The organism is Streptomyces sp. NBC_00285, assembly GCF_036174265.1.
Taxonomy (GTDB): domain Bacteria; phylum Actinomycetota; class Actinomycetes; order Streptomycetales; family Streptomycetaceae; genus Streptomyces.
This window is the reverse complement of record NZ_CP108055.1, coordinates 7,292,086-7,348,007: the sequence shown is the minus strand read 5'-3', so window position 1 is coordinate 7,348,007 and position 55,922 is coordinate 7,292,086. Positions and strand designations below refer to the sequence as shown.

Below are 55,922 nucleotides of genomic sequence, written 5' to 3'. Positions count from 1 at the left end.
ATGGGGGCCGTTTGAACTTCAGGCGCGTCAAGCACTGCTTGACCGCCTGATGGTGACGACCTTTGAGCGGAGGAGGTGACCCATGGGCGGAGGAGCCCCGTAAGCGAGGCCGGCTGACGGTTGGTCGGCTCGATCAAAGGAAGTCAGGACAAGAAGTCGCACCCCCCGTTCACGCGAACGGGGGGTGCTGCTTCGTGCCCGTGGAATGCGGTGGAGCTTGTGCTACCCGACGACTACCGTTGGTCCATGACGGACAGTCAGCTCGAACCTCCCGCCAGACCTGCGCCGCTTGATCCCTTCAGTTCAAGCACGCCGCACTTGGTTGGCATCGTGGACACCAACGCCCTGATGAGCAGCATCGAGAACGACTGCCGTCACGGACGCCGGTCACGACTGTTGAGGATGAGCGACAACGGGTCTGCCGTTCTGTTCGCCGCCGATCACGTCTACGACGAGATGTACGAGCGACTTCCTCGCTTCGCGAAGCGTTGCAAGGTACCCCTGGCACCGCTGGTCGAGTGCTTCGAGGAGGTCTACCTCCCCGCCCTTCGGTTCGTCACCGTGTCAGACCTAGATGCTCCCGACCAACAGGTGCTGGCTATCACCGACCCGGACGACGTACCAACTGGGGTACTCGCCAAGCTCATCGCACCGTGCGTCGTGTTCTCAGAAGACAGACACCTCAAGAAGCCGGGTCTAGCCCCGAAGGACTGGCGCACGGCCGCCGCGTCTGCCGTCGACATCGCCGAGGGGGTCTGGGGTCAAACCGTCACTGTGAACGTCGCCGCCTTGCCGTTCCGAGGTGCAGTTGAGCTGCTCACGTTCACCGGACGCAAGGTTGGCGTCTCACCATGGCTACTCGGCGGCATCCTCCTCGGAACAAGCGCCTTTCTCCTGAAAGGCTCGGAACGACGGAAGGCTACGGCCAAGTTCACAGGCCACGCCGCTGAGGCGATCTACAACCAACTCGCGGTCGACACAGCACGAGAACAGCGAGGCATCGCGGGGCTGCGTGACGTCATTCTCCCGGCGCCTTCACAGCCAACGCTCCGACAACAAGTAGCCATCGCGTTGGCTCGACAGCCCCAACCGGTGCTGGCCACCGAGGTACGCGGGCTGATCTACGACCACTTCCCAGACGAGCCGGCCGTGAGCGTCCAAGTAGTGCGGAGCGTCCTCGAAGAAGGTTCAGAGTTCGTACAGGTACAGCGCAACCGATGGCAGCTCGGGCGCGAGGTCGCACCGCGGCAGTCCTGAACGCTGCGATCTACCGGGTGGTGGCCATGGGCGCTGAGTGGCAGCACTCAGAGCACCATGCGCACCCGATCACCGAGGCGCAAGAATTCCCTGGCATTGTGCCTCTTGTAGCGCAGTAGAATTTTCCTAGCGCCCGCTCCCATGCGGGGCCAAGTTCCCATGCGCCAAACCTTGAGGTGCCCGTGATCTTTAAGTCGGCGGTGTCTGCCCTCGCGAAAATTCTCCGTAGGCCAGTTCCTGACGGAAAGGTCACCTCAGCACGTCTCCTGGAACTCACTACCGAGTTCTACGTGGAGTCGACCGACTTCAATGGTCTGCCGGTGGGCGCCCTCGATCTGGAGCCGGATGAACTCCGAGTGCTCCTTCGACCGCTTGTCGAACAGGACTCGCTGTATGTCAACTACGGCGACCGGCACCCCAATCCCCACATCCTGGCGTTTGAGCCGGAGCCGCAAGAAGTGCAGCTTGAAAAGCTGACGACTCTCGACCCCACGGTCGCGTGCCTCTATCCCACCGTAAAGCACCTTGAATCGGTTGTGGATCGCGACGCGTACCGAGGCAGGCCGTACAGCCTCGAACTTGCCCTTGGGTATCCTGCCCTCGGCCATCACTTCTTCGATCTCTCGATCCTGGAGTCTTACCGCAACGATCCCCGCTATTACTACCGATTTGATATCAGCGGGACGATCAGCATCCACGACGACCACTTTGGTCAGTCAACCATGCCCGAGCGAGATCAGGTGCTGCTCCAGTCATTCGGCTTGGCGCTCTCTAAAGAGCAATATTGGGGAGTCATCGTTTTTCGGCGGTACCTTTCTTCACTCTCCCCGGAGCATCAGCAGATCTGGAAGGCCAAGCAGGAGAACGACCGGGAAAAGTTCGCTCCGCATCCCGACTACTGGCGGTCGAGCATCCATGGGGAATGGCAGGAGAAGCTCTCATTGTTCCGGGCCTTCTTGGAGGAGATGGAACAGATCAACGCACTTGCGCAGCACATCGGGCGCCCTCGGCTCTTCCGGAACACCTACAGCGAGAAATGGCCGAATGACTTTGGCTATCTGATCCGTCCAACAGGCCGAGAGTTGGCGAACTTCGCTGGCGTCCTCGACAAGATGCTTTCGGACAACATCAACCGGGAATTCTTTCAGGATGAGGTTCCGTACGAAGAAGAACGGACCGACAAGCAAGATCGCATCATCGTTACTCAGATCGGAACCATCCGGATTCTAGAGGAATGGCTCAAGGAAAAATTCAAGATCCAAGACACTGATAGTGTTGAACTCATTAAGCAGGCCATCAAGACTCTGAAGGCCGTACGCAAGAAGCGCAACCCCAATGCGCACTCGATCAAACCAGACGAGTACGACGTGGCATTGTTCGAGGAACAGATCCAACTAATGCGTGACGCCTATCGCGCTTTGGTGACACTGCGACAGATTCTCCAGTGCCATCCGCTGGCGCAAGGCTACGAGGTGCCGAGCATTTTGGAGAACCAAGAGGTGTGGGATTTTTAGAAGACTGGCGTGGTCCTTGGGTACGACTCATTGAAGGAGCCGTTCAAGTCGGCCTGGCCGGCGCGAGGTAGAAGTGCCTCAGTCTTCGCTCGCCTCATCCTCCTGCGGATCGACGAGGTTCTCACGAGTCACGACACGAGGCTTGGCCTGTCCTCGCTTACTTGCCGACTCACGCGGCTTGGCATGAACAGTCACCAAGTAGACGGTGACACCTTCAACGTGGAGTCGCGGCGGCCAGGGCTTCGTGACTTCATCCGTCGGCATCTGGAGTCCTTGGTCACTCAGATTGAACGTCACGAGATAGGCAACGCTCTTGCCATAGTCATGCGCGTAGTCGAGCGCCTGCCGGAAGCCCTTGGCTACGTACGGAACTCCGTAACCCTTCCTTGAGGTGTCGTACAACTTGACCTCGCAGACCAAGGGGTCGTCACCGTCCAGCCCTGCGGCTACATCCACTTGCCCTGAAGCGGACTTCGGTTGCGAAAACGGATAGTCGATGCCCTGGTCAAAGAGGAACTGGCGCAAGTGGGTGTCATACGTGTCTTCGCCGTGCTTGGTGTCGGCCTGGTACTTCTCGTACAACTCGGCTTGGTCGAACCACTCAAGGCGCCGTGCGAACCGTTCCAACATGTAGAGCACCTCGCTCGCGGAGCCGAGTTGCTCCATGAGGTATTCAACAAACGGCCGAACCGTCTGCTCCGTCATCTCACGAAGGATGACATCGAGATATTTGCTAACCGAGAAGGATTGGGCAACACCAAAAGGGTCTGCCCCGTCTGCCCATCGCTGAATGAACCACCAGATAATTTTTGCCCGTCCCGACTCGGTGTCAGGCCAAGAAAAGCTGCGCGTACGAAAATTGTCGCGAACCCATTCAGCGGGATTAATTTCGGTGTTGGAATTTTCGAGCGTTTCGGTGATAGCTCGGAGAGCCGGAGACTTCTGGATGAAGTCGCGAAGGTACCGAATCTCGTGCTTGTACGCATCGTGATGCGCTCCGTAGACGAGGCCGTACTTCTGCTTGAGCTTTGCTTGCAGGTTGTGCTCGTAGCGCATGTCAACAGCCCTTCACGAGATGTATATTTGAAAACCCCGCGATACTAGATCGCGGGGCATAGATGCAGAGCATCGGGCTTAACTAGGACAGGTCGTCCCCACCGATTCCGCCGCCCATTTAAACCACTCCTTCCGAGCTGAGTTTAGGTGATGCGATGCAGGCTACATGAACCCAGCATTCACATCACACAATTGGCAATATTATTTTCTCAAATATTCCACGACCAAGCAAGGCCGCAATGCTCAACCTGCACCTGCCTGAAGTCGTGAAAGTAGAATCCGTCAGAGTTTTTCGCCAAAACCCGGTCAGGCTCAGGGTCTTCCTCGATCTGCATACTTCCAATACTTCGACTCCACCAGATTTTATCCGGGAGCGCAGGTTCCGTGAACTGCACACGAATTGAGTGCAACGGAGTACCCTCGCTCGCGAAATGGTATCGCAGAACTGGACGCGTTACCTGGTCACTATTTACAAACGCCTTGCAAGAGAAAGAATACAGTGCCGGGTCATCCACAAGTGCATTATCTAGCTCAAATACGGCATAGACGATACCTGGTCCACTCTCCACACTTTTCAAAAGAGTGCATCCCATCCCAGCCCTGACATCAAGCTCACCACGCTTTCCGGTGTAATAGTGGAGCCTCTCGGCGAAGTAGCGAGAGTCCCCTTTTTGGCGAACCGTACAAATAATGTTCAGTTCAGTGATTACTCCTCGCGCATCCACTCGATAATTGTGCTCAAGCGCCTGGATTTGGTAGGTCCTACGAATTTCCTCGACTAGGGAATCCGCAGTAACCTCGCTGCCTAGATTCTGTGCGACGCGGTCAGCATCTTCCCTAGCTCGCCTGCCTTGAACCTTCTCAAAGGCGCTTTGAAGTACCCGTCGATCACCGTTAAAATGGCGAATGTACGTCTCCACCAGCCCCCAACTCGGAGTCACCCTGCCAGTCTCGACGCTGGAAATATGGCCGCTACTAAAGTTACCGCCATCAAGGTTTTTCACCCCGCGGGTCGTTACGCCTGCTGCTAGGCGCGCTTCCCGGAGGAGTGCGCCTAGTTCAATACGATCATCAACATTACCCACAGCCACCATCCATGATGCTTGATTCTGCTTGCTCGCTAGTCGCTTGCTCGCTTGCCGGAAATCTCCCTTTGGCAAGCATAGAACCAAGCAGGCAGGCTCCAACTTGCCCCGCAGAACACCGGGTTCAGCGGTAAGCGAAGGGGATCTTCATGTCATACGAGATCGTCAGGCGGGGGCAGTCAAGCCCTGTGCTCCCGGCCGCCACACGCCGGGAGATCAGCCGCATCGCGGCTGAGACCAAGATCGAGCAGAGCCGAGTGCAATCCAAGGTCATGGTCGGCGAGTTCGCCATCCAGGAAGTCGGCTACATCAAGGCCATCCAGCACCAGGCCGAGCAGGCCAACCCGGATGCGGCCGAGGCCATCGCCCTCATCGTCAACATCACAGTGCAGGGCGTCGCTCGCCGCCTCGCCAACTTCAACAACGACTGGCAGTAGGGATGAACAGCGTCACCATCCTCCTGCTGATGGTCTTGGCTTTCTTCGGAGGCCGTGCTTGGCAGTGGCGACGCAATCGGGCAGCCGTGCGGTTCAGTGAAACGGCCTCGGAGTTGTACGCCACCATCACAGACATCACCGAGTTCCGGCGAAGGGCACAACGGGACATTGACCGGCTGAGTAAGCGGTAAGCCCGTGCGCAAGGCTCGCCGCTACCTCATGTTGGCCATCGGGTTCGCGTTAGGCATCCGGGTTCTCTGGTGGTCGATCGAACCAATTATCCCGTACGTCATCAGCACAGCAGCGACCCTGCTTGTTCTGGTGACCATCTTTGGAGTGCTGGTCTACCGACGTCGGTAAGCAGCAAAAACTCAGGGGCCCATACGAAAATTCTCAGTATGGGCCCCTTCTTAGTAGTCGCCCTCGCGACTCCCCTACTGGTCTTAGCTGGATTGTGGTACATGCGACAAAATAAGCAGGCGGCACGAGACGACAGCCGCCGCGCGTACACGCTCCTATTTCCGCCCGACCTGACGGCCGAGCATGTTACTTCGTGGCTGCAAGCGATTAGCGGCACGCTGCGCACCGGGGCGTTCGGCGTCTTTGGGGTCAACACGCTCGCCTTTGAACTCCTCGCCACAGAGCAAGGCATCTCCTACCGCTTGAGGGCTCCCGCCGCGCACGCCGACCTGATCGCCAGTGAACTGCGCACCTTGCTGCCTGGCACGGTGGTCACGCCCGAGGAGGCATCACCCGCACACGAGTGGAACCGGGTGGTCGAGCTGGGGCAGACGTCACCGGATCGCCTCCTGAACATCCCCAAGCCCGCGAACCTAGCCGCGACGTTGCTTGCGAGCGTCCAGCAGCTCGGGCCTGGTGAAGCTGTCTTGACGCAATTGGTCGTCACCGCGGCCGTCCCTGAAAGACCACCCACCAAGAGTCAGCCGGCCACGAGAGCCAAGTCGACGCGGCTTCTGGGGCAGGTCGCCGTCGGCCTGGCCGCCGAGGACATCGAGGAGCAGCGCAAGAAGACGCGCGAACCCAACTTCCTCGCTGCACTCCGCATCGCCTCGAAGGCCAACACCAAAGTTCGTGCTGAGTACCTGGTCAAGCGGATCACTACTGCGCTCGGCAGCACGAGGAGCGCAACCACTCGGCTTCACCAGCGTCATCGGATGAGTGGACGGCTCCGAGAGGACATCGCGCGGGCTCGTGCTCCCCTCGCCTTTCCTGCCCAGCTCGCGGCAACAGAACTAGCCGGTCTTCTTGCCTGGCCGCTCGGGGCGCCACATGTCGCCGGTCTTCCTGCTGGCCGGACTCGACAGCTACCGCCAAGCGGTTCCGTACCGCGTGCCGGTCGCGTGGTGGCGCTCTCCAGCTTCCCCGGCTCGGAACGACCGTTGGCCACAAGCGCGACGGATGGTCTGAAGCACTTGCATGTCATCGGGCCGACGGGTGTAGGCAAGACGACCTTGCTCGCCAACCTTGCCGCCCAAGACATCGCAGGGGGCAACGGCGTAGTGGTAATCGAAAGTAAGGGCGATTTATTCCGCGCTGTGCTCGACGCAGTGCCGGAGCACCGGCTTGCCGACCTGGTGGTGCTGGACGTCACCGATTCATCCCGGCCGGTGGGCTTCAACGTGCTCGACCAGACCAACCCGCGCGCCGTCGTCGAGGAGATCGGGGGGCTCTTCGAGTACCTGTACCGGGAGACAAGGGGCGTCTACACAAGGGAGGTTCTGTACTTCGGGCTGTCGACGCTGACCTCCCAGGCCGGCCACGCCTTCGTAGACCTGACGGCACTCCTCGCTCCACGGAACCCGGGTGAACAGCGCTGGCGTGACGCTTTGATCCGAGAGCTCAAGGAGCCGGAGCTGCGTCACTTCTGGGACAGGTTCAACGCCCTACCGCGGCCACAGCAGGAACGAGTCGTTCAACCGGTGCTCGACCGCATCTGGCAGTTGAACGCACGACCTGAAATTCGGAACATTATTGGTCAAACGCACTCAAGTTTCCAGATGCGCGACGTAATCGAGCAGAACAAGATTCTGCTGGTCAACCTCGCCGGCCTCGGGCAAGAAACCGCGAGTCTCACCGGGACGCTGCTCATCAACGCCCTGTGGCAAGCCGTGCGCCGAGGTCGTGGGCGTCAACCGACCTTCCTGTACGTCGATGAGTTCCAGGACTTCTTGCAGCTCCCCATCTCCCCTGAGTCGATGCTCGCCCAAGCTCGGGGGTTCGGTCTCGGGATGGTGCTCGCTCACCAGCACCTCGACCAGCTCCCCCGTGAGATGCGTTCTGCCGTCATGGCCAACGCCCGCAGCAAGGTGGTCTTCGAGACCACCAGGGACGACGCCTATGCGTTCTCTCGTGAGTTTGGCAAGGCCGTCACCGAGGAGGACTTCATGAACCTCGGTGCGTACGAGGTGATTACTCGTCTGGTCACCGGTGACGGAGTGAGTCCCCCGATGACCGGCCGGACAGCTCAGCCCTTCTCCGGCTTTGGTCTGGCGGATCAAGCGTGGGAACGAGCCACCAACCGCTACGGCCGACCTCGTGACGAGGTGTTGGCCGAGATTGCCCAGCGGACTACCGCCCCAGAACCACCCGCACCGCAGCGACCGCGCGTTGGGTCGCAGGAATGGACACCTTGATGGCTCCCGATCTGCCAGACCTCCAGCGATTCATTCTGGAGGCCGAGGCGTATGCGCATGCCACGTTCGGTGAACTGACTCATCTAGCCAATCAGGCCGAGCGGCTAGAACCGATGTCGAGCGATTCGATGAGCACCGACACCATTTCTCGAACCGTCGAGCAGGTTCGGGGGCACATCAAAGAGTCGCTGAGAGAGCTTGGCGTGGGTATCACTGCTATGACGAATCTGTATCACGAGTTAGATGCTGGGGTGCGGGGGTGGTAGAAGTAAAAACCCGGCCGCAAGAAAAAGCGGCCGGGTCACCTTGGAGGGTGAACTCTTATAATGGCACAATCAGCTAGCGTTTGAAAATACTAGGCGCGTTGCGAAATTAACGCCGATCTGCAAGGAAACGACGACAACAAAGAGACTTGAGAATATTACCCACTTACGTTTGAGGGTGAGTATTCGAACCTCCAACAGATGTGAACCCAGAGCAAAGGCGGCAGAGTAGATCAAAAAGAAGACGACCCCGCGCGCAAACATATTAGGTATCAGCTGAACGTACCCAATAAGCCCAAGAGAAAGCAGAACGACAAAGATTCCAATTTCAGCCCCAGCTTTAAATTTAAACCTACCGGTCATGAATAATCCCGCAGCGACAGGCAGCGCAAGTGTGAGCAAGAAACCAACTAGACTTCCAGAAGCATTGCGTCCACCGATTAACATTAAGGTGGCCTCAAACAATGTGATAACAGCGGCCACACCGAGACCGGTCAAGACGGATAATTTCAACTTTTCCATACAGGAGAATTTTAACTCATCCTTGACCTAATTGCAAAAAGTTGCAAAACTCAAAAAGCAAGCTTCAATACTTTCACCTTGGAGGGGTGAGTTGAGAAGACTGAAAAAGGCAATCGTGGTGGGGGTTACCTCGGCTGCGTTGCTATTGGGCGTTCCGGCTATGGCCGACGCCGAAACTGGGGGCTGCTATGCCTCCAGTTGTACCGGCAAGAATCCGCAAGGGCTCTGCGACGGGGACGCCATCACAGTTGGCCGCCAAGCCATCACGTATGGAGACGATGAGGTAGGAACGCTTGAACTGCGTTACTCACCTTCGTGTGCAGCTAACTGGGGCCGCTACACGGCGCTCACAGAACTCAAGCGAACAACCCTGATCTTTGGTAAGGATTTCATCTACGGTCGCGTGACCGTCTGGAATCCTGGCGAAGAAAGCCAAGGGGTGTATCGCAAGAGCATCGGATCGGGAGACGACTCAAGTTGGTCTTACATGACCGACGGAACCAAAGTTGCTTGCACTGGAGTTGAACCCTTCTTCGAGGACCCAACTCCATATGGCTGGCTCATGAGCAGGCCAGATATTTCCGCTGGTTGGCAAGATGGGCCGTGCTATTAGCACTGTGACCTGAGCCACCAAACATTCACCCTGCCGCATCCAGCGGCAGGGTTTTTACTTTTCTACCTTGATCGAGCTACGAGCCGGTCTCCTCGCCCTCCTACGTAGCCAGTTCAACATCCGACATATTCGGCATGTAGAACATAATAATCCAATATGGATCTATTGCGGCAATTGATATCTTTCTGTGGCACCCATAGAGAAGACATATGCCAAAAGTCATGATCAAAAAGGGAAATTCACGATCTCGACGTCTGAACGGCGGAAGTTCTGTAACTTGCCCCCACGGGGTCTCTGGCGCGGCTTGAAGATCATTTTCACGCTGTGTCATGTTCGTGTACCGACAGGCCGTCCGCCTCACCGCGTGGCGGGATCGACAAGAGGATCAAGTGCAAGAGAGCTTCAGCCCAGCGGAGCTGGCGCAGATCTGCCAGAAATACCGCACTCATGTAGATGCGATGCAGTTGCTCGATGCGGCAGGGTTCCCCAGCGACCATGCTCCTTCTTCAGCTGCCTTCACCACTGCCAGTTCCTTTTGGAAGGACGTCAACAGGCAACTAAGCGCTGGCCGCATGGTCGACGGCAGGAACAAGATCTGGGCTCAGGTGCTGAGCGACTTCCCAGCCATCCAGTTCAACGCAACACCCCACCAGCACGAGGCCGCCGCCTCTTCGCAAGACATTCCGGTTTCATCTGGCGGCCAGGCCACAACACAGACTCGACGGCCGGACCCTCCCGGCTCGGCGTCATCCCAGGAACCTCCTGGGGGCTCAAAAATAGCCATTATTGTGGCCTCCATCGGTGCAGGCGCTGTCATCGTGGCTGCCCTTATTGCAGCTGCCCCCATCTTGATTGGGGAAGATGAGCCCGAGGACAAGGAATCGCCGAGTCCTTCCGCACCTGTCAGCGCGTCCGTATTAGTCACGCCTGATGGACCACCCTTGCCCCCCTCATCCAGCCCGACAACCCGGCCGCAAATCTCCATCAACCCGGCATCGGGCCCTGGGGGAATCACAGACATCAAGGTCCGGGCCACTGGATTCGTCCCCAACGAAGACGTGAAAATCGAGTTCGACAAGGGAACTGGCCTCACCAAGTTTGAAGGCCCTTACAACAGTGAACACGTCTACCGGGCCGACAAGAATGGTGTTGTCGCCGAAGAAATTCCTGTTCCTGGCGACAGCGTGGGTGTTTGTTGCTCGGGAGGAAAGCTCATAGTCCGTGTAACAAGCGTGGAGCGCCACAGCAAGGCAAGTGATCAGACTCCGTACACTCTCACTTAGTCCCTCGGGTCTTGCAAGGGGATGAGCCGCCACCTACGGCCTCATCCCCTTCATACTGCTCAGATAGCTTGACGAACCAGAAGCATAATTCATAATCAAAAGCGTTGAGCGTAGGCACTGCCCAAAAATCTTGTTGCGCAGATGTCAGGCCACACAGCGACTCGTGGTCGGCTCGCTCCTCAGGGAACGGCAGGACGACATGGTGCGCCTGGTCTACGCCGTCCAGAACTACGGGGATGTGCCGTGCCGCATCCGCGTCACGGTGAACGCCCAAGAACCTCGCGACCTCGCCCCGCCGTCGGCGTGAGGGTGGAACCGCACAACCAGGCCGACGCCGCGGCGGCCGTCTGATGCGGTCGTTCATGCCATCGCGTCACGGATACGTCACCGCCCCACTTCAAGGGACAGCCTCCTGACACGCTGGCCTCATGGCAGACGACAAGTTCCTTCAGGCGCTCGGAGAGATCACCGTCGAGGCATCGGCCGTCGAGTACTGCGTGGCCTACCTCGTCACAGTGGCGCGAGGCCATGACAAGTCTGAACTGGCGTCCATCCTGAAGCGTGTTGGTGCCGCGCGGAACGAGCTCTTGAAGCTCTGCCAGGAAACCCGGGCGGCCCGAGGCGAGAACGACGGGCTTTACAGGGACCTCGTTGGTTTGGAGAAGCGGATGTCCAGAGCGCTTTGGGAGCGCAACCGTTTGGTTCACGCTGTCGAGGTACTGCGGCTTGCCGACCATCTGTCGGAAGCAGAACTAGCGCTATGGCACCCGAAGACCGACACCGACCTACGGGTCAGCGCAAGCGAGATGGATGAGCTCATCCGTGAGCTGCGAGGCATCGCAGGAACAACACTTCGCATGACTCACCGCTTCAACGGACCGAAGCCCACTGGGCAGATGGGCAACAGCTGACCCCAGCCGCAGGTGTCGTTGAACCCGACCCCTCCTACCGCAGCCGGCCACGCGGGCCAGGAGCCCGAGGACATCGACAGGCTCAGCAGCACGCAAGCCCAAACTCAGAATCAGGCATCAAGATATAAAGTGGGGTGTACCCCCCAGATAGGAGGAAATATAGAAACTCACCTACAGAACCATCATCCCGATGAACCCGAGCTCCTGACAGTTAAGGAAGCGTCGGAGAAACTACGGATCAGCAAGTGGACGCTCTACCAGTTGATCCGTTCCCGCCGACTGGCCACCATCCAGATCGGTAGACGGCGACTCATCCCCGCCGCGGCCGTGCAGGCACTCGTGCAGCAACTTCAGCAGGAGTCCACAGCCTGATGGCTCGCCGTCACTCCAACGGCGAAGGCACGACCTACCAGCGCAAGGACGGGCGTTGGGAAGGTGCCGTCTACGTCCTGACCACCAGCGGTGTGCGCAAGCGGGTTCGCGTCTACGGCGCGACCCGCGCCGAGGCGCACAAGAAGCTCACCGAAGCCAAAGCGAAGAACGACCAGGGCATCCCGGCCGCAGACAAGTCATGGAAGCTCGGTGACTACCTGGACTACTGGTTGGCGGAGGTCGTTCAGCGAACCAAGCGCCCGAAGACCTACGAGCAGTACGAACTGATCTGTCGCCTGAACCTCAAGCCTGTGCTCGGCCACCACACCCTCGCCGGTCTCAGCGTCAAGGCCGTTCAAGGCTTCCTCAACGAGCAGGCCGCAGAAGGCCACTACTCGTCACGCCGCATCGAGATGATGCGGAACACCTTGAGTGCCGCCCTCCGCCGCGCTATGCGTGAGGAACTGATCTCTCGCAACGTCGCACGTCTAGTGGAACTCCCTCGTGCGGAGACGCAGGCCAGCGAGGTGATTCCGTGGACCATCGAAGAGGCACAACAGTTCCTCGCCACCGCGCAGCATCACCGACTCCACGCAGCCTTCGTGCTCGCCCTGTTCTACGGCATGCGCCGGGGCGAGGTACTTGGGCTGCGCTGGCAAGACATCGACTTCGTGGAAGGCACCTTCGACGTGCGTCAGCAACTCCAGGACGTCAAGGGCAAGATCGAGGTCGGGCCGCTCAAAACCAACGCCAGCCGCCGCGGACTCCCGCTCATCAAGGTTGCTGCCGACGCTCTCGTTGTTCTTCGCGACCTGACAGGCTCGCCGGCGTCCGCACACGGCTTGGTGTTCTCCTCGACAACCGGAACGCCCTTGAACCCACGCAACTTCGGCAGGACGTTCCGGCAGCTCTGCACCGAAGCGGGCGTACGGATCATCAAGCTTCATCATCAGCGCCACACTGCCGCGACCATAATGCTTCGCCTTGGCATACCGCCCCGAGTGGTTCAGCTCATCCTCGGCCACTCACACGTGTCCGTGACTCAGCAGATCTATCAGCACGCTGACATGGACGTGAAGCGCGATGCATTGGAGGCACTGCAAGACGTTCTGAGTCAACCAACTGATAGCGCGGAGAAGTCGACGGAAGGCGCTGACGGCAACCGTAGCCGTCAAATTAGCCGTCAAAGCACGTTTGAGGCCGTCGTGAAGCGAACCCAAAAGACAGCCAAAGAAAAAAGTCCACCACTGTTGTGGTCGACTTTCTTCCGTGGAGGGCCAGGTGGGGCTCGAACCCACGACACCCTGCTTAAGAGGTCTAATTATTGCTGCGTACATGAGCGCACAACAGAGGTGAAGAAGGTCATGGAGAGGCGCACAAGGCGATGGATACTCGGTGTCGTTGCCGTCGACTTAGCCGTCAGGCATCAAGCCCAAGACTCTAGTTCTCGATGTTCAAATCCTCGCCGTGCTGATAGCGAAGCTGCGTAAGGATCAAGCTACCGAGACCCAATACACCAAAGGCGTACCGTTTTGCATCGGTACCGGTACGCCTTTGAATATTGTGGCGATCTACATTACTGAGTGCTTGAATGAATCCCGTCCCTAGCATTCGCCACCCTTCCCACTCGGCCGCTTCCTTGCCTAAGCGAAATTCGCTGCTATCACCGAGCACCACCGCGAACAATGCTTTGCCGAACAGGGTTTTCCCGGTTTTTTTATCTTTCGGGTTTCCAGACCATTGTCGTACACGGTCTTCCACAAAAATCGCAGTTTCCCTGGCAACTCGATCCCATTTCCCGGCTTGCACATCGTCTTGGACGTGCTCCCAAAGGTCAGGATCAAATGCTGTGTCATCTGCCCAGTCATCGCTTGCACCTTCTTGCTCTATTTCAAAAACTGCCGCATCAATCATCCCTTTGACTCGACTAAGTGCACTAACGAAAGAAGCCTCTCGCCGCTCATCAGAGATTGAACGACGGCCAATGGAAACAGGCCAATAGCGAACATTGGCGAACTTCTGTACGAGTGGATGGTTGGCGCCCAAGCCTTGGACTAACCCATACCGTACCTTTGATTTCCACTGTTCAAATTTATCAGGGCTGGCTAAGCTTATGCCCTCTCTATTTGCTTCTCTCTTCGCCTCACGAAGAATCCGAATATTTCTACTTGTTTGCATGGCCTTAATTATAACAAGAGAGGGCAAGATTAACCCGCAAAATTGAAGGCGTTAGCGCAATCCGGCTTCAGGCTTTAACTGCTTGAGCTTCTTCTCATGCCGGTCAAGCTGCGAAGCATGTGCAGCCTGCTCGGTTTCGACATCGCTAAGTCGACCCGATAAGCCATCGAGAGTTTGAAGAACACGACCCACCTCTGATTTTTCTGCCTTATTGTCGAGGCTCGCATCGGTCTTGTTCATCCGCTCTTCCAGATAGTCAAATAGCTTGGCAAACTGGTCGTCGAGGTCGTCGAACCGTTTGTTCATCTCTTTTCTTAGGTCGTTCTGCTGTTCATCATTCATTGCGTTCTATTATGAAGCCTCCTATATATAGGTCAATGGTATCGGGCAAGACTGAGGCAAGCCTGAATGTCACGGCGCTGCCGAGAATCCGGCAGCAAGCTCGTCGAACAGTCCGACACTGAAAACATCCCGTCCATCGGTCAGCCGGCCAAGTACCCGAGATACCTCGGACTTACGCCACTCGTCGGGTACCAGGAAGAGCACGTACGGGAACGGGTCACGCAGCCCGCGCCTGAACGCCTCCAAATAGGCGGCACACTTGGCGGCAATGATCCGGGGCTTCTCGCTCCCAAGGTCCACCTCAATGGCATAACTCGTCTTCTGACGCTTCTGTACGAGACCAAGTTCAACGGTCAGGTCTGGCCGAGCATTTCCAATAGGTTGTTCCAGTTCAGCATGCAGAATCTTGATCCCTCCTTGCCTTTCGGCAGTCACGAGATCCACGTACACATCTGCCACCCGCAACGCGTGGTGGTTAATCGAGCGGTATGGCCGGTACCGGCCCTCGCGCCCTAGAAGCCACCAACCACGTGGCCCGAGTTGGTACACGTAAGCGCCAGCCCCACCTTGCGGGCCAGCCGCACGGCGACCAATCCGGTTCAACGCCTCGTTCTTGACCAGCCGTGCCAGCGTCCTATCTACCGGCGTTTCCGACGTGTCCGGGAAAACCAAGGCTGCTACATGTGAGGCAGCCAGTTGGTAGAAGCGTCCAACCACCCTGACCACCTCCATATCCCTTGCGCTGAGTTCCATCAGAAGAACCTCCCTTCTGCGGGTAGCTTGTGCCCGCGTTGAGTCGCTCGTTCCCAGAGGTCAACGACCATCCAGGCGTAGGGGTCACCACACACTCACCACACGGGGTACGCACACACCCCGAGTGCCGAAGAGTGCCCGTGCACCCCACCACCGCGTAGGTAGTGAGATGCACGGGCTTTTGGTGACGACGCTTCAGCCGCCGTTGCCGTTGACCTTGGTTCCAGGCCGACGGCCACGAGTTCCGCGCGCCTGGCCGAGCAGTGCAGCCATGTTGTCTTTAGGTGCGAGCGCGTCGAAGTCGTCGCGGAGCATGTGGACGAGTTCGGATTCGTTGCTGCCGGGTTGCTTCACTTCGACTATGACAACTTCCTCATTGTCCTTGAGTTCCTTGATTTCTGCGGGCGTGACGTCCAGCTGGACGGGCTTTTCAAGGCCCGGGTACCGGCGAACGGTGAGGGCAGCGAAATCCGATTCCGCACCTTCGGTGCCAGAGAGATCACTGACGCGCCGTGTCACGTATGCCATGCCGACCAACTCCTTTCGGTATTCAAATTGGCAGGTAGGGCTGATATAATTAAGTAATAAATAGTTGAGTTTTCGCTGTGAACAAAAAAGCAACCACATCTCCCACGAGGAAACGCGCCGCCAGGAAGAGCCAGAACAAGGTCGAAACACCTGTAACGGACAGCTTCGATCTATCGGCGTATATGAGGAAGTCCACCGCACAGAGTGGCGTCCCACTACATCTGAAGAACAAGAACGTCATGCGCACGCTTGCCCGTCTGCTCAAATAAAAGAACCTCCGACCGGCGTCGGAGGTTCTTTCGTAATGTCGCTACCTAGCTACACCTTCCACTGAATCTCGATCTGCTCAACGTCAAAGCGCCATCGCTTGTATCGAGGCTTACCACCGCCTGGATGCACGATGACTTTGTCTACCAGTAGACCGACGATCTTTCGACGCCACCCGATGTCAGCGTTTCGCTCCCACGCCTCACGGATCGTTTGACCGATCGGGATGCCAACCACAGCACGCTTGGTGCTGTACTTCTCGACTTCGCGCTCGGCACTCTTGAGCGCAGCCTCACCGGATGCCTTGGCGCGCATGAACTGTTCGCGACTCAGGTCGTCCGGGTTTTCGCCGTAATAGCCGTCGATCAGCTCGTCGAGCTTCTGCTTCTTGAGCTGCCGTACATCGAGCGCAGCCTTCAGCTTGGCAGAGTCTTCGTCGTTCTCGGCGAAGATGGCAGCGAACTCCGGACTGTCCAGCCGGAACAGGACCGCTTCACTGATGAAATCCTCCATCGGCTCAGCCAGTCGAGACACCCCGCTGCATCCTGTACGCCTGCCATAGGCGTCATACGGCTTGCACTTGTAACGCGGCTTGTTCGGTTGACTCGGGCGGTCACGTTTCATCGAGCCGCCGAGCAATGAACCGCAGGCTCCGCAGAACACGAACCCACGAAGTAGATACTTGCGGGGGTTGCCTCGCTGCTCGCGTAGTTGGGCATCGCCGTTCAGAGCAGCTTGCAGCTTTTCCCAAGTGACGGCATCAAAGACCGCGTCCCAAACAGCTTTGTAGTGAACACCGTTGTGCTCGCGGATTGCCCTGCCGGAGTCGTCGAACGGTGCGTATCGCACGCGCCGCAGCATGTTGACCATGGTGGCCTTTGTCCACCGGCCGCCCTCGGCAGTCTTGACACCTCGCGCGTCAAGGTCGGCCATGATGAACAGCTCTGACTCACCCTTGATGATGCGCTCGGCCATCTCGCGCATGACCGCGATCTCGGATGCACGGTGGTCAATGTGGTTCGCCTCGAACCCGTAAGGGCGGCGTCCACCGTTGGGCATCCCCCGACGAGCAAGCGCAGCCTTCTTCATTCGCACGCGGTCTGAAATGTTGTCGCTCTCACCAGCAGCGGCGTTCACCGCGTCGCGGACTGCCTTGCGTCCGGCACTGGTACGGAGGTCGTAGTACCCACCGCGTGTGGTGACAACGGTGTGGAAGGTGGTTTTCTTCGACCACACCAGGTCGATCAGAACCTCAGCCTCAAGCGGCTTACGGAAGAGGCGCGTTACCTCGACGCACAGGATGACGTCGACACCGTTGGTGCGAACAAGGTTCATCAGTCGCTCGAAGTCCTCGCGGACTTCGTTGCCGTACGCCGACGCTGAGATGTCGTTGTCTTTGAAGCTTCCGACGAGCGTCCAGTCAGGTCGAGTCGTCCTAAAGACGGCGCACTCGTCCAGTTGGATGCCGACGTTTTCGCCCCTCAGATCGGGGTCTTTGGCGTCGTCTTCAGAAAGTCGCGCGTAGTCGGCAACGCGCTGAAGTGCAATGCTGATTGAGACCGGTGAGGTTTGGGTGGTACTCATACGCCGAATGTTCCTTTATGTCCGTATTGTACCATTCGGCGGTACCTTTGGGAATACGGACGGCGTCGAGCAACTCACGCGCTATCTGGACCTGTTGAACCGCGATCCCCATCTCGCCCCGGTGCGCGGCATCTTCGCCGCCCAGGAGATCAAGCCCCAGGCCCGCGTACTGGCCACGGACCGCGGCATCGGCTGCACGGTCCTGGACTACAACGCGCTGCGCGGCATCGAGGACGACAAACTGCGGCTGTTCTGACAGCACTTCGTCCGCTACGACGACGAGGGCCGGGTCCGTGTGGCGGACCCGGCCCTCCTGTCATGCGCCGTGCCTCAGATGACCTGCTGCGAACTGCTCGCCGGGGCACTGACCGAGCTGCTGGTCTCCACCGGGGTGATGGAGGCCGTGCCGCTGGCCGAGGTGGCGTTGCTCGGGATCGTGGCGGTCGGGGTGGTGGCGGTGGGCGTCACCGAAGGCTCCGCACTCCCGGACGGTGACGTCGACGGTGACGAGGAACCCGAGCCCGTCGGCGTGGACGATGTCGACGGCTTCGACGTCGAGGGCCTGGGCGTCGTCGGCCTCGGCGAACTCGGCGTACCGCTGCTCCCCGGTCCCTTCGTCCCGCTCGCGCCGCCCGAAGGTTCGACCGCTCCCGTGGGCGTCGGATCGTCCGACGTCCCGTACGTGCCGTCGGGCCCCGGGTCGGTGGGACGGGTCGTGGCCGTACCCGTGTCGCCCGGACCGTCGCCGTTCTTCGGGGCGTCGGCGCCGAGGTCGCCCTCGTCGATGCCGACGCTGGCCGACGGGTTGGGGCCGACCTGGTTGGAGGGGGCGTTGGGGTCGTTGTCGGAGGTGGCGCCCAGCGTGACGACGGTGCCGAGCACCGCCACCAGCAGCGCGCCCGCTCCGGCCGCGACCAGGTTGCGCTTGGCGAGGCCTCTGAGACCGCCCCGGACCTTGTGCGAGCGCGCGGGCAGCGAGGGGGTGCGGCTGACGACGACCGTCGGCGAGTCGGCCGGCGGCCGGAGCGGCGGGAAGGCCGCGGGGACTCCCCCGGGCGGCGAGGCCGACTCCTCGTACCGGGCTTCGGGGACCTCCTCGCCCGCCGTCGCACCGAGGACGGCCAGGCCGGGCGCGGTGCCGTCCCGGTCGGAGACCAGGGCGAGGGCGCGGCGGCCCGCGACGGTGCCGTGCTTGTCGGCGAGGGCGCCGCGCAGGCCGATGGAGGCCTCCAGTTCGGCGCGGGCCTGGTCGAGCTGTCCGCCGCAGAGCGCGAGGATGCCGAGCTCGTGGTGGAAGTAGGCCCGGTCGGACATCTCGCCGGCGAGCCGCGAGGCCTCCGCGCCAGAGCGCAGTGCCCGCTCCCAGGGGCCCCAGTGACCGCCCGCCGCGAACGCGGGCGCCGCCGTGCGGGCCAGCTGCACGAGGGGGCTCTCCTCGCCCTCGGCGGGCGAGGACGGGGGTCCCTGCGGCTCGAACGAGGCGGAGATCAGGGTGTCGAGGGCGGCGAGCAGGGCGTCTGCCTCCCCGCACACCCGCTCCGGGGTGACCGAGGGGTGTCCGGCCCACCAGCCGTAGTGCTGGGCGGCGGCGAGGGCGCGGGCCTCGGTGTCGTCGCCGTATCCGGCCGCCTCCAGCTGGGTGAGGACACCGGCGGCGAGCCGGTAGCGGGAACCGACCGGGGAGACCAGACCCGAGGCGGCGAGCTCGCCCAGCGCGGCGTCCGCGTGGGTGTCACCGACGAGTGCGGGCAGATGCGCCTGGTGGGGCACCTCGCCGCCGAGCGCGACGGCGAACCGCAGGGTGGCACGCGCGGACTCGCTCAGCCGGGAGGCGAGCAGCGGGGCCGGTGCCGCGGCCTCGCCGAGCGCGGGCAGGGGTATCTCCTCGGCCTGGTCCGCCTCGACGGGTGCGTCGGCCGGAGCCGCGTCCGCGAAGACGCCGAACTCGGCGACGGCGCTCGCGCCGGCCCGCTGCCGGTCGCGTTCCTTGAGCAGGGCGCCGGCCTGGACGAAGCGCAGGGGCAGGCCCTCGGACTCGAACCACAGGTCGCCCGCCCAGTTCGACTCCTCCTCGGTGAGCACCCGGCCGACGGCGCGCTCCAGAAGCTCGATTCCGTCGGCGCGCTCCAGGCCGCTGAGGAAGACCTCCTCGACGGTGGAGTCGGCCGAGGGTGCGGGCACCTCCGGGGTCGCACCGATCACGAACGCGCACTCCGGCGTGGCGTCCAGCAGTTCGTCGAGCGCGGCGCCGCCGAACTCGACGTCGTCGAGGACGACGACCGCGCCGATCTCCCTGACGCAGGAGAGCAGCCCGTTCCGGTCGGGGCGGTGCAGGGGTGAGTTGTAGACGGCGTAGTAGAGGTCGTACAGCAGCTCGGTCGCCGTGCGGTGGAAGCCGGTGAGGCGGACGACGCCGTCGGGGGCGAGGTCCGAGCAGTCCTCGGCGACGACGTCGAGGAGGCTGGTGCGGCCCGATCCCGCGGGGCCGGTCAGACGTACCGAGCGGCCGCGGGCGAGCAGCCGTACCAGTCGTTCGCGTTCGTCCTGGCGGGCCAGGAGCGGCAGGGCGGTGCGGGTCCGTCCCGGCGGGACGGACGGGCGGGCCGCGCGGTCCACCTCGGCGCGTGCGGCGGCGCTGTACTTCTCGGGCCGTCCGGGCCGCTCGCCGGGCGGGCAGGCTTCTATCTCGCTGCCGTCGACGGGGTTGACGGTGAGCAGGAAGTCGCCCGCGACGAGCTGCACGGTACGGGCGAGCGTGGGTGAGTTCTGGCCAAGGCCGGGCGTGAGGGGATCCCTGGGAGGCCGCTGGCGCGGCGGACCGCCATCGCCGTCATGGCCGTACTCCTCGGGTCCCTGGTGGTTCGGGTCCATAGGTTTCAAGCCCCCCAAAAGCGTCTCGTGTGTCATGGGTCCGGGATGAGGACCCAGGCCCCTCCCGGCCTGCTGCACACAGCGCTGTCGCTTCTGGTCCGGGCCCGCTCGAAGAGTGTGTGGCAGCGGGCGACCGAACCCTAAACCTTCGCACAGTATCTACGACAGCCCGGGGTCCCGCGCCGTCCGAGACGTCACAGTCTCGTGAGGATTGCGCGCGGGCACGCGTTTCGCCGGGGTGTGCGGGTCAGACGCGGGGCAGGGACTCGACCCCGATGCCGCCCTCGACCGCCAGGATCCGGTGCAGTCGGGTGGCTACCAGGAGGCGCTGCATCTGCGGCGGTACGTCGCGCAGCACCAGGCGGCGGCCACAGCGGCCGGCCCTGCGGTGCACCCCCATGATCACCCCGAGTCCCGTGGCGTCCCAGGAATCCAGCTCGGACAGGTCGAGCACCAGGTCGCCGGCTCCGTCGTCGACGGCCGAGTGCAGGACCGTACGGGCGTCCGCCGCGCTGCGGACGTCGAGGCGGCCCCCGACGACCAGCTCGGCGTGGTCGCCCCTGATGTACATATGCGCTCCCCGTGAGTGCGTGCAGTACTCCACGAATGTGATGTCCAGTGATGACACCTCTGACTGCGTTCTGCGGTCGGAGGTTGCCGTCCGTAAGCGAACCGATACCCAATTCACCCCCTCGCGTGAAACGTGAGGGGCTTGTGCGGTTTCAGTGCTTGTAGAAGCCCTGCCCGCTCTTGCGTCCGATGTCACCGGCGTCCACCATCCGGCGCATCAGCTCCGGCGGGGCGAACTTCTCGTCCTGGGACTCGGTGTAGATGTTGCTGGTGGCATGCAGCAGGATGTCGACGCCGGTCAGGTCCGCCGTGGCCAGCGGGCCCATCGCGTGGCCGAAGCCCAGCTTGCAGGCGAGGTCGATGTCCTCGGCGGTGGCGACGCCCGACTCGTAGAGCTTGGTCGCCTCGACGACGAGGGCGGAGATGAGACGGGTGGTCACGAAGCCCGCCACGTCCCGGTTCACGACGATGCACGTCTTGCCGACGGATTCGGCGAACTCCCGCGCGGTGGCGAGGGTTTCGTCGCTCGTCTTGTAGCCGCGGACCAGTTCGACGAGCTGCATCATCGGGACCGGCGAGAAGAAGTGCACGCCGACGACACGTTCCGGGTGTTCGGTGGCCGCCGCGATCTTGGTGATCGGGATCGCGGAGGTATTGGAGGCCAGCACGGCGTCCGGGCGCACGATCTTGTCGAGCGCGCGGAAGATCTCGTGCTTGACCTCCAGCTTCTCGAACACGGCCTCGACGACGATGTCGGCGTCCGCGGCGGCGTCCAGATCGGTGGTCGCGGTGATCCGGGCGAGGGCGGCGTCGGCGTCGTGCGCCTCCAGTTTGCCCTTGCTGACGAACTTGTCGTACGAAGCCTTGATACCGTCGGTGCCGCGCTTCAGCGCCTCGTCGGTGACGTCCCTGAGGACCACGTCCCAGCCCGCCTGGGCGGAGACCTGGGCGATGCCGGAACCCATCAAGCCGGCGCCGATGACGGCAAGCTTCCGTGCCACTGTTGCGACTCCCCTTTGAAACGCGTTACAGCCTGTTGAGGTTGCCTCTTCGGCGGACCCTAGCGCTCGTGAGAGGCTGTGTGACCGCTTAGTAATGCGCGTCACGTCTCATCTGACGGACATCACACCGGTAGCTGTCACGAGTGGTCTCGTACGGCGTAGTTGAGCACCTTTTCGCTCAACAGCTCCTCCATGTCATCGAGAAGCGCGAGGGTCTCTCGTGATACTTCGTCCGGTTCGCGCCCCGCGACCATCTCGCGCCCGATACTGCCCATGACCGTCTGGTGGATCCAGTTGATCTGACCGGCGATCAGAGCGGGCAGCGGATCGCCGGGCGCGGACCCCGTCTCCTCGCGCAGGGTCGTCTCCAGGTTCTCCTGGACCTCCTGCTGGATGCTCCACAGCCGGGAGCGCAGCGGGGGCGCGTCATGGATGACCCGCATGAAACGGTCGTAGCCCGACATCAGGCCGACCCTGGGTGAGACCGCCTCGACCTCGTCGCGCAGCTCTCTCAGCACGGCCGCCGCCGCCGACTCGCCCACGTCCCGCCCGCGCACCCAGCGCGAGAGCCGGTCGACGACGCCCTTACTGCGGTCGAGGAAGAGGTCCTCCTTGGTCGGGAAGTAGTTGTAGACGGTGTTCACGGACACGTCGGCGGCATCCGCCACCTCCGCGATCGTCACCGTGACGAAGCCGTGGTCCAGGAACAGCCCCGTGGCGATGTCCGAGATCCGCTGCCTGGTCTCGCGCTTCTTCCGCTCCCTGAGCCCCTCTGCCATGGCCCGAATGCTAGTGCCGGTCGTCGCGGCTCCGGATTCGTGGACCGTCTTAAATTTTGGAGCCATTGCAAACTTTAAGAGACTCTGTTTTTCTTGGGCCATGCCCATCATCAGTACGGCCTCGCTCGCCCGTACCTTCCAGACCCGGCGTGGCCCCGTGGAAGCCGTGCGCGGCATCGATCTGACCGTCCGCGAGGGCGAGATCCTCGGCTTCCTCGGCCCGAACGGCGCCGGGAAGACCACCACGCTCCGCATGCTCACGACCCTGCTCGAACCCACCGGCGGCGCGGCCACCGTCGCCGGCCACGACCTCGCGACCGACGCCGCGGGGGTGCGCCGGGTGTGCGGGTACGTGGCCCAGTCGGGCGGGGTGGACCCGCAGATCTCCGTGCGGGAGGAGTTGGTCACCCAGGGCCGCCTGTACCGCCTGACGAAAGATCAAGCAGCCGCGCGCGCAGAGGAGTTGGCACACGACCTCGGTCTCACCGAGTTGCTCGACCGCAAGTGCGGCGCGCTCTCCGGGGGCCGGCGCCGCCGCCTCGACATCGCGTTGGCGCTCACGCACCGCCCGAAGGTGCTGTTCCTCGACGAACCGACGACCGGCCTCGACCCCGGCAGCCGCGCCGACCTGTGGGACCTGGTCCGCCGGCTGCGCGACGAGTACGGCACGACGGTCTTCCTCACCACCCACTACCTCGACGAGGCCGACGCCCTGTCCGACCGCCTGGTGATCGTCGACCAGGGCGTGGTCGTGGCCGAGGGCACGCCGAGCGCGCTGAAACTGCGGTACGGCGGCTCGATCGACGCCCCGCTCCAGGACACCTTCCTCGCGATCACCGGACGCGGCCCCTCCCCGGCCGACGCCGCCCCCGTAGCCGTGTGAACCCCCATAGCCGCATAGGAAAGCCATGCTTCTTCACGACACCTCGATCGTCTACGGCCGCTATCTGCGCCAGTCCCTGCGCTCCCGCTTCGCGCTGCTGTTCGGTGTGCTGATGCCGCTGCTGTACCTGGTGTTCTTCGGACCGCTGCTCACCGGTCTCCCGCTCGGCGGAAGCGGCAGCTCCTGGCAGGTGCTCGTACCCGGCCTGCTGCTCCAACTGGGGCTGTTCGGGGCGCTGTTCTCGGGCTTCGTCATCATCCTCGAACAGGGCCAGGGCGTGGTGGAGCGGATGCGGGTCACCCCCGTCAGCCGGCTCGCCCTGCTGCTGGGCAGGGTGCTGCGCGACGCCACGGTCTTCGTCTTCCAGGCGGTGCTGCTGGTCGTGGCCGCGGTGGCGATGGGACTGCGGGCCCCGCTGGCCGGGATCCTGATCGGCTTCGCGTTCGTCGGCCTGCTGACCGCCTCACTGGCCTCCCTGTCGTACGCGCTGGCGATGAAGGTCCGCACCCCGCACGAGTTCGGCCCGCTGGTCAACGCGGTCAGCATGCCATCCATGCTGCTGTCCGGCCTGATGCTCCCGATGACCCTGGGGCCGGCCTGGCTGGACGTCCTGTCCCACTTCATGCCGCTGCGCTATCTGGTGGACGCGATGCGGGACGCGTACGTCGGCTCGTATCTGAGCGCCCACATGCTGTACGGCGCCCTGGTCTCCCTCGGTCTGACGGCGCTGGCCGTGACGGTCGGCACACGTGTGTTCCGGACGGCCGGGGCATAACTACGCTGGCCCCATGGTCAATCTGACGCGCATCTACACCAGGACCGGCGACCAGGGCAGCACCGCCCTCGGCGACATGAGCAGGGTCGCCAAGACCGACCTGCGGATCTCCGCGTACGCGGACGCCAACGAGGCGAACGCGGTGATCGGCACGGCGGTCGCCCTGGGCGGGCTGGAGGAGGAGATCGTCACCGTCCTCACCCGCGTCCAGAACGACCTGTTCGACGTCGGGGCCGACCTCTCGACCCCCGTCGTCGAGAACCCGCAGTTCCCGCCCCTGCGGGTCGAGCAGTTCTACGTCGACAAGCTGGAGGCGGACTGCGACCGCTTCAACGAGCGGCTGGAGAAGCTGCGGTCCTTCATCCTCCCCGGCGGCACCCCCGGCGCGGCCCTGCTCCACCAGGCCTGCACGGTCGTACGCCGGGCCGAGCGCTCGACGTGGGCGGCGCTGGAGGTCCACGGCGACCAGATGAACCCGCTGACGGCGACCTACCTGAACCGGCTGTCGGACCTGCTGTTCATCCTGGCGCGCTCGGCGAACAAGGACGTCGGCGACGTGCTCTGGGTGCCGGGCGGGGAGCGTTAGCGCTCGCGCTTGGGGAACAGCGTGTAGCTGCCGGCGATGACCACGTTGATGCCGATCAGCCACAGCATGCGCTGCTGCCAGGCGCGCAGCGATGCGGCCTGTCCGTCGCCGACGTACCAGACGGCGGCCTGCAGGAGGGCCGCCGCGACCACCGCGGCCAGGATCCAGCGGCCCGCGACCTTCCACTCGTGGACGGCGCGAGCCGTGCCGTACCTCGGCGGCCGCACCGGCGGCGGGCCGCCCGCGAACCGGTGGGCGACCCGGGCGTCCGCCCACCTGATCGTCGAGTGGCCGAGACCCACCGTGAAGCCGATGTAGACGGCGGCCAGGCCGTGCTTCCAGTCGGGTTCGGCGCCGTTCCTGAGGTCGATCGCGGTGACCGTGAACAGCACGAGCTCCAGCACCGGCTCGCACAGCAGCAGGGCCAGCCCGACGCGCGGCATGCGCAGCCCGTAGCGGAAGGCCAGTCCGGCCGCGAGCAGCACCCAGAAGGCCACCTCACACGCGACGATCAGTGCGACGATCACGACCGCTCCCTTCGTCTCCCCTCAAGGCTCACGGCCGGGGCCGTCCCTTTCCTCGTCGGCGCTGACGAAATGGCGGTACATCGAAAGATGCAGTCCAGGACCGTTCCCGGGGATCAGGCGCGGCGCACGGACACCGTGTTGGATGGAGTCATGGCTCTCCCCCGCCCGCACCGGTTCGACGTGTACATCGCGGCCGGCGGCCTGCTCGGCGGCCTGTTGCTGGTGGGCATCGGCCTCGGCACCCGTGCGTCCAGCGACCCGATGACGCTCTTCGACGGTCCCTGGCCGGTCCTCGTGCCGCTCACCGTGCTGGCCGGCTGCGAGCTGCTGCGCCGCACGGCCCCCCGCGCGGCCCTGCTCATCGCCACCGTCGCGATCTGCGCCGACCTCACGACCCAGGGCAGCATCGCCTCGGTCCTGATGTTCACCGACGTCGTCTACGCGGCCGTGCTGTACGGCCCGCTCGCCTCGGCCCGCCGCATCCAGTGGATCACCGGTCTGCTCACCGTGGCCGGAACGCTGGCGCCGTTCGCGGTGTGGCGGGAGCCGGAGGCGCTGCTGATCGGGGTGGTCGTCGGGGTCGTGGCGTACGGGCCCGCCGCCACCGGCTGGATCGTGCGCAACCACCGTGACGCCGCCGAGGCCGCCCGGCTGCGCGCCGAACAGACCGCACTGCTCGCCGAGATCGACCGCAGTCAGGCGGTCACGGCCGAACGGGCGCGGATGGCAAGGGAGTTGCACGACATGGTCGCCAACCACCTGTCCGCGATCGCCATCCACTCCACGGCCGCGCTGTCGATCGACGAGCCGGCCACCTCCCGCCAGGCGCTGACCGTCATCAGGGAGAACAGCGTGGCGGGCCTCGCCGAGATGCGGCGGCTGATCGGCATCCTGCGCGACGCCGGCGGCGCCACTGAGCCCGCCGTCTCCCCCACCCTGGACGGCCTCGCCGCACTGGTCGACGGCGCCCGCGCCAACGGCCTCGACGTGCGCCTCGACAGCGACGGCCACGGCGGGGTTCCCGCGCCGGTTGAACTCGCCGCCTACCGCATCGTCCAGGAGTCCCTGACCAACGCCCTCAAGCACGCCTGCCCCGGCCGGGTCACCGTCGCGCTCGGCCGGCGGGACGGTGTGCTCGACGTCCGGGTGACCAGCCCCTACGGCCGCCGCGACGGCCCGCGTGCCCCCGGTTCCGGCGCCGGGCTCGCCGGGATGCGGGAGCGGGCCGCGCTCCTCGGCGGCACGTTCCGGGCCGGGCCGCAGGGCGCGCTGTGGGCCGTACGCGCCACGCTCCCCGTACCGGAAGGAGTTTCGGAATGATCCGTGTCCTCGTCGCCGAGGACCAGTCCGCCGTACGCGCCGGGCTCGTCCTCATCCTGCGCAGCGCACCCGACATCGAGGTGGTCGCAGAAGCGGCCGACGGCGAGCAAGCGGTGCAGCGGGCACGGGAGTTGAGGCCCGATCTGGTGCTGATGGACATTCAGATGCCGCGTCTGGACGGGGTGTCGGCGACCCGGAAGGTCGTCGGGGAGGGGCTCGCCGACGTCCTCGTGCTGACCACGTTCGACCTCGACGAGTACGTGTTCGGGGCACTGCGCGCGGGCGCGTCCGGATTCCTGCTCAAGAACACCGAGGCCAGGGATCTACTGGAGGCGGTGCGGACCGTTGCGCGCGGGGAGGGTCTGATCGCGCCCGCCGTCACCCGCCGTCTGATCTCCGAGTTCGCCGCCGGTCCCGTGCGGGAGCCGACCGCCGATCCCGCCGTCCTCGACGCCCTCACCCGCAGGGAACGCGAGGTGCTCTCCTGCCTCGGCGAGGGACTGTCCAACGCGGACATCGCCAGGCGCCTGGACATGGCGGAGGCGACGGCGAAGACGCACGTCAGCCGCCTGCTGGGGAAGCTGGAGCTGCGCAGCCGGGTCCAAGCAGCCGTTCTCGCGCAGGAGTTGGGGGTTTAGAACCCGCCGCACATGAGAGTGGTCCAGACCTATTGACCTATGGTCCAGACCTTTCTATTCTCGCGGCACCGTGGGCGTGAGGCTCAGTCACGCCCCAACTCCCCGCTCTCGAAAAGAGGAGGCGCACGATGCGCTTCAGACACAGAGCCGCGGCAGGCCTCGCGACGCTCCTGCTCCCCTTCGCCGGCCTGGTCGGCCTCGCGAGCCCCGCCCAGGCCGCGACCTCCGCCACGGCGACCTACGCCAAGACCCAGGACTGGGGCACCGGCTTCGAAGGCAAGTGGACCGTCAAGAACACCGGCGACACCACCATCAGCTCCTGGACCGTCGAGTGGGACTACCCCTCCGGCACCTCCGTCACCTCCGCCTGGGACGCCGACGTCACCTCCTCCGGCACCCACTGGACCGCCAGGAACAAGTCCTGGAACGGCAGCCTCACCCCCGGCGCCTCCGTCTCCTTCGGCTTCAACGGCGCCGGCAGCGGCTCCCCCGCCAACTGCAAGCTCAACGGCGGCAGTTGCGACGGCGGCTCCACCCCGGGCGACGCGGCCCCGTCCGCCCCCGGCACGCCCACCGCCTCCGGCATCACCAACACCTCCGTCAAGCTCGCCTGGAGCGCCGCCACCGACGACAAGGGCGTCAAGAACTACGACGTGCTGCGCGACGGTGCCAAGGTGGCGACCGTGACGACCACCTCGTACACGGACTCCGGTCTCACCGCCGGCACCGACTACTCGTACACCGTGCGGGCCCGCGACACCGCCGACCAGACCGGACCGGCCGGCGGCGCCGTCGCCGTGCACACCACCGGCGGCACCACCGACCCGCCGCCCACCGGCTCCAAGGTCAAGCTCGGCTACTTCACCGAGTGGGGCGTCTACGGCCGCAACTACCACGTGAAGAACCTGGTGACCTCGGGCTCCGCCTCGAAGATCACGCACATCAACTACGCGTTCGGCAACGTCAAGGACGGCAAGTGCGTCGTCGACGACACCTACGCCGCCTACGACAAGGCGTACACCGCCGACCAGTCCGTCAGCGGCACCGCCGACACCTGGGACCAGCCGCTGCGCGGCAACTTCAACCAGCTGCGCGAGCTGAAGGCCAAGTACCCGAACATCAAGGTCCTCTACTCCTTCGGCGGCTGGACCTACTCCGGCGGCTTCGCGCAGGCCGCGGCCAACCCGGCCGCCTTCGCCGCCTCCTGCAAGTCGGTCATCGAGGACCCCCGCTGGGCCGATGTCTTCGACGGCATCGACATCGACTGGGAGTACCCGAACGCCTGCGGTCTGACCTGCGACACCAGCGGGGCCGCCGCCTTCAAGAACCTGATGGGGGCGCTGCGTTCGGAGTTCGGCTCCAACTACCTGGTCACCGCGGCCATCACCGCCGACGGCACCTCCGGCGGCAAGATCGACGCGGCCGACTACGGCGGTGCCTCCCAGTACGTCGACTGGTACAACGTGATGACGTACGACTACTTCGGGGCCTTCGACGCGGACGGCCCGACCGCCCCGCACTCCCCGCTCACCTCGTACGCCGGCATCCCGATCGCCGGCTTCGACTCCGCCGACGCGATCGCCAAGCTGAAGTCGAAGGGCGTGGCCTCGAAGAAGCTGCTGCTCGGCATCGGCTTCTACGGCCGCGGCTGGACCGGCGTCACCCAGGCCGCCCCCGGCGGCTCGGCCACCGGACCGGCGCCCGGCACCTACGAGCAGGGCATCGAGGACTACAAGATCCTCAAGACGTCCTGCCCCACCACCGGCACCATCGCGGGCACCGCGTACGCCTACTGCGGCACCAACTGGTGGTCGTACGACACTCCGGCCACGATCGCCGGGAAGATGACGTGGGCCAAGAACCAGGGTCTGGGCGGCGCGTTCTTCTGGGAGTTCAGCGGTGACACCGCGGGCGGCGAGCTGGTGAGCGCCATCAACAGCGGACTGTCGTAACGGACCACCCGAAAGAGCTAAGCGACATTGACGCTCCCCCAGACTTCGTCCGGGGGGACCCCCACCCAGCGAGTGAATGCGGCTACGCCACATTCACTCGCTGTCCGGGCGGGGCTGCCTCCAGCCACGCGAGAAACCCGGTCAGCGCGTCTTCGCTCATGGCGAGTTCGAGACGCGTGCCCCGGTGCACACAGGTCAGGACGATGTGGTCGGACAGCAGCGCCAGCTCCTCCTCGCCCTCGGGAAGACGACGGCCCGCGACCTCGATCGAGGCACGCTCCAGGACCCGGCGCGGGCGATAGGCGTAGGAGAAGACGCGGTACCACTCGATGCGGTCGCCGTTGTAGCGGGCGACCCCGTAGCTCCAGCCTTTGCCGCTGGTGTCGGTCTTCTCCGGGACGTCCCAGCGCAGCGAACAGTCGAAGGTGCCGCCGGATCGCTGGATGAGTCTGCGGCGCAGACCGAAGACGAACAGCGCCAGCACCACCAGGGCCACAACGATTCCGCACACAGTCAGAGCGAGGACCATCGACACCGACCTCCTCGTCTCCTAGGTACCTTCGATAGGTAACGGAACGGAAAAAACATCCAGATCTGCCTCAGCCGCGACCGGCACCGGATCACTCCGGTCCCAGCCGCGGCTGAGTGACGTCATCGCGTGAGGCGCTGGTTCAGCTCGCCGCCGCCGCACGCAGTCGCACATCGGCGCGACGCTCGGCGGCGGCATCGCCCTCCGCCTTCGCGCGCTCCAGCTCCCGCTCCGTGCGCTGGACATCGATCTCGTCCGACAGCTCGGCGATCTCGGCCAGCAGCGACAGCTTGTTGTCCGCGAACGAGATGAAACCGCCGTGCACAGCGGCGACGACCGTCTCACCATCACTCGTACGAATGGTCACCGGGCCCGATTCCAGCACACCGAGCAGCGGCTGGTGACCGGGCATGACGCCGATGTCGCCGGACGTGGTGCGCGCGACGACAAGGGTGGCCTCGCCGGACCAGACCTCTCGGTCGGCCGCGACCAGCGCGACGTGCAGCTCAGCAGCCAAGGTGGCTCCTCGGGTCACCACCCGGCGGTTCGGCCGGGTGTTGGTTACAAGTCTAGTGGGCGTGGAAGAGGGGGCGGGACGTGCCCCGCCCCCTCAAGCGTGAACCACGGGGTTCACTGTGAACTCAGGGAGTTCAGGAGACGCCGAGTTCCTTGGCGTTCGCCTTCAGGTCCTCGATGCCACCGCACAGGAAGAACGCCTGCTCCGGGAAGTGGTCGTAGTCGCCGTCGATGATCGCGTTGAACGCCGTGATCGACTCGTCCAGCGGTACGTCCGACCCGTCGACGCCGGTGAACTGCTTGGCGACGTGGGTGTTCTGGGACAGGAAGCGCTCCACGCGGCGGGCACGCTGGACGACCAGCTTGTCCTCCTCGCCGAGCTCGTCGATGCCGAGGATGGCGATGATGTCCTGGAGGTCCTTGTACTTCTGCAGGACCCCCTTGACCCGCATGGCGGTGTTGTAGTGGTCCGCCGTGATGTACCGCGGGTCCAGGATGCGGGACGTGGAGTCCAGCGGGTCCACGGCCGGGTAGATGCCCTTCTCGGAGATCGGACGGGAGAGAACCGTCGTCGCGTCGAGGTGGGCGAAGGTGGTGGCCGGGGCCGGGTCGGTCAGGTCGTCCGCGGGGACGTAGATCGCCTGCATCGAGGTGATCGAGTGTCCACGGGTCGAGGTGATGCGCTCCTGGAGGAGACCCATCTCGTCGGCCAGGTTCGGCTGGTAGCCCACCGCGGAGGGCATACGGCCGAGCAGGGTCGAGACCTCGGAACCGGCCTGCGTGAAGCGGAAGATGTTGTCGATGAAGAACAGCACGTCCTGCTTCTGCACATCGCGGAAGTACTCCGCCATGGTCAGACCGGCCAGGGCCACGCGCAGACGGGTGCCCGGGGGCTCGTCCATCTGACCGAAGACCAGGGCGGTCTTGTCGATGACGCCCGACTCGGCCATCTCCTCGATGAGGTCGTTGCCCTCACGGGTGCGCTCGCCGACACCGGCGAACACGGAGACACCGTCGTGGTTGTTGGCGACTCGGTAGATCATCTCCTGGATGAGCACCGTCTTGCCGACGCCGGCACCACCGAACAGACCGATCTTTCCACCCTTGACGTACGGGGTGAGAAGGTCGATGACCTTGACGCCGGTCTCGAACATCTCGGTCTTCGACTCGAGCTCGTCGAAGCGCGGGGCCTTGCGGTGGATGGACCAGCGCTCACCGTCGTAGGTCTCGTCGGTGTTCAGTACCTCACCGAGGGTGTTGAACACCTTGCCCTTGGTGAAGTCACCGACGGGCACGGTGATACCGGAGCCCGTGTCGGTCACCGCGGCCTGGCGGACCAGACCGTCGGTGGGCTGCATGGAGATGGTGCGGACCAGGCCGCCACCCAGGTGCTGGGCGACTTCCAGGGTCAGCGTCTTCTTCGCGCCGTCCTGGGCCGGGTCGGCCACCTCGACGTGAAGGGCGTTGTAGATCTCGGGCATGGCGTCGACGGGGAATTCCACGTCGACGACCGGGCCGATCACCCGGGCGACGCGGCCCGTGGCAACGGCCGTCTCAACTGTCGTCGTCATTACCTGTCACTCCCCGCGGTCGCGTCGGCCAGGGCTGCAGAGCCACCGACGATCTCGCTGATTTCCTGGGTGATTTCGGCCTGGCGGGCCGCGTTGGCAAGTCGGGAGAGGCTGGTGATCAGGTCTCCCGCGTTGTCGGTGGCCGACTTCATCGCGCGGCGCGTGGCGGCGTGCTTGGAAGCGGCCGACTGGAGCAGCGCGTTGTAGATACGGCTTTCGACGTACCGCGGCAGGAGGGCGTCGAGGACGTCCTCCGCCGAGGGCTCGAAGTCGTACAGCGGAAGGATCTCGCCCTTGGGGGCAGCCTCCTTGGCCACCTCTTCGAGGCTGAGCGGAAGCAGTCGGTCGTCGAGCGCCGACTGCGTCATCATCGAGACGAACTCGGTGTAGACGATGTGGAGTTCGTCCACGCCGCCCTGGTCCGTGTCCTTCTCGATGGCCTCGATCAGCGGGGCCGCGACCTTCTTGGCGTCCGCGTAGCTGGGCTCGTCGGTGAAGCCCGACCACGACTCCACGACCTTGCGCTCGCGGAAGTTGTAGTGGGCCAGACCGCGGCGGCCGACGATGTACGTGTCGACCTCCTTGCCCTCGGCCTCAAGACGCTCGGTCAGCCGCTCCGCGACCTTGATGGCGTTGGAGTTGAAGGCACCGGCCAGACCGCGGTCGCTCGACAGGAGCAGCACCGCGGACCGCACGACCGTCTCGGCCTGCGTGGTCAGCGGGTGCTTCGTGTTCGAGCCGGTACCGACGGCCGTGACCGCACGCGTCAGTTCCTGCGCGTACGGCGTGGAGGCCGCCACCTTGCGCTGCGCCTTGACGACGCGCGAGGCGGCGATCATCTCCATCGCCTTGGTGATCTTCTTGGTCGCGGTGACAGATCGGATGCGACGCTTGTAGACCCGGAGCTGGGCTCCCATGAGTCAGGTCCCTTCCGTCGTCACTTGGCCGCGGCGGCCGGCGCGTCTTCGCCGAGAAGCTTGCCGTCCGAGGTCTCGAACTGCTTCTTGAAGTCCGCGATGCCGTCCGCGATGGCGGTGAGGGTGTCGTCCGACATCTTGCCGCCCTCCTTGATGGAGGTCATGAGGCCCTGCTCCTTGCGGTGCAGGTACTCCAGGAGCTCCTTCTCGAAGCGGCGGATGTCGGAGACCGGGACCTCGTCCATCTTGCCGGTGGTGGCGGCCCAGACGGAGACGACCTGGTCCTCGGTGGCCATCGGCTGGTACTGAGCCTGCTTGAGCAGCTCGACCAGTCGCTGACCGCGCTCCAGCTGCGCCTTCGACGCGGCGTCCAGGTCGGAACCGAAGGCGGCGAACGCCTCCAGCTCACGGTACTGGGCGAGGTCCAGGCGCAGACGGCCGGAAACCTGCTTCATCGCCTTGTGCTGCGCGGAACCACCGACTCGGGAGACGGAGATACCGACGTTCAGCGCGGGGCGCTGACCGGCGTTGAAGAGGTCCGACTCCAGGAAGCACTGGCCGTCGGTGATGGAGATGACGTTGGTCGGGATGAACGCCGAGACGTCGTTGGCCTTCGTCTCGACGATCGGCAGACCGGTCATCGAGCCGGCGCCCATCTCGTCGGAGAGCTTCGCGCAGCGCTCCAGCAGACGGGAGTGCAGGTAGAAGACGTCACCCGGGTAGGCCTCACGCCCCGGCGGGCGGCGCAGCAGCAGGGACACGGCGCGGTAGGCGTCGGCCTGCTTGGAGAGGTCGTCGAAGATGATGAGGACGTGCTTGCCCTCGTACATCCACTGCTGACCGATGGCCGAACCGGTGTACGGCGCAAGGTACTTGAAGCCGGCCGGGTCGGACGCCGGGGCGGCGACGATGGTCGTGTACTCCAGCGCGCCGGCCTCTTCGAGGGCACCACGCACGGAGGCGATGGTCGAGCCCTTCTGGCCGATCGCCACGTAGACGCAGCGGACCTGCTTCTTCGGGTCGCCCGAGCGCCAGTTGTCGCGCTGGTTGATGATCGTGTCGACAGCCAGGGCGGTCTTGCCGGTCTGGCGGTCACCGATGACCAGCTGACGCTGGCCACGGCCGATCGGGGTCATCGCGTCGACGGCCTTGTAGCCGGTCTCCATCGGCTCGTGCACCGACTTACGGGCCATGACGCCCGGAGCCTGCAGCTCAAGGGCGCGACGACCGCTGGTCTCGATCTCGCCGAGGCCGTCGATCGGGGCGCCGAGCGGGTCGACGACGCGGCCGAGGTAGCCCTCGCCGACGGCCACGGAGAGGACCTCACCGGTACGGGTGACCGGCTGGCCCTCCTCGATGCCGCTGAACTCGCCGAGGACGACGGCGCCGATCTCACGCTCTTCGAGGTTGAGCGCAAGACCGAGGGTGCCGTCCTCGAACTTCAGCAGTTCGTTGGCCATGGCCGAGGGAAGGCCCTCGACCTTCGCGATGCCGTCGCCGGCAAGGGTGACCGTACCGACCTCCTCGCGCGAGGCCGCGTCCGGCTTGTACGACTGGACGAAGGTCTCCAGTGCGTCCCGGATCTCCTCCGGCCGGATCGTGAGCTCCGCCATCTGGGTTCCCTGCTCTCCTTGTTGGGCCCGAAGTTTCACTTTGGGGGTCTGGGGGCGACCCCCAGGATTCTTCATGTACGGCCCAACCAGGGCCGTCGTAAGTACGTACTGCTGTGAAGTTGCTGCTAGCCCGCCACGCGGCGGGCGGCGTCGTCGATGCGGTCCGCGATCGAGCCATTGATGACCTCGTCCCCGACCTGCACCCGGATCCCGCCCAGGACCTCGGGGTCCACGTCGAGGTTGAGGTGCATCGTGCGGCCGTAGAGCTTCGCGAGGGCGGCGCCCAGGCGCTGCTTCTGCGAGGCGCTCAGCACCACGGCTGAGGTGACGACGGCGACCATGCGGTCCCGGCGCTCGGCGGCGAGCTTGGACAGGGACTCCAGTCCCGCTTCCAGGCTACGTCCCCGCGGCGCGGTCACAAGGCGCGTCACCAGACGCTCGGTCGTCACGTCGGCCCGGCCGCCGAGCAGGCTGCGCAGCAGCTCGCTCTTGGCCGACACCTTCGCGGCGCGGTTGGTCAGCGCGGCGCGCAGCTCGGTGCTCGAGGAGACGATCCGGCCGAACCGGAACAGTTCGTCCTCGACGTTGTCGAGCGCGCCCCGCTGCTGTGCGGCGGTGAGGTCCGCGATGTTGGCCAGTTCCTCCAGCGCGTCCGTCAGGTCGCGCGACTGCGACCAGCGGGAGCGCACCAGACCGGACACCAGATCGACGGTCGTACCGCCGGTCTGGCCGCCGAGCAGGCGCTGGGCCAACTCGGCCTTGGCCTCGCCGGGCTGCGCCGGGTCGGTCAGGACCCGACGCAGTGACACCTCGCGGTGGAGCAGCGCGGTGACGGCGGCCAGCTCCTCGGCGAGCTTCGCCGCGTCGGCGGACGTCGAGTCCGTCAACGCGTCGAGACGCTCGCGTGCGGCGGCCAGTGCCCCGCGGCTCGCTCCGTTCATCGCGCGGCCTCGGCCTTCTCCTCAAGGTCCTCGAGGAAACGGTCGATCACGCGGCTCTGCCGTGCGTGGTCCTCGAGGGACTCGCCGACGAGCTTGCCGGCCAGGTCGGTGGCGAGCTTGCCCACGTCCTGACGCAGCGCGGAGGAAGCGGACTTGCGGTCGGCCTCGATCTGCGCGTGACCGGCGGCGACGATCTCCTCGCGCTGCCGCTGGCCTTCCGCGCGCATCTCGGCGATGAGCGTGGCGCCCTGCTCCTGCGCCTCCTGGCGCAGACGCGCGGCCTCGTGGCGGGCCTCTGCGAGCTGCGCCTTGTACTGCTCAAGGACGCTCTGGGCCTCGGTCTGGGCGGCCTCGGCCTTCTCGATACCGCCCTCGATGGCCTCGCGACGCTCTTCCAGAACCTTGTTGATGGTCGGGAGGAGCTTCTTCGCGAGGAAGCCGAAGACGATGACGAAGGCGATCAGGCCGATGACAAGCTCGGGGATCGGCGGGACGAGAGGGTTCTCCTTCTCGGCCGCCAGAATGAGCAGCTGGCTCATGTCAGTGCCTTTCGTCTAGTGGGCTGTCGCTGATCGGGACGATCAGGTGCCGTAGACGAACGGCATGACCAGACCGATGAGGGCGAGCGCCTCACAGAAGGCGAAGCCGAGGATCTGGTTGGCGCGGATCAGGCCGGCAGCTTCGGGCTGACGGGCAAGAGCCTGGGTGCCGTTACCGAAGATGATGCCGACGCCGACGCCGGGGCCGATGGCGGCAAGGCCGTAGCCGATGGAGCCGAGGGAGCCGGAGACAGCGGCGAGGGTCTCAGTGGCAGCCATGCTGATTCTTCCTTCTCTGTACGGACCGGCGGGGGTTGGCCACCGGACGCTTAGGGGTTTTAGAGGGGGTGGCTCAGTGGTGCTCGGCGAGCGCGCCCTGGATGAAGGTGCAGGTCAGAAGCACGAACACATAAGCCTGCAGGGCCTGGATGAACAGCTCGAAGGCCGTCATGACGATCACCATGACGAACGAGACACCCGCGTAGGCGATCCCGATGCCGTTGAGCAGGTACCAGCTGGCGATCGTGAAGAGCAGCAGCAGCGTGTGCCCCGCGAACATGTTCGCGAACAGTCGCACCGCGTGCGTGAAGGGTCGGACGATCAGGTTCGACAGGAACTCGATGAACATGGCCAGCGGAAGGACCGGGCCGAGCGACTTGTCGTATCCGGTGAAGTTCTTGAACGCACCGACGAATCCATGCCGCTTGAACGTCAGCGAGACCCAGGTGATGTAGACGATCGCCGCAAGGCCGATGGGGTACGCGATGATCGACGTAACCGGGAACTGGGCGATCGGGACAATCGACCAGAGGTTCATCATCCAGATGAAGAAGAACAGCGAGACGACCAGCGGGACGTACTTCTCGCCTTCCTTCTTGCCGATCGTCTCGTAGACGACACCACGGCGGATGAAGTCGTAACCCGACTCGGCGACCATCTGCAACTTGCCCGGGACGACCTTCGGCTTGCGGAAGGCGGCCCAGAAGAAGCCGACGACGATGACCGAGCCGATCAGCGCCAGCAGCATCGGCTTGTTGAAGTACAAGTTGCTGTCGCCGTCCCCCAGAAGGGGCTCGAACAGGAACGAGTGCAGGCCGGGAGCCGGGAAGCCACAGCCATCGAAGATGTGGCAGTCGGTCTCGAAGGCGAGCACCTGCGTCGGGTCAGCACTCACCGCGGGCTCCTTCAGCGTGACGCATAGGTACGGCAACCTCGTTGTGTCGGCGCGGCGTGCAGCCGCGGTTCGGCACGGGACTGGTGTTACGGATGTGGGGGCGGCTGTTGGGCATCTCGCCTCGCGATTGAGCAGGCGTCAGCTCGAATGCCCGCGCCCGCGATGCCGCAGTTGGCACCGGACGATAGCAGGAGATCCCACGCCCCTTTATCCCGGCCCTACCCCTCACGACGAGTGCCCCGACTTTTCGGGCTCGACGTAGAGGATCTTGGACTTCATGTGCGCACGGGTCTGCGCGGCGATCCAGGCGAGGGTGCCGGCGACCAGCGTGAACGCGAAGGCCTTGGGGTGGAAGAGCGTGGTGTTCTTGAATGCGGCCATGAAGATGAACAGCAGCAAAATCTGCGCCGCGTACAGCATCAGGCCCATCGCTTGGAAAAGGTGCGGAAGCGATTTGGCAGTGCGCTGGAGAATGTAGAGACCGAGACCCATGAAGAGGATCACGATCACCGTCGCGACGGCCGCCCCGACCGCACCCTTGCCTCCGGCGACCACACCACTGACGACGGCGGCGATCGCGCCGACGGCAGCCGTGGGCACGGCGGCCTGAGCCAGGATCCGGACGTCGTTGGACGGCATGGCGGCAACTCCGCTTTCGAAAGGGGGAGGGGTGTCGTCATGGACGAGCGTAGTCCCGGGCTGAGGGTGACCCTCACGCCAATGGACCGTCGCACTACGGTCCTTCGGCTCTGCCCTGGGTTCTCGTGAACCGTATCACAAACTATTTGATGCGGTCTTTACCTAGAAGGTGTGCCTGGAGTCACACATGAGAGTGAAGGTGCGCGTCTGTGCGGAATCACGGGCGACTTGTCTGATATGGGGACGGTTTGTCGCCCCGTCGAACTCCCACGCGTTGGCAATGCTTTAGTCAGATTCTTACCTTGGGCGTCACCGCGACGTTTCCGCTTTACGCCTCTCCGGAACCCGCGAACGGGCACTCAGCGCGGTCGCGCCATTGACACCGGACACTCCCACGGCGACCGGAGTGCGCTGTTCCGCCTCGACGGGCTCCGGAGCCACGGGACGCCGGCGGCGGTAGCGCGGCGGCACGATGTGCTGGGCCCACATCGGGGCGCGCGGGGTGAAGCGCGGCAGCAGGAGCAGTACGAGGCCGATCGCGCTGAGGATCACGACGCCGAGCACGATCCACATGGACGCGGAGTTCACGGAGTAGGTGAGCGAGCCGAACGCGATCAGCGCCGACCAGAAGTACATGAGCCACACCGCGCGGCTGTGCGAGTGCCCGATCTCCAGGAGCCGGTGGTGCAGATGCCCGCGGTCGGCGGCGAACGGCGACTGGCCGCGCCAGGTGCGGCGCACGATGGCCGAGATCAGGTCGGCGGCCGGCACCGCGATGATCGACAGCGGCAGCAGCAGCGGGATGTAGACGGGGACCGTCTGGTGCACGGCCGCCTTCTCGGACCCGGCGAACAGCTTCAGCGCGTCCGGGTCGATCTGGCCGGTGATGGAGATCGCGCCCGCGGCCAGCACCAGGCCGATGAGCATCGAGCCGGAGTCGCCCATGAAGATCCGCGCGGGGTGCATGTTGTGCGGCAGGAAGCCCAGGCACATGCCCATCAGGATCGCCGAGAACAGCGTGGCCGGGGCGGCCGCCTCGATGCCGTACGAGTACCAGATCCGGTAGGCGTACAGGAAGAACGCCGCCGCCGCGATGCACACCATGCCGGCCGCGAGGCCGTCGAGGCCGTCGACGAAGTTCACCGCGTTGATGGTGATGACGACGAGCGCGACCGTCAGCAGGGTGCCCTGCCACTGGGTCAGCGCCACCGAGCCGACGCTGGGGATGGGCAGCCACAGGATCGTCAGACCCTGCATGACCATCACGCCCGCGGCGATCATCTGGCCGCCCAGCTTGATCAGGGCGTCGATCTCGAACTTGTCGTCCAAGACGCCGATCAGCCAGATGAGGGCGGCGCCGGAGAGCAGCGCGCGCGGTTCGTTCGACTTCTCGAAGACCTCACTGAGGTTGGTCAGGTGGTCGGCGACCAGCAGGCCCGCGCACAGTCCGAAGAACATGGCGATCCCGCCGAGCCGCGGAGTCGGTTCCCGGTGTACGTCACGGGCCCTGATCTCCGGCATCGCTCCGGCAACGATCGCGAACTTCCGTACCGGCCCTGTCAGCAGATACGTCACCGCGGCCGTGATGCAGAGCGTCAGCAGGTATTCACGCACGGGCTTCCCCACAGGTCTCGCTGGCCATCTCAGCACCACACCCTAGCGACGGTCGCATACGGTTGTGGACTTCCGGGTAGGCCCGATGGTTGCACGTGTGTCTGTGCACTCGGGTGCGACTACCCTCGCTCAGGCCGGATACGGGGGAAATCCGCCTACCAGATCCCGCACTTCTTCACGTGCCTTCGCACTCTCGACGTCACCGCGTACCACCCCCGCGAGCAGGACGGCGATCCTCGCCATCTCCTCCTCGCCCATGCCCTGGGTGGTGACCGCGGCCGTCCCCAGGCGCAGTCCGCGGGTGTCCGCGTGAGGCAGCGCACAGCAGTCGAGCACCATCCCGGCGGCCGCGAGGCGACCGCGCGCGGTGCGGCCGTCGACGCCGAGGGGCGCCGGATCGGCCGTCACCAGATGGGTGTCGGTTCCCCCGGTGGTGACGACGAGCCCCTCGCCGGCCAGACCGGCCGCGAGGACCCGGGCGTTGGCGACCACCTGATGGGCGTACACGGCGAACGCCGGTGTTGCCGCCTCGCCGAACGCGACCGCCTTGGCGGCGATGGTGTGCATCTGCGCGCCGCCCTGCGTGAACGGGAAGACGGCCCGGTCGACCCGCTCCGCCAGCTCGCTCCCGCAGAGGATCATGCCGCCGCGGGGCCCGCGCAGCACCTTGTGGGTGGTGGCGCAGACGACGTCGGCGTACGGCACCGGACTGGGCGCCGCTCCCCCGGCGACGAGCCCGATGGGGTGGGCGGCGTCGGCGATGAGATACGCGCCCACCTCGTCCGCCACCTCCCGGAAGAAGGCGTGGTCGATGTGCCGGGGATAGGCGATGGAGCCGCACACGATCGCCTTGGGCCGGTGGCTCAGGGCGAGCGTGCGCACCTGGTCGTGGTCGATGAGACCGGTCTCGGCGTCGACGCCGTAGGGGACGAAGTCGAACCAGCGGCCGGAGAAGTTGGCGGGCGAACCGTGGGTGAGGTGGCCGCCGTAGGGCAGGCCGAGGGCCAGGACGGTGTCGCCGGGGCGCAACAGCGCGGCGTACGCGGCGAGGACCGCCGAGGAGCCGGAGTGGGCCTGTACGTTCGCGTGTTCGGCGCCGAACAGGGCCTTCGCCCGGTCCACCGCGAGCCGCTCGGCGACGTCGACGATCTCGCAGCCGCCGTGGTGACGGGCGCCCGGGTAGCCCTCGGCGTACTTGTTGGCCAGGGGCGAGCCGAGCGCGGCCAGCACGGCCGGTGAACAGAAGTTCTCGGCCGCGATCAGCTGCAGCGCCGACGACTGCCGGTCGAGCTCCCCGAGGAGGATCTCGGCCAGCTGGGGGTCCTGCCGTTGCAGGACGTCGGCGGTCTGGGGCGCATGGGTGACCGACATGGTGGACTCCGGGCGTCGACGGTGACGTACGTCCAATGTAGGCCGGTGGCAGGTGGGATGCCCGGTTGTTGGTGCGCACGGGGTCGCAGGCCGGTGGACGCCCAGGTTGTCGCCGCCACCGGATCAGGTGCCCCGCTCGCCCCGTCCGGCCGTCGTCACGCGCGCGCGGGGACGCCGGTCAGCGCCGTCACCACCGGGTCCAGTGCCTCGTTTATCTCGTCCCCGATCGAGCGGAAGAAGGGCAGCGGCGCGCCGTACGGGTCGAAGACCTCGTCGGCCTCGGCGGTCGGGGCCAGGAGCCACCCGCGTAGAGCCGCCGCGGCACGGACCAGGGCCCGGGCGCGGATCACCAGGCCCTCGTCCTCCAGCGGCGGCAGGGTCGCGGGGTCTATTGCCTTCACCAGGCGGGTGAACTCCTTCAGGGTGAAGGTGCGCAGGCCCGCGGAGTGGCCCATCGAGATCACCTGCTGGCGGTGGTCCCGGGTGGCCGTCAGGACCAGGTCGGCCATGATGACGTGCTCGTCGAGCAGCTCGCGCCCGGTGAAGCCGGAGGCGTCCGCGCCGAATTCGGCCAGGACCGCCTCCGCGTTGGCCTCCATGGGCGCACCCTCGTGGCCCCAGGTCCCCGCGCTCTCCACGACGACGCCGCCCCACAGCGGGTCGCCGAGCCGGTCCGCCAGGGCATGCCGGGTCAGCCGCTCGGTGATCGGCGAGCGGCACACGTTGCCGGTGCTGACGTGGAGGATGCGGAAGCTGTCATGCGGGAGCCCTGTGAAGGTCCGCGTCTCTTCCCCGTCCCATATGCCACGCCCCGCGTCAGGGGCCGTCAATTCGCCACCTCGAGGTCGGGTACGACCTTCCTGAGCTCGTCAGCGGAGATCGCGCCCGCGCGCAGCAGCAGGGGCACCTCGCGGGTGACGTCGACGATCGAGGACGGCACGATGCCGGGGGTGGGGCCGCCGTCGAGGTACACGGAGACCGAGTCGCCGAGCATCTCCTGCGCGGCGTCGCAGTCCTCCGGCGACGGGTGGCCGCTCAGGTTCGCCGAGGACACGGCCATGGGGCCGACCTCGGTCAGCAGTTCGATGGCGACGGGGTGCAGCGGCATGCGTACGGCGACCGTGCCCCGGGTGTCGCCCAGGTCCCACTGCAGCGACGGCTGGTGCTTGGCGACGAGGGTGAGCGCGCCCGGCCAGAAGGCGTCGACCAGCTCCCAGGCCAGCTCGGAGAAGTCGGTGACCAGACCGTGGAGGGTGTTCGGGGAGCCGATCAGCACGGGGGTGGGCATGTTGCGGCCCCGGCCCTTGGCCTCCAGCAGGTCGTTCACGGCCTCCGAGGAGAACGCGTCGGCACCGATGCCGTACACCGTGTCGGTCGGGAGGACCACGAGCTCGCCCCGGCGGACGGCTGACGCGGCTTCGCGCAGACCGGTCGTGCGGTCGGTCGCGTCGTTGGTGTCGTATCGCCGAGCCATGTCTAGCGGGCCTCCTCGTACACGGACTTACGGGAAAGAGTCTTCGGGGTGGTCACGGCATCGCCCTGCGGGCCGTCGCGAACCGGGGGCGGTTGTTGAGGTCGGGGTGGTCGGCCGCGTCGGCCCAGCCCCGCTCCTCGGTGAAGATCCACGGCACCTGGCCGCCCTGGGTGTCTGCGTGCTCGATGACGACGACGCCGCCGGGGCGCAGGAGCCGATGCGCGGTGCGCTCCAGACCGCGGATGAGGTCGAGGCCGTCCTCGCCGGAGAACAGGGCGAGTTCGGGATCGTAGTCCCGCGCCTCGGGAGCGACGTACTCCCACTCGGTGAGCGGGATGTAGGGCGGGTTGGAGATCACCAGGTCGACATGGCCGTCGAGGTCGGGGAAGGCGTCCAGGGCGTTGCCCTGCCGCAGGTCGACCCTGGAGCCCTCGACGTTCTTGCGGGTCCAGCGCAGGGCGTCCTCGGACAGCTCCACGGCGTGCACGCGGGAGCGCGGGACCTCCTGGGCGAGGGCGAGCGCGATGGCGCCGGAGCCGGTGCACAGGTCGACGATGCACGGCTCGACGACGTCCATCGCGCGGACGGCGTCTATGGCCCAGCCGACCACGGACTCGGTCTCGGGGCGCGGCACGAACACGCCGGGCCCCACCTGGAGTTCGAGGTAGCGGAAATAGGCGAGGCCGGTGATGTGCTGGAGGGGCTCGCGCTGTTCACGGCGCGCGATGGTCTCCCAGTAGCGGGCGTCGAAGTCGGCGTTCTTCACGGAGTGCAGCTCGCCCCGCTTCACGCCGTGCACGAACGCGGCGAGCTCCTCCGCGTCGTTGCGCGGCGAGGGCACGCCGGCGTCGGCCAGCCGCTGGGTGGCCTGGGCCACCTCTGCGAGCAGCAGGTTCACGCAAGTCCTCCGTGTCGTACTCGGTCGTGCGTAGATACCTCTTCAGCGGCCTTTACGCGGCCGCCAGCTTCGCCGCCGAGTCAGCGTCGACACAGGCCTGGATGACGGCATCGAGGTCGCCGTCCAGCACCTGGTCGAGGTTGTACGACTTGAAGCCGACGCGGTGGTCCGAGAGGCGATTCTCCGGGAAGTTGTACGTGCGGATCTTCTCGGAGCGGTCGACGGTGCGGACCTGGCTGCGGCGGGCGTCGGCGGCCTCCCTCTCCGCTTCCTCCACGGCTGCCGCGAGGAGCCTGGAGCGCAGGATACGCATCGCCTGCTCCTTGTTCTGCAGCTGGCTCTTCTCGTTCTGGCAGGAGGCGACGACTCCGGTGGGAATGTGCGTGATGCGCACGGCGGAGTCGGTCGTGTTGACGGACTGCCCGCCGGGCCCCGAGGAGCGGTACACGTCGATGCGCAGATCGTTCGCGTTGATCTCGACGTCGACCTCCTCGGCCTCGGGTGTGACGAGGACACCGGCGGCGGAGGTGTGGATACGGCCCTGGGACTCGGTGGCAGGCACGCGCTGCACGCGGTGCACGCCGCCCTCGTACTTCAGACGGGCCCAGACGCCCTGGCCGGGCTCGGTGGCGCCGTTGCCGCCCTTGGTCTTCACCGCGACCTGGACGTCCTTGTAGCCGCCCAGCTCGGACTCGGTGGCGTCGATGATCTCGGTCTTCCAGCCGACGCGCTCGGCGTACCGGAGGTACATCCGCAGGAGGTCGCCGGCGAACAGGGCCGACTCGTCGCCGCCCGCGCCCGCCTTGACCTCGAGGATGACGTCCTTGTCGTCGTTGGGGTCACGCGGCACGAGAAGAAGCCGCAGCTTCTCCGTCAGCTCCTCGCGCGTCCTCTCCAGCTCCTTGACCTCGGCCACGAAGTCCGGGTCGTCGGCGGCGAATTCCTTCGCCGTCTCGATGTCGTCGCCGGTCTGCTTCCAGGAACGGTACGTGGCGACGATCGGGGTGAGCTCCGCGTAACGCTTGTTCAGCTTGCGGGCGTTGGCCTGGTCGGAGTGGACCGACGGGTCCGCGAGCTTCGTCTCCAGGTCGGCGTGCTCACCGACGAGTTCCTCGACGGCCTCGAACATCTCTGGGCTCCTGTACTGCGGATGAAGGGGGGACACGGGCGACCAAAAACGCCGGTCCCGGCCGCACTCCGAGGAGTGCGGCCGTGGACCGGCGCCGGTGGCTCGCTACTTCTTGGCAGCAGCCTTGCCGAAGCGGGCCTCGAAGCGGGCCACACGGCCACCGGTGTCGAGGATCTTCTGCTTGCCCGTGTAGAACGGGTGGCACTCGGAGCAGACCTCGGCACGGACGGTGCCGCTCTGGATCGTGCTACGGGTGGTGAACGACGCGCCACAGGTGCAGCTGACCTGCGTCTCGACGTACTCGGGGTGGATGTCGCGCTTCAAGGTGTCTCCTAGTTTCGGGAGGGTGCCGGGTCGCCACCGCGGATTGCGGGGGCGTGAACCGGGACCGACGTACCAGTCTGCCAGGACTGGCCGCATCCCCCAAAACGAGGGGGCACCGCGATCTATTCCCAGGCCGCGACCAGCGGGGAGACCAGCCGCCTTCTACGACGTGACGACGCCCTTGGCCTGGCCCGTCGCGTTGCCCTCGGTGGCGGACTTCGGGATCGCCCGGTCGTTCTCCAGGGCCGTCCAGATCTGCTGGGCCTTGGCCTCCTCGACGATCACCCGGTTCGGGTTCGCCGGGTCGTAGCGGACCGGCATCGTGACCATGGTCATGTTCGCGGGGCTGATGCCCTTGAGGCCGCTCGCGAAGGAGACCAGGGAGTTGACCGATCCGAGGTCGGAGTCGGTGGTGACGGCCTTGGTGGCGGTGTTCGCGAGGTCGTACAGCTTCTTGGGGCTGGTCAGCACGCCGACGCTCTTGACCTGCTTGACCAGTGCCTTGATGAAGGCCTGCTGGAGCTGGATACGGCCGAGGTCGGAGCCGTCGCCGACGCCGTGCCGGGTACGGACGAGACCGAGGGACTGCTCGCCGGTGAGCTTGTGGGTGCCGGCCTTCAGGTTCAGGTGGCTGTCGCTGTCCTTGATGGCCTTGGTCGTGGTGACCGTGACCCCGCCGAGCTCGTCGACCAGCCTCTCGAAGCCGCTGAAGTCGACCTCCAGGTAGTGGTCCATGCGGATGCCGGTCATGGACTCGACGGTCTTCACCGCGCAGGCCGCACCGCCGGTCGTGTACGCCGAGTTGAACATCACGTCCGTCGCGGCGTCGTGCTTCTCGCCGTCGGTGCCGGTGCACTCGGGACGGTCGATCAGGGTGTCGCGCGGGACGGAGACCACGGTGGCCTTCTTGTGGCCCTCGTACACGTGGATGATCATCGCGGTGTCGGAGCGGGCGCTGCCGTCGTCGGTGCCGCCGCCGAGCTGCTTGTTGGAGCCGGAGCGGGAGTCCGAACCCAGGACGAGGATGTTCTCGGAGCCGTTGTCGACCTTCGTGGGCCGGGCGCTGCCGAGGGCCTGGTCGATGTCGACGCTCTTGATGTTGCCGTTGAGCTTGAAGTACAGGTAGCCGGCCCCGGTACCGCCCAGCACGACGATCCCCGCGGCGACCCAGGCCGTGACGATCAGCCCCTTGCGGCCCTTGCTGCGGGGCTTTCGGCGGCGTCCCTTGCCGCCCGGTATGCCGGGTGGCGGCGTGCTCTCGGCTGACATGTGCTCCTCGAATCCCGTTCGGTCGGTTACCCCCTGTTTTCAGGGTTAGACGTGGTCACAAAAGACCCGTACCGCACCATGTTCGCCCCGCCTGGTCAGACGGGGAAACTCGAGAAAGGGTTGCACAACGCGTTGTGACCACCACGTGAAGCAGTGGTCACAACGCGTCACGGGAGAAGCAGGGGGAAGCCCTGTCCACCAGCGGTTTCAGCCAAAGATGTCGTACTGCTGGAAACCGGTACCAACGGTGATTCTTGTGGCAAAGATCTCGCTGGTCGCCTTGCCGGTGCCCTTGTACAGGTAGAGCGTGCCGCCCGGGGTGCGGGCGACCAGGTCGGCCCTGCCGTCGCCGGTGATGTCACCGACGGCGTCGAAGGCGTTGTAGCCGCTCCAGTTCTTGCGCACCTTGACCCGGGCCGAGAAGACGCCCGTGCCGGACTTGCCTGTGCCCTTGTACAGGTAGAGGTCGCCGGTGCTCTTGTTGCGGGCGAGCACGTCCGCCTTGCCGTCGCCGGTGAAGTCACCGTGGCCGAGCAGGAGGTTGTACTGGCTCCAGCCGCCGCCGACCCGTACACGGGCCGCGAAGCTGCCGTCGCCCTTGCCGGGGTAGATCCACAGGACGCCCGCCGAGTCGACGGAGAGCAGGTCGGCCTTGTAGTCGCCGGTGACGTCGCCGGGGGTGAGGATCCGGGTGCGGGTCTTCCAGTTCGTGAAGACCTTCTTCGGGTCGGCCCAGGTCCCGGTCCCGGTGGTCGACGGGACGTACCGCAGCCAGTAGATGTCACCAGTGGCGGAGACGCGGTACACGAGGTCCTGGAAGCCGTCCCGGTTGAGGTCGGTCTGCCGGACGAGGTTCACCCCGTCCCAGTCGCCCCAGGACTGCCGGGCGGCCAGCGTGGTGCCCTTGGAGTCCAGCTCGTAACCGACCTTGGTGGAGGACTTGCGCACCCACAGGTCGGCCTTGTGGTCGAAGCTCAGGTTGGTGTCCTCGACGCGCGGATAGACGGCGCCGACGTACTTGCTGACCTTCGTGAAGACGCTGTAGGCGCCCTTGGTGACGCAGTCCGTCACGTTCCAGGAGACGACACCGACGATCCGGCCGTTCACGACGAGCGGGCCGCCGGAGTCACCGCTGCAGATGGCGGTCGTACCGGAGTCGCTGCCGCTGGCGGGCTTGCCCGCGCAGACCATGTGCCCCTTGATGAACCAGGAGCCGTAGGCCGCGGCGCAGGTCGTGTCCGACTTGATGGGCAGCGTGGCCGCCTTCAGCGTCTCGGAGACGGCGTCGCTGGTGGAGCTGGTGCGGCCCCAGCCGTAGACCTTGGCTGCCTTCGCACCGGCCGTGGAGGCGTCGTACGAGGCGGTGTCCGTGGACGTCGTCATGCGGATCGGGGTGGCCTTGACGGGGGCCGCCAGGGTCAGCACCGCGATGTCGTTGTCGATGGTGTCCGCGTTGTAGGACGGGTGGTACCACTGCCGCAGTACGGCGCTCCTGGCGCCGCCGTGCAGGTCCCCGTTCGAGGGCAGTTGCGTGGCCCCGGTCACGACCACACCGTGCTTCGCCCAGTCGGAGCCCTGCACGCAGTGCGCCGCGGTGAGGATCTTCGTCGGCGCGATGACGGATCCGCCGCAGAAGAAGCCGGTGTCGTCGCTCTCGTCCGTGGTGCCCTGGTCATCGATGTACCAGAGCTGGGCCATCCAGGGCGCCGAGGAGATGGTGGTCGTCGTGCCGCCGATGACCATCGGCGAGATGGTGCCGTCGACGGCCGGGCTGCTCGCCGCCGTCCTAGACGGCCGGGTCACCGACCCGGAGCCGTCGTCGGCCGCCATGGCCGCGAGGACCCGCTTCTCCAGCTCGGCCTGCGAGGGCGAGGACACCGCGGTGGCAGGCGCCTTCGGCTCGGGCGTGACGGTGGCGGCGTTCGCCGACGTGGTCAGCAGAGCGGCGGCCACGGCGACGGGCAGCACGACACGGACACGACGTCTGAGGCGACCGGCGCCTCCGGACATGGGTATACCCATGCAAGTCCCCCCTAGGGATCACAAGTTCAGAGATTCGGAAAACTGACCGAAGAGCGTGATCGTAACCCGTCAGGATGCACCAAAAAGGGCCGCCCCCCGAAAACGGGAGACGGCCCTTCAGAAGGCTTCCGCTCAGTCGCCGTTGCCCGGCATCGGCGTCGTCTTCTGGATCTGCAGCAGGAACTCGGCGTTCGACTTCGTCTGCTTCATTTTGTCGAGCAGCAGCTCGATCGCCTGCTGGGAGTCGAGCGCGTGCAGCACCCGGCGCAGCTTCCAGGTGATGGCGAGCTCGTCGCTGCCGAGCAGGATCTCTTCCTTACGGGTGCCGGACGCGTCGACGTCCACCGCCGGGAAGATGCGCTTGTCGGCGAGCTTGCGGTCGAGCTTGAGCTCGGCGTTGCCGGTGCCCTTGAACTCCTCGAAGATGACCTCGTCCATGCGGGACCCGGTGTCCACCAGAGCGGTGGCGAGGATGGTCAGCGAGCCGCCGTCCTCGATGTTGCGGGCCGCACCGAAGAAGCGCTTCGGCGGGTACAGGGCGGTCGAGTCGACACCACCGGACAGGATGCGGCCGGAGGCCGGGGCAGCGAGGTTGTACGCACGGCCCAGACGCGTGATCGAGTCGAGCAGTACGACGACGTCGTGGCCCAGCTCCACCAGCCGCTTGGCGCGCTCGATGGCGAGCTCGGCGACCGTGGTGTGGTCCTCGGCCGGACGGTCGAAGGTCGAGGAGATGACCTCGCCCTTGACCGACCGCTGCATGTCGGTGACCTCTTCCGGACGCTCGTCGACCAGGACGACCATCAGGTGGCACTCGGGGTTGTTGACGGTGATCGCGTTGGCGATCGCCTGCAGGATCATGGTCTTGCCGGTCTTCGGCGGGGCCACGATCAGACCGCGCTGGCCCTTACCGATCGGCGCGACGAGGTCGATGATGCGGGTGGTGAGGATGCCGGGGTCCGTCTCCAGACGGAGGCGGTCCTGCGGGTAGAGCGGGGTCAGCTTGTTGAACTCCGGGCGGCCACGGCCCGATTCGGCGGCCATGCCGTTCGCGGAGTCGAGGCGGACCAGCGCGTTGAACTTCTCGCGGCGCTCGCCGTCCTTGGGCTGACGGACGGCACCGGTGACGTGGTCACCCTTGCGCAGGCCGTTCTTACGGACCTGGGCGAGGGAGACGTACACGTCGTTGGGACCCGGCAGGTAGCCCGACGTACGGATGAAGGCGTAGTTGTCGAGGATGTCCAGGATGCCCGCGACGGGGATCAGAACGTCGTCGTCGGCGAGCTGCGGCTCACCGGCGCTGCCGATCTCGTCACGCCCGCGACGGCCACGGCGGTCCCGGTAACGGCCCCGGCGGCCACGCCGACCGTCGCCGAACTCGTCGTCGTCCTGCGGGCCGTTGTCACGCTGCGGGCCGTTGTCGCGCTGGGGACCGGCGTCGCGCTGCTGACGGTCCTGACGGCCACTACCCTGCTGCTGGCCACGCTGCTGGCCGCCCTGACCCTGCTGGTCGTCGCTCTTGCGGCCACGGTCCTGACGGTCGCCGCGCTCCTGACGCTCGCCGCGGTCACGGCCCCGGTCACGGCGGTCGCGGCGGCCACGGCCCTCGCCGTCACCGGCGTCGCCCTGCGGCTGCTGCGCGGACGTCTCGGCCCTGGACTCGGTCTTCGCCTCGGCCACGATCGTCTCGGCGCCGCCCGCGGGGGCGCCGGCCTCGGCGGTGGCACGACGGCGACGGCGCTCGACGGGAGCGTCCTCGCCCCCGGCGTCCCGGCTGCGCTCGGCCTGGGCGATGCCCCCGGCCGGCTGACCGGGAATCTCGATCTGCTGCTGGGCCACGGCCTTCTCGGCGGGCGCCTCGGCCTTGGCCTCCGCCTTCGCCTCGGCGGCCTCGCCGGTACGGGCCTTGGAGGTGGCGCGGCGCTTCGGCTTGGTCTCGGCGGCGTCCCCGGCGGGGGCGGACGCGGCCTTCGCCGGAGCGCCACCTCCCGCCTGTGCCTCCTTGATGACCTCGATCAGCTGGCTCTTGCGCATACGCGCGGTGCCCCTGATGCCGAGGCCGGATGCGACCTGCTGGAGCTCGGCCAGCACCATGCCGTCGAGGCCGGTACCGCGGCGCCGCCGGGAGCCTGCACCGGTGGCAGGCGCGGAGGCGTCCGTGTCGGGCGCGGCAGCGGTCTCCTCGACACGTGCGCCCATCAGATCGGTGGTGTCGCTCACGAAGGGTCCTTCCCTGGAGCGGACGTCGGCCTGTCTGGCTCGGCGACCGTTTGTGCTGTCCGACGTCGGTCCCATCCTTGTGGACCGTGCCGGGGCGGTGGTCCGCCTGAACGGCGGAGGAATGTGGTGACGGCGCTTCCGAAAGCCGTGGCACTGAGTGTCTGTGTCACACGGTCTGGTCGCACCGGTTCCGGAGCGTGCCCGGCAAGTCGCTCAGCGCTCGCGTACGAGGTACTGCCCATGTACGTCGTACGAAACACAGTGCGGCTTGGGAGGCTCCCGGAAGAATGTCTGTCCCGGACGGGGACGTGAAGCACCTCGCCATGGTGGGGTCGGGTGCAGACTTGAGATTAACACTACCGGATCCAACAAACATTCCCCCTCTCGAAATCCGGCAACGGGCGCCGGATCTCCTGTCACTGTCCGATATCTCCGGCCGCCGCGAGCGGCAGCACGCATGCGCCGTGGGCGTCGAGTTGCAACCGGTTGGCTGCCCAACCCTCCCCTGCCAGATGGGCCACCTTGTCGGCGCTGTCCGCGTCGGCCAGCGCGAGCACGGTGGGCCCCGCCCCCGAGATGACCGCCGGGATCCCGTCGGCCCGCAGCCGCTCCACCAGCGCGGCGCTCTCCGGCATGGCGGGAGCGCGGTAGTCCTGGTGGAGACGGTCCTCGGTGGCCGGCAGCAGCAGCTCGGGGCGCCTGGTGAGGGCCTCGACGAGCAGCGCGGCACGGCCCGCGTTGGCGGCGGCGTCGACGTGCGGCACGGTGCGCGGGAGCAGACCGCGCGCGGTCTCCGTCAGAACTGCTTTCCCGGGCACGAAAACCACCGGAACGACGGAATCGGCGGGCTCCGTCCTGATCGCCCGGGCGGCGCCGCCCTCCATCCAGGAGAGCGTGAAACCGCCGAGCAGACAGGCCGCCACGTTGTCGGGGTGGCCCTCGATCTCGGTGGCGAGCTCCAGGAGCGCCGTGTCGTCGAGCCGGGCCTCGCCGCCTATGGTCACGGCGCGCGCGGCGACGATGCCGGCGCAGATGGCGGCCGAGGAGGAGCCCAGGCCACGGCCGTGCGGGATGCGGTTGGCGCAGACGATCTCCAGGCCGCGCGGCTGGCCGCCCAGCAGGTCGAAGGCGGTGCGCAGGGAACGTACGAGAAGGTGGTTCTCGTCGCGCGGGAGCGTCTCGCTCCCCTCCCCGGCGATGTCGATGAGCAGCCCGGAGTCGGCCACCCGGACGACCACGTCGTCGTAGAGCCCCAGTGAGAGGCCGAGGGCGTCGAAGCCCGGTCCGAGGTTGGCGCTGGTGGCGGGGACGCGCACCCGGACGGCGGCGGCACGGAAGGCGGGACCGGCCATCTCTCGATGACTCTCCTTGAGCTGCGTGATTGTCGAAGGCGTTCGATAGGTATCCGGAGACCCTCAGGCCGCGGAGACTACGCGGCTCCCTGCCATGCGCGGAGGCATATGCAGCGGGCGGGTTCGGTACAGCCTATCGAAGGAAGGTTCTGTGGCGACATAGGGCGCACAGGAGGCGCACGATGCGTGTCGCAAGCCCCCTGTGCACCCCTTCCGGGGATTCCCTGCTCAGAACTGTCCAGGGACGGTTCTGAGCAGGGTTCCGGACTGTTCAGAGCTGTGCAGTCGCTGTTTCGGTCTCAGGAAAGGCCGAGGCGTTCGGCCGCCGTCGCCGCGTCGACCGGGACGGTGACGGGCTGCGGGGCGCCGGCGACGGCCCAGTCGGGGTCCTTCAGACCGTTACCGGTGACCGTGCAGACGATGCGCTGCCCCGGATCGACCTTGCCCTGCTCCGCGGCCTTCAGCAGACCGGCCACCGAGGCTGCGGAGGCGGGCTCCACGAAGACGCCCTCCTGAGCGGCCAACAGCCGGTAGGCGCGCAGGATCTCACGGTCCGTCACCTCGTCGATGAACCCGCCGGACTCCTCCTTCGCCGCGAGGGCGTACTGCCAGGAGGCGGGGTTGCCGATACGGATGGCGGTGGCGATGGTCGAGGGGTCCTTGACGACCTCGCCGCGCACGATCGGGGCACTGCCGGAGGCCTGGAAGCCCCACATCCGGGGAGTCCTGGCGGCGATACCGTCGGCGGCGTACTCCTTGTACCCCTTCCAGTACGCGGTGATGTTGCCCGCGTTGCCGACCGGCAGGACGTGGACGTCGGGCGCGTCGCCGAGCATGTCCACGATCTCGAAGGCGGCTGTCTTCTGGCCCTCGATGCGCACCGGGTTGACCGAATTCACCAGCGCCACCGGGTAGTTGTCGCTCAGGGCGCGGGCCAGGGTGAGGCAGTCGTCGAAGTTGCCGTCGACCTGGAGGATCTTCGCGCCGTGGATGAGGGCCTGCCCCATCTTGCCGAGCGCGATCTTGCCCTGCGGGACGAGCACGGCACAGACCATGCCCGCGCGTACGGCATAGGCGGCGGCGCTCGCCGACGTGTTGCCGGTGGAGGCGCAGATGACCGCCTTCGCGCCCTCCTCCTTGGCCCGCGTGATGGCCATGGTCATGCCGCGGTCCTTGAAGGAACCGGTGGGGTTGGCGCCCTCCACCTTGAGGTGGACCTCGCACCCGGTGCGCTCGGAGAGCACCTGGGCGAGCACGAGGGGCGTGCCGCCCTCACGGAGCGACACGACCGGCGTGGTGTCGGAGACGGGCAGCCGGTCCCGGTACTCCTCGATGATTCCGCGCCACTGGTGGGTCATTGCTCGTTACTCTCCTTCAACCCGCATGATGCTGGCGACACCCCGCACGGTGTCGAGCTTGCGCAACGCCTCGACGGTCCCGTTCAGGGCGGCGTCGGACGCACGATGGGTGACGACGACAAGGGAGGCCTCGCCGTCCTTGCCGGTCTGCCGAACCGTATCGATGGAAACCCCGTGTTCCGCGAACACGGTGGCGACCTGGGCGAGAACACCGGGTTTGTCCGCCACGTCGAGGCTGATGTGATAGCGCGTGACGACCTCGCCCATGCCCGACACGGGGAGGGCGGCGTATGCGGACTCACCGGGTCCGGTCGTGCCGCTGAGCCGGTTGCGGCAGACGGCGACGAGGTCGCCGAGGACCGCGGAGGCGGTGGGGGCACCGCCCGCGCCGGGCCCGTAGAACATCAGCTGGCCGGAGGCGTCCGACTCGACGAACACCGCGTTGTACGCGCCGCGGACGGAGGCCAGCGGGTGGCTCAGGGGGATCATCGCGGGGTGCACGCGCGCGGTGACGGACTGCCCGTCCTCGGCCCGCTCGCAGATGGCGAGCAGCTTGATGGTGCAGCCCATGTTCTTCGCGGAGGCGAAGTCTGAGGCGGTCACCTCGGCCATGCCCTCGCGGTACACGTCGTCGAGGCGCACACGCGTGTGGAAGGCGATCCCGGCGAGGATCGCGGCCTTGGCGGCGGCGTCGAAGCCTTCGACGTCGGCGGTCGGGTCGGCTTCCGCGTACCCGAGCGCCGTGGCCTCGTCGAGGGCCTCCTGATAGCCGGCCCCCGTGGAGTCCATCTTGTCGAGGATGAAGTTCGTCGTGCCGTTGACGATGCCGAGCACCCGGTTGACCTTGTCGCCGGCGAGGGACTCGCGCAGCGGACGGATCAGCGGAATGGCACCGGCGACGGCGGCCTCGTAGTAGAGGTCCTTGCCGTGCTGTCCGGCCGCCGCGTGGAGGGCGGCGCCGTCCTGGGCGAGGAGCGCCTTGTTGGCGGAGACGACGGAGGCGCCGTGTTCGAAGGCGGCGGTGATCAGGGACCGGGCGGGCTCGATACCGCCGATGACCTCGACCACGACGTCGATGTCGCCGCGCTTGACGAGGGCGGTGGCGTCGGTGGTGACGAGGGAGGGGTCGATGCCCTCACGGACCTTGGAGGGCCGCCGTACTGCGACGCCCGCGAGTTCGACGGGGGCCCCGATCCGGGCGGCGAGGTCGTCGGCGTGCGTCGTCATGATGCGCGCCACCTCTGAGCCGACCACTCCGCAGCCCAGCAGCGCCACCTTCAGCGGACGCGTACGCATCATCCGACCTCGTTTCCTCATACCGTCAACGGTGGGACCAGTCTCACTCACCGGACGGGAGTTTCTGCCCCTCGTCCGGATTATGAGACATCTATTTCATTTGTACGGGGGCGGAAGACCGAAGATCTTCCGTTCCCGGCGGGACGGCCCTCGCGATATCTCTCTCGATATCGCTCTCGATGACTCTCTCGGCTTTATCCGACGTCGAGCCGCAGGAGGTCCTCCTCCGTCTCGCGGCGGACGATGACACGCGACGCACCGTCGTTGACGGAGACGACCGGCGGGCGCAGGACGTGGTTGTAGTTGCTCGCCATGGACCGGCAGTAGGCACCCGTCGCCGGTACGGCGATGAGGTCACCCGGTGCCAGGTCGGCGGGCAGGAACGCGTCCTTGACCACGATGTCCCCGCTCTCGCAGTGCTTGCCGACGACGCGGGCGAGCATCGGCTCGGCGTCGCTCGTCCTGGACACGAGGGCAACGGTGTACTCGGCGTCGTACAGCGCGGTGCGGATGTTGTCCGACATGCCGCCGTCGACGGAGACGTAGGTTCGCAGCCCGTCGAGGCGCTTGATGGTCCCGACCTCGTAGAGCGTGAAGGCGGTCGGCCCGACGATGGCGCGCCCGGGCTCGACGGAGATCCTCGGGGTCCGCAGCTTGGCGGACTCGCACTCCCTCGTCACGATCTCGGTGAGCGCCTTGGCGATCTCGTGCGGCTCACGGGGGTCGTCGTCGCTGGTGTAGGCGATGCCGAGCCCGCCGCCGAGGTCGATCTCGGGGAGCTCGACGCCGTGCTCGTCACGGACGTCCTTGAGCAGTCCGACGACACGGTGCGCGGCGACCTCGAAGCCGGACATGTCGAAGATCTGCGACCCGATGTGGGAGTGGATCCCGATGAGTTCGAGCCCGTCGAGCTTCAGCGCCCGCCGTACGGCCTCGGCGGCCTGCCCGCCGGCGAGCGGAATGCCGAACTTCTGGTCCTCGTGGGCGGTGGCGATGAACTCGTGGGTGTGGGCCTCGACGCCGACGGTGACACGGATCTGGACGCGCTGTCGCTTGCCGAGTCCCTGCGCGATGTGGGCGACGCGCACGATCTCCTGGAAGGAGTCGAGGACGATTCGGCCGACACCGTTCTCGATCGCCCTGGTGATCTCCCCCGTGGACTTGTTGTTGCCGTGGAAGGCGATGCGCTCGGCGGGCATGCCGGCGGAGAGCGCGGTGGCGAGCTCGCCACCGGAGCAGACGTCGAGGTTGAGCCCCTCCTCGTGCAGCCAGCGCACGACGGCCCGGGAGAGGAACGCCTTGCCGGCGTAGAAGACGTCGGCATCCGTCCCGAAGGCACTGCGCCAGGCCCGCGCCCGGGCCCGGAAGTCGGCCTCGTCGACGACGTAGGAGGGGGTGCCGTGCTCTTCGGCGAGCGTCTTGACGTCGATGCCGCCGACGGTGACGACACCGTCGCCGTCACGGCCGACGGTCTGGGCCCACACCTTGGGGTCGAGGGTGTTGAGGTCGGCGGGCGGCGCGGAGTAGTGCCCCTCGGGAAGGACGTCGGCGTGGCGGGGCCCGGCGGGATGTGCGGAACGGCTCATGTTCTCGGATGGCTTTCTGTGTGCGTCACAGGTGTTCGGGTGCGTCGAT

Annotated in this window: 56 protein-coding genes and 1 pseudogene (2 of these 57 only partly in view); 19 read left to right on the top strand and 38 right to left on the bottom strand. The window is 65.7% G+C overall.

Going from position 1 to position 55,922, the window contains the following annotated elements; genetic code table 11:
* From OHT57_RS34045 to OHT57_RS34035, 3 genes are all read left to right on the top strand, one after another.
* Positions 1 to 79 carry the final stretch of an ATP-binding protein gene (locus OHT57_RS34045; RefSeq protein ID WP_328750564.1) on the top strand. The gene continues 515 nt to the left of window position 1, outside the view, so 79 of the gene's 594 nt are visible here — the last part of the coding sequence; its start codon lies beyond the left edge, outside the window; its stop codon occupies positions 77 to 79.
* Positions 80 to 246: 167 nt separating this feature from the next.
* Positions 247 to 1,257, top strand: coding sequence for a PIN domain-containing protein (locus OHT57_RS34040; protein ID WP_328750563.1), 1,011 nt, complete (start codon positions 247 to 249; stop codon positions 1,255 to 1,257).
* Positions 1,258 to 1,547: 290 nt separating this feature from the next.
* Positions 1,548 to 2,771, top strand: a complete 1,224-nt coding sequence (locus OHT57_RS34035; protein WP_328750562.1) for a hypothetical protein — start codon at positions 1,548 to 1,550, stop codon at positions 2,769 to 2,771.
* A 78-nt stretch (positions 2,772 to 2,849) separates the two neighbouring features.
* Here the strand turns inward: OHT57_RS34035 and OHT57_RS34030 are convergent, their stop codons facing one another.
* Both OHT57_RS34030 and OHT57_RS34025 read right to left on the bottom strand, forming a co-directional pair.
* Positions 2,850 to 3,827: a hypothetical protein gene (locus OHT57_RS34030; RefSeq protein WP_328750561.1), complete on the bottom strand. Its 978-nt coding sequence runs from the start codon at positions 3,825 to 3,827 to the stop codon at positions 2,850 to 2,852.
* Positions 3,828 to 4,036: 209 nt separating this feature from the next.
* The gene (locus OHT57_RS34025) at positions 4,037 to 4,912 is read right to left on the bottom strand and encodes a helix-turn-helix domain-containing protein (protein WP_328750560.1); all 876 of its coding nucleotides are present in this window, start codon (positions 4,910 to 4,912) and stop codon (positions 4,037 to 4,039) included.
* A 149-nt stretch (positions 4,913 to 5,061) separates the two neighbouring features.
* Here OHT57_RS34025 and OHT57_RS34020 point away from each other — a divergent pair, with 149 nt between their 5' ends.
* From OHT57_RS34020 to OHT57_RS34010, 3 genes are all read left to right on the top strand, one after another.
* Positions 5,062 to 5,349 (top strand): hypothetical protein, encoded by a 288-nt coding sequence (locus OHT57_RS34020; RefSeq protein ID WP_328750559.1) that lies wholly within the window; start codon positions 5,062 to 5,064, stop codon positions 5,347 to 5,349.
* Positions 5,350 to 5,810: 461 nt separating this feature from the next.
* Positions 5,811 to 8,003, top strand: a complete 2,193-nt coding sequence (locus OHT57_RS34015; protein WP_328750558.1) for a type IV secretion system DNA-binding domain-containing protein — start codon at positions 5,811 to 5,813, stop codon at positions 8,001 to 8,003.
* A complete protein-coding gene (locus tag OHT57_RS34010) occupies positions 7,991 to 8,269 on the top strand; it encodes a hypothetical protein (RefSeq protein WP_328750557.1) in 279 nt (92 codons plus the stop codon). The genes OHT57_RS34015 and OHT57_RS34010 overlap by 13 nt, the downstream gene beginning before the upstream one ends.
* 69 nt (positions 8,270 to 8,338) lie before the next feature.
* Here OHT57_RS34010 and OHT57_RS34005 read toward each other — a convergent pair whose 3' ends face one another.
* A complete protein-coding gene (locus OHT57_RS34005; RefSeq protein WP_328750555.1) occupies positions 8,339 to 8,788 on the bottom strand; it encodes a hypothetical protein in 450 nt (149 codons plus the stop codon).
* A gap of 31 nt (positions 8,789 to 8,819) precedes the next feature.
* Here OHT57_RS34005 and OHT57_RS34000 point away from each other — a divergent pair, with 31 nt between their 5' ends.
* The 6 genes from OHT57_RS34000 (at position 8,820) to OHT57_RS33975 (ending at position 13,457) form a co-directional block, all read left to right on the top strand.
* Entirely contained in the window at positions 8,820 to 9,401 is a 582-nt protein-coding gene (locus OHT57_RS34000) for a DUF2690 domain-containing protein (protein ID WP_328750554.1), read from the top strand.
* A gap of 389 nt (positions 9,402 to 9,790) precedes the next feature.
* The gene (locus OHT57_RS33995) at positions 9,791 to 10,684 is read left to right on the top strand and encodes a hypothetical protein (protein ID WP_328750553.1); all 894 of its coding nucleotides are present in this window, start codon (positions 9,791 to 9,793) and stop codon (positions 10,682 to 10,684) included.
* A 163-nt stretch (positions 10,685 to 10,847) separates the two neighbouring features.
* Entirely contained in the window at positions 10,848 to 10,991 is a 144-nt protein-coding gene (locus OHT57_RS33990) for a hypothetical protein (protein WP_328750552.1), read from the top strand.
* Between the two features lie 121 nt (positions 10,992 to 11,112).
* Positions 11,113 to 11,595 (top strand): hypothetical protein, encoded by a 483-nt coding sequence (locus OHT57_RS33985; protein ID WP_328750551.1) that lies wholly within the window; start codon positions 11,113 to 11,115, stop codon positions 11,593 to 11,595.
* Positions 11,596 to 11,607: 12 nt separating this feature from the next.
* Entirely contained in the window at positions 11,608 to 11,967 is a 360-nt protein-coding gene (locus OHT57_RS33980) for a helix-turn-helix domain-containing protein (protein WP_328750550.1), read from the top strand.
* Positions 11,967 to 13,457: a tyrosine-type recombinase/integrase gene (locus OHT57_RS33975; protein ID WP_328750549.1), complete on the top strand. Its 1,491-nt coding sequence runs from the start codon at positions 11,967 to 11,969 to the stop codon at positions 13,455 to 13,457. Before OHT57_RS33980 ends, OHT57_RS33975 begins: the two co-directional genes overlap by 1 nt.
* On the opposite strand, the gene OHT57_RS33970 is transcribed toward OHT57_RS33975, so the two are convergent.
* From OHT57_RS33970 to OHT57_RS33950, 5 genes are all read right to left on the bottom strand, one after another.
* Entirely contained in the window at positions 13,408 to 14,145 is a 738-nt protein-coding gene (locus OHT57_RS33970) for a TIGR02391 family protein (protein WP_328750547.1), read from the bottom strand. The two genes, OHT57_RS33975 and OHT57_RS33970, sit on opposite strands and share 50 nt — an antisense overlap.
* 51 nt (positions 14,146 to 14,196) lie before the next feature.
* Entirely contained in the window at positions 14,197 to 14,487 is a 291-nt protein-coding gene (locus OHT57_RS33965; protein WP_328750546.1) for a hypothetical protein, read from the bottom strand.
* Between the two features lie 69 nt (positions 14,488 to 14,556).
* On the bottom strand, positions 14,557 to 15,240 hold the full coding sequence (locus OHT57_RS33960; protein WP_328750545.1) for a replication-relaxation family protein: 684 nt from the start codon (positions 15,238 to 15,240) through the stop codon (positions 14,557 to 14,559).
* Between the two features lie 195 nt (positions 15,241 to 15,435).
* A complete protein-coding gene (locus OHT57_RS33955) occupies positions 15,436 to 15,768 on the bottom strand; it encodes a hypothetical protein (protein WP_328750544.1) in 333 nt (110 codons plus the stop codon).
* 318 nt (positions 15,769 to 16,086) lie between these two features.
* A complete protein-coding gene (locus tag OHT57_RS33950) occupies positions 16,087 to 17,619 on the bottom strand; it encodes a recombinase family protein (protein ID WP_328750543.1) in 1,533 nt (510 codons plus the stop codon).
* Positions 17,620 to 17,668: 49 nt separating this feature from the next.
* Between OHT57_RS33950 and OHT57_RS33945 the strand changes: the two are divergent.
* Positions 17,669 to 17,875: pseudogene (locus OHT57_RS33945) on the top strand (endonuclease NucS domain-containing protein); the annotation flags it as partial.
* Between the two features lie 74 nt (positions 17,876 to 17,949).
* On the opposite strand, the gene OHT57_RS33940 reads toward OHT57_RS33945, so the two are convergent.
* From OHT57_RS33940 to OHT57_RS33925, 4 genes are all read right to left on the bottom strand, one after another.
* Positions 17,950 to 20,490, bottom strand: a complete 2,541-nt coding sequence (locus OHT57_RS33940) for an ATP-binding protein (protein ID WP_328750542.1) — start codon at positions 20,488 to 20,490, stop codon at positions 17,950 to 17,952.
* A 247-nt stretch (positions 20,491 to 20,737) separates the two neighbouring features.
* On the bottom strand, positions 20,738 to 21,061 hold the full coding sequence (locus tag OHT57_RS33935) for an STAS domain-containing protein (protein WP_328750541.1): 324 nt from the start codon (positions 21,059 to 21,061) through the stop codon (positions 20,738 to 20,740).
* Positions 21,062 to 21,212: 151 nt separating this feature from the next.
* Positions 21,213 to 22,061, bottom strand: coding sequence for a 3-hydroxyacyl-CoA dehydrogenase family protein (locus OHT57_RS33930; RefSeq protein ID WP_328750540.1), 849 nt, complete (start codon positions 22,059 to 22,061; stop codon positions 21,213 to 21,215).
* A gap of 137 nt (positions 22,062 to 22,198) precedes the next feature.
* Entirely contained in the window at positions 22,199 to 22,840 is a 642-nt protein-coding gene (locus tag OHT57_RS33925) for a TetR/AcrR family transcriptional regulator (protein WP_328750539.1), read from the bottom strand.
* A gap of 100 nt (positions 22,841 to 22,940) precedes the next feature.
* Between OHT57_RS33925 and OHT57_RS33920 the strand changes: the two genes are divergently transcribed.
* From OHT57_RS33920 to OHT57_RS33910, 3 genes are read left to right on the top strand one after another with little or no spacing between them, the layout of a single operon-like run.
* Positions 22,941 to 23,723, top strand: coding sequence for an ABC transporter ATP-binding protein (locus tag OHT57_RS33920; protein WP_328750538.1), 783 nt, complete (start codon positions 22,941 to 22,943; stop codon positions 23,721 to 23,723).
* Between the two features lie 25 nt (positions 23,724 to 23,748).
* On the top strand, positions 23,749 to 24,498 hold the full coding sequence (locus OHT57_RS33915) for an ABC transporter permease (protein ID WP_328750537.1): 750 nt from the start codon (positions 23,749 to 23,751) through the stop codon (positions 24,496 to 24,498).
* Between the two features lie 13 nt (positions 24,499 to 24,511).
* A complete protein-coding gene (locus OHT57_RS33910) occupies positions 24,512 to 25,084 on the top strand; it encodes a cob(I)yrinic acid a,c-diamide adenosyltransferase (protein ID WP_328750536.1) in 573 nt (190 codons plus the stop codon).
* Here the strand turns inward: OHT57_RS33910 and OHT57_RS33905 are convergent.
* On the bottom strand, positions 25,081 to 25,611 hold the full coding sequence (locus tag OHT57_RS33905) for a hypothetical protein (RefSeq protein WP_328750535.1): 531 nt from the start codon (positions 25,609 to 25,611) through the stop codon (positions 25,081 to 25,083). The two genes, OHT57_RS33910 and OHT57_RS33905, sit on opposite strands and share 4 nt — an antisense overlap.
* Before the next feature lie 150 nt (positions 25,612 to 25,761).
* Here OHT57_RS33905 and OHT57_RS33900 point away from each other — a divergent pair, with 150 nt between their 5' ends.
* The 3 genes from OHT57_RS33900 (at position 25,762) to OHT57_RS33890 (ending at position 29,521) form a co-directional block, all read left to right on the top strand.
* Entirely contained in the window at positions 25,762 to 26,931 is a 1,170-nt protein-coding gene (locus OHT57_RS33900) for a sensor histidine kinase (RefSeq protein WP_328750534.1), read from the top strand.
* A complete protein-coding gene (locus OHT57_RS33895) occupies positions 26,928 to 27,569 on the top strand; it encodes a response regulator transcription factor (RefSeq protein ID WP_328750533.1) in 642 nt (213 codons plus the stop codon). Before OHT57_RS33900 ends, OHT57_RS33895 begins: the two co-directional genes overlap by 4 nt.
* A 128-nt stretch (positions 27,570 to 27,697) precedes the next feature.
* Entirely contained in the window at positions 27,698 to 29,521 is a 1,824-nt protein-coding gene (locus tag OHT57_RS33890; RefSeq protein WP_328750531.1) for a glycoside hydrolase family 18 chitinase, read from the top strand.
* A gap of 82 nt (positions 29,522 to 29,603) precedes the next feature.
* Here the strand turns inward: OHT57_RS33890 and OHT57_RS33885 are convergent, their stop codons facing one another.
* The 25 genes from OHT57_RS33885 to nrtL form a co-directional block, all read right to left on the bottom strand.
* The gene (locus OHT57_RS33885) at positions 29,604 to 30,050 is read right to left on the bottom strand and encodes a DUF2550 domain-containing protein (protein ID WP_328750530.1); all 447 of its coding nucleotides are present in this window, start codon (positions 30,048 to 30,050) and stop codon (positions 29,604 to 29,606) included.
* Between the two features lie 142 nt (positions 30,051 to 30,192).
* The gene (locus tag OHT57_RS33880; RefSeq protein WP_328750529.1) at positions 30,193 to 30,567 is read right to left on the bottom strand and encodes a F0F1 ATP synthase subunit epsilon; all 375 of its coding nucleotides are present in this window, start codon (positions 30,565 to 30,567) and stop codon (positions 30,193 to 30,195) included.
* Between the two features lie 133 nt (positions 30,568 to 30,700).
* On the bottom strand, positions 30,701 to 32,137 hold the full coding sequence (gene atpD, locus OHT57_RS33875) for a F0F1 ATP synthase subunit beta (RefSeq protein ID WP_328750528.1): 1,437 nt from the start codon (positions 32,135 to 32,137) through the stop codon (positions 30,701 to 30,703).
* Positions 32,137 to 33,054: a F0F1 ATP synthase subunit gamma gene (locus tag OHT57_RS33870; protein ID WP_328750527.1), complete on the bottom strand. Its 918-nt coding sequence runs from the start codon at positions 33,052 to 33,054 to the stop codon at positions 32,137 to 32,139. Before OHT57_RS33870 ends, atpD begins: the two co-directional genes overlap by 1 nt.
* 20 nt (positions 33,055 to 33,074) lie before the next feature.
* Positions 33,075 to 34,667 carry a F0F1 ATP synthase subunit alpha gene (gene atpA, locus OHT57_RS33865; RefSeq protein ID WP_328750526.1) on the bottom strand — a complete coding sequence of 531 codons (1,593 nt, stop codon included), beginning with the start codon at positions 34,665 to 34,667 and terminating at the stop codon, positions 33,075 to 33,077.
* 125 nt (positions 34,668 to 34,792) lie between these two features.
* Complete coding sequence (locus tag OHT57_RS33860; RefSeq protein WP_328750525.1) at positions 34,793 to 35,608, bottom strand: F0F1 ATP synthase subunit delta; 816 nt, start codon at positions 35,606 to 35,608, stop codon at positions 34,793 to 34,795.
* A complete protein-coding gene (locus tag OHT57_RS33855; RefSeq protein ID WP_328750524.1) occupies positions 35,605 to 36,147 on the bottom strand; it encodes a F0F1 ATP synthase subunit B in 543 nt (180 codons plus the stop codon). Before OHT57_RS33855 ends, OHT57_RS33860 begins: the two co-directional genes overlap by 4 nt.
* Positions 36,148 to 36,189: 42 nt before the next feature.
* A complete protein-coding gene (locus OHT57_RS33850; protein WP_043683105.1) occupies positions 36,190 to 36,426 on the bottom strand; it encodes an ATP synthase subunit C in 237 nt (78 codons plus the stop codon).
* A gap of 73 nt (positions 36,427 to 36,499) precedes the next feature.
* Complete coding sequence (gene atpB / locus OHT57_RS33845) at positions 36,500 to 37,321, bottom strand: F0F1 ATP synthase subunit A (protein WP_328750523.1); 822 nt, start codon at positions 37,319 to 37,321, stop codon at positions 36,500 to 36,502.
* 225 nt (positions 37,322 to 37,546) lie between these two features.
* Positions 37,547 to 37,960, bottom strand: a complete 414-nt coding sequence (locus OHT57_RS33840) for a hypothetical protein (protein ID WP_328750522.1) — start codon at positions 37,958 to 37,960, stop codon at positions 37,547 to 37,549.
* Positions 37,961 to 38,269: 309 nt separating this feature from the next.
* Positions 38,270 to 39,574: an MraY family glycosyltransferase gene (locus OHT57_RS33835; protein WP_328750521.1), complete on the bottom strand. Its 1,305-nt coding sequence runs from the start codon at positions 39,572 to 39,574 to the stop codon at positions 38,270 to 38,272.
* A gap of 129 nt (positions 39,575 to 39,703) precedes the next feature.
* Entirely contained in the window at positions 39,704 to 40,945 is a 1,242-nt protein-coding gene (glyA, locus tag OHT57_RS33830) for a serine hydroxymethyltransferase (RefSeq protein WP_328750520.1), read from the bottom strand.
* 155 nt (positions 40,946 to 41,100) lie between these two features.
* Positions 41,101 to 41,775, bottom strand: coding sequence for an arsenate reductase/protein-tyrosine-phosphatase family protein (locus OHT57_RS33825; RefSeq protein WP_328750519.1), 675 nt, complete (start codon positions 41,773 to 41,775; stop codon positions 41,101 to 41,103).
* Positions 41,772 to 42,419 carry an L-threonylcarbamoyladenylate synthase gene (locus tag OHT57_RS33820; protein ID WP_328750518.1) on the bottom strand — a complete coding sequence of 216 codons (648 nt, stop codon included), beginning with the start codon at positions 42,417 to 42,419 and terminating at the stop codon, positions 41,772 to 41,774. The genes OHT57_RS33825 and OHT57_RS33820 overlap by 4 nt, the downstream gene beginning before the upstream one ends.
* Positions 42,420 to 42,471: 52 nt before the next feature.
* On the bottom strand, positions 42,472 to 43,317 hold the full coding sequence (prmC, locus tag OHT57_RS33815) for a peptide chain release factor N(5)-glutamine methyltransferase (protein WP_328750517.1): 846 nt from the start codon (positions 43,315 to 43,317) through the stop codon (positions 42,472 to 42,474).
* Positions 43,318 to 43,369: 52 nt separating this feature from the next.
* Positions 43,370 to 44,446: a peptide chain release factor 1 gene (gene prfA, locus OHT57_RS33810; protein ID WP_328750516.1), complete on the bottom strand. Its 1,077-nt coding sequence runs from the start codon at positions 44,444 to 44,446 to the stop codon at positions 43,370 to 43,372.
* A 105-nt stretch (positions 44,447 to 44,551) separates the two neighbouring features.
* On the bottom strand, positions 44,552 to 44,770 hold the full coding sequence (rpmE, locus tag OHT57_RS33805) for a 50S ribosomal protein L31 (protein ID WP_069765547.1): 219 nt from the start codon (positions 44,768 to 44,770) through the stop codon (positions 44,552 to 44,554).
* Positions 44,771 to 44,932: 162 nt separating this feature from the next.
* On the bottom strand, positions 44,933 to 46,039 hold the full coding sequence (locus tag OHT57_RS33800) for an LCP family protein (RefSeq protein WP_328750515.1): 1,107 nt from the start codon (positions 46,037 to 46,039) through the stop codon (positions 44,933 to 44,935).
* Between the two features lie 207 nt (positions 46,040 to 46,246).
* On the bottom strand, positions 46,247 to 48,049 hold the full coding sequence (locus tag OHT57_RS33795; protein ID WP_328753404.1) for a trypsin-like serine protease: 1,803 nt from the start codon (positions 48,047 to 48,049) through the stop codon (positions 46,247 to 46,249).
* Between the two features lie 144 nt (positions 48,050 to 48,193).
* Positions 48,194 to 50,281 carry a transcription termination factor Rho gene (rho, locus tag OHT57_RS33790; RefSeq protein ID WP_328750514.1) on the bottom strand — a complete coding sequence of 696 codons (2,088 nt, stop codon included), beginning with the start codon at positions 50,279 to 50,281 and terminating at the stop codon, positions 48,194 to 48,196.
* A 416-nt stretch (positions 50,282 to 50,697) separates the two neighbouring features.
* Positions 50,698 to 51,633 carry a homoserine kinase gene (gene thrB, locus OHT57_RS33785; RefSeq protein ID WP_328750513.1) on the bottom strand — a complete coding sequence of 312 codons (936 nt, stop codon included), beginning with the start codon at positions 51,631 to 51,633 and terminating at the stop codon, positions 50,698 to 50,700.
* 299 nt (positions 51,634 to 51,932) lie between these two features.
* Complete coding sequence (gene thrC, locus OHT57_RS33780; protein ID WP_328750512.1) at positions 51,933 to 52,991, bottom strand: threonine synthase; 1,059 nt, start codon at positions 52,989 to 52,991, stop codon at positions 51,933 to 51,935.
* 6 nt (positions 52,992 to 52,997) lie between these two features.
* Positions 52,998 to 54,290, bottom strand: coding sequence for a homoserine dehydrogenase (locus tag OHT57_RS33775; protein WP_328750511.1), 1,293 nt, complete (start codon positions 54,288 to 54,290; stop codon positions 52,998 to 53,000).
* 191 nt (positions 54,291 to 54,481) lie between these two features.
* A complete protein-coding gene (lysA, locus tag OHT57_RS33770) occupies positions 54,482 to 55,873 on the bottom strand; it encodes a diaminopimelate decarboxylase (protein WP_328750510.1) in 1,392 nt (463 codons plus the stop codon).
* 25 nt (positions 55,874 to 55,898) lie between these two features.
* Positions 55,899 to 55,922: the final stretch of an ArgS-related anticodon-binding protein NrtL gene (gene nrtL / locus OHT57_RS33765; protein WP_328750509.1), read on the bottom strand. The gene runs 1,086 nt beyond the window's last position; 24 of the gene's 1,110 nt are visible here — the last part of the coding sequence; the start codon falls outside the window, past its right edge; its stop codon occupies positions 55,899 to 55,901.

Bases quoted from the DNA above. Each gene is read 5' to 3' on its own strand.
- OHT57_RS34040 (WP_328750563.1), top strand. From the start codon at position 247: ATGACGGACAGTCAGCTCGAACCTCCCGCCAGACCTGCGCCGCTTGAT.
- OHT57_RS34030 (WP_328750561.1), bottom strand. From the start codon at position 3,827: ATGCGCTACGAGCACAACCTGCAAGCAAAGCTCAAGCAGAAGTACGGC.
- OHT57_RS34020 (WP_328750559.1), top strand. From the start codon at position 5,062: ATGTCATACGAGATCGTCAGGCGGGGGCAGTCAAGCCCTGTGCTCCCG.
- OHT57_RS34015 (WP_328750558.1), top strand. From the start codon at position 5,811: ATGCGACAAAATAAGCAGGCGGCACGAGACGACAGCCGCCGCGCGTAC.
- OHT57_RS34010 (WP_328750557.1), top strand. From the start codon at position 7,991: ATGGACACCTTGATGGCTCCCGATCTGCCAGACCTCCAGCGATTCATT.
- OHT57_RS34005 (WP_328750555.1), bottom strand. From the start codon at position 8,788: ATGGAAAAGTTGAAATTATCCGTCTTGACCGGTCTCGGTGTGGCCGCT.
- OHT57_RS33985 (WP_328750551.1), top strand. From the start codon at position 11,113: ATGGCAGACGACAAGTTCCTTCAGGCGCTCGGAGAGATCACCGTCGAG.
- OHT57_RS33975 (WP_328750549.1), top strand. From the start codon at position 11,967: ATGGCTCGCCGTCACTCCAACGGCGAAGGCACGACCTACCAGCGCAAG.
- OHT57_RS33970 (WP_328750547.1), bottom strand. From the start codon at position 14,145: ATGCAAACAAGTAGAAATATTCGGATTCTTCGTGAGGCGAAGAGAGAA.
- OHT57_RS33965 (WP_328750546.1), bottom strand. From the start codon at position 14,487: ATGAATGATGAACAGCAGAACGACCTAAGAAAAGAGATGAACAAACGG.
- OHT57_RS33960 (WP_328750545.1), bottom strand. From the start codon at position 15,240: ATGGAACTCAGCGCAAGGGATATGGAGGTGGTCAGGGTGGTTGGACGC.
- OHT57_RS33955 (WP_328750544.1), bottom strand. From the start codon at position 15,768: ATGGCATACGTGACACGGCGCGTCAGTGATCTCTCTGGCACCGAAGGT.
- OHT57_RS33950 (WP_328750543.1), bottom strand. From the start codon at position 17,619: ATGAGTACCACCCAAACCTCACCGGTCTCAATCAGCATTGCACTTCAG.
- OHT57_RS33940 (WP_328750542.1), bottom strand. From the start codon at position 20,490: ATGGACCCGAACCACCAGGGACCCGAGGAGTACGGCCATGACGGCGAT.
- OHT57_RS33935 (WP_328750541.1), bottom strand. From the start codon at position 21,061: ATGTACATCAGGGGCGACCACGCCGAGCTGGTCGTCGGGGGCCGCCTC.
- OHT57_RS33925 (WP_328750539.1), bottom strand. From the start codon at position 22,840: ATGGCAGAGGGGCTCAGGGAGCGGAAGAAGCGCGAGACCAGGCAGCGG.
- OHT57_RS33920 (WP_328750538.1), top strand. From the start codon at position 22,941: ATGCCCATCATCAGTACGGCCTCGCTCGCCCGTACCTTCCAGACCCGG.
- OHT57_RS33915 (WP_328750537.1), top strand. From the start codon at position 23,749: ATGCTTCTTCACGACACCTCGATCGTCTACGGCCGCTATCTGCGCCAG.
- OHT57_RS33910 (WP_328750536.1), top strand. From the start codon at position 24,512: ATGGTCAATCTGACGCGCATCTACACCAGGACCGGCGACCAGGGCAGC.
- OHT57_RS33900 (WP_328750534.1), top strand. From the start codon at position 25,762: ATGGCTCTCCCCCGCCCGCACCGGTTCGACGTGTACATCGCGGCCGGC.
- OHT57_RS33895 (WP_328750533.1), top strand. From the start codon at position 26,928: ATGATCCGTGTCCTCGTCGCCGAGGACCAGTCCGCCGTACGCGCCGGG.
- OHT57_RS33890 (WP_328750531.1), top strand. From the start codon at position 27,698: ATGCGCTTCAGACACAGAGCCGCGGCAGGCCTCGCGACGCTCCTGCTC.
- OHT57_RS33885 (WP_328750530.1), bottom strand. From the start codon at position 30,050: ATGGTCCTCGCTCTGACTGTGTGCGGAATCGTTGTGGCCCTGGTGGTG.
- atpD (WP_328750528.1), bottom strand. From the start codon at position 32,137: ATGACGACGACAGTTGAGACGGCCGTTGCCACGGGCCGCGTCGCCCGG.
- OHT57_RS33870 (WP_328750527.1), bottom strand. From the start codon at position 33,054: ATGGGAGCCCAGCTCCGGGTCTACAAGCGTCGCATCCGATCTGTCACC.
- atpA (WP_328750526.1), bottom strand. From the start codon at position 34,667: ATGGCGGAGCTCACGATCCGGCCGGAGGAGATCCGGGACGCACTGGAG.
- OHT57_RS33860 (WP_328750525.1), bottom strand. From the start codon at position 35,608: ATGAACGGAGCGAGCCGCGGGGCACTGGCCGCCGCACGCGAGCGTCTC.
- OHT57_RS33855 (WP_328750524.1), bottom strand. From the start codon at position 36,147: ATGAGCCAGCTGCTCATTCTGGCGGCCGAGAAGGAGAACCCTCTCGTC.
- OHT57_RS33850 (WP_043683105.1), bottom strand. From the start codon at position 36,426: ATGGCTGCCACTGAGACCCTCGCCGCTGTCTCCGGCTCCCTCGGCTCC.
- OHT57_RS33840 (WP_328750522.1), bottom strand. From the start codon at position 37,960: ATGCCGTCCAACGACGTCCGGATCCTGGCTCAGGCCGCCGTGCCCACG.
- glyA (WP_328750520.1), bottom strand. From the start codon at position 40,945: ATGTCGGTCACCCATGCGCCCCAGACCGCCGACGTCCTGCAACGGCAG.
- OHT57_RS33820 (WP_328750518.1), bottom strand. From the start codon at position 42,419: ATGGCTCGGCGATACGACACCAACGACGCGACCGACCGCACGACCGGT.
- prfA (WP_328750516.1), bottom strand. From the start codon at position 44,446: ATGTTCGAGGCCGTCGAGGAACTCGTCGGTGAGCACGCCGACCTGGAG.
- OHT57_RS33800 (WP_328750515.1), bottom strand. From the start codon at position 46,039: ATGTCAGCCGAGAGCACGCCGCCACCCGGCATACCGGGCGGCAAGGGA.
- OHT57_RS33795 (WP_328753404.1), bottom strand. From the start codon at position 48,049: ATGTCCGGAGGCGCCGGTCGCCTCAGACGTCGTGTCCGTGTCGTGCTG.
- thrB (WP_328750513.1), bottom strand. From the start codon at position 51,633: ATGGCCGGTCCCGCCTTCCGTGCCGCCGCCGTCCGGGTGCGCGTCCCC.
- thrC (WP_328750512.1), bottom strand. From the start codon at position 52,991: ATGACCCACCAGTGGCGCGGAATCATCGAGGAGTACCGGGACCGGCTG.
- OHT57_RS33775 (WP_328750511.1), bottom strand. From the start codon at position 54,290: ATGATGCGTACGCGTCCGCTGAAGGTGGCGCTGCTGGGCTGCGGAGTG.
- lysA (WP_328750510.1), bottom strand. From the start codon at position 55,873: ATGAGCCGTTCCGCACATCCCGCCGGGCCCCGCCACGCCGACGTCCTT.